Annotated in this window: 58 protein-coding genes and 2 tRNA genes (2 of these 60 only partly in view); 31 read left to right on the top strand and 29 right to left on the bottom strand. The window is 59.7% G+C overall.

Annotated features, from left to right (window positions below):
* The 3 genes from ABFB52_RS02800 to thiI form a co-directional block, all read right to left on the bottom strand.
* Positions 1–30, bottom strand: partial view of a helix-turn-helix domain-containing protein gene (locus ABFB52_RS02800; RefSeq protein WP_346836116.1) — the 5' portion only. Its footprint begins 411 nt before the window's first position; the window shows 30 of its 441 coding nt (coding positions 1–30); its start codon is at positions 28–30; its stop codon lies beyond the left edge, outside the window.
* Between the two features lie 341 nt (positions 31–371).
* Entirely contained in the window at positions 372–2192 is a 1821-nt protein-coding gene (gene typA / locus ABFB52_RS02795; protein ID WP_007952502.1) for a translational GTPase TypA, read from the bottom strand.
* Positions 2193–2331: 139 nt separating this feature from the next.
* Positions 2332–3786 (bottom strand): tRNA uracil 4-sulfurtransferase ThiI, encoded by a 1455-nt coding sequence (thiI, locus tag ABFB52_RS02790; RefSeq protein ID WP_129973484.1) that lies wholly within the window; start codon positions 3784–3786, stop codon positions 2332–2334.
* A gap of 327 nt (positions 3787–4113) precedes the next feature.
* On the opposite strand from thiI, the gene glnA reads away from it, so the two are divergent.
* The 6 genes from glnA to ntrC all read left to right on the top strand — a co-directional run bounded on the left by glnA (position 4114) and on the right by ntrC (position 10913).
* Complete coding sequence (gene glnA, locus ABFB52_RS02785) at positions 4114–5520, top strand: glutamate--ammonia ligase (protein WP_011332032.1); 1407 nt, start codon at positions 4114–4116, stop codon at positions 5518–5520.
* Positions 5521–5648: 128 nt separating this feature from the next.
* Positions 5649–6938 (top strand): hypothetical protein, encoded by a 1290-nt coding sequence (locus ABFB52_RS02780; RefSeq protein ID WP_129973505.1) that lies wholly within the window; start codon positions 5649–5651, stop codon positions 6936–6938.
* A gap of 99 nt (positions 6939–7037) precedes the next feature.
* On the top strand, positions 7038–7544 hold the full coding sequence (locus tag ABFB52_RS02775) for a DUF4124 domain-containing protein (RefSeq protein ID WP_129973485.1): 507 nt from the start codon (positions 7038–7040) through the stop codon (positions 7542–7544).
* A complete protein-coding gene (locus ABFB52_RS02770) occupies positions 7541–8164 on the top strand; it encodes a DUF4124 domain-containing protein (protein WP_085746382.1) in 624 nt (207 codons plus the stop codon). The genes ABFB52_RS02775 and ABFB52_RS02770 overlap by 4 nt, the downstream gene beginning before the upstream one ends.
* Before the next feature lie 230 nt (positions 8165–8394).
* A complete protein-coding gene (gene glnL / locus ABFB52_RS02765) occupies positions 8395–9480 on the top strand; it encodes a nitrogen regulation protein NR(II) (protein WP_007952516.1) in 1086 nt (361 codons plus the stop codon).
* Positions 9477–10913, top strand: a complete 1437-nt coding sequence (ntrC, locus tag ABFB52_RS02760) for a nitrogen regulation protein NR(I) (protein ID WP_007952518.1) — start codon at positions 9477–9479, stop codon at positions 10911–10913. Before glnL ends, ntrC begins: the two co-directional genes overlap by 4 nt.
* A 410-nt stretch (positions 10914–11323) precedes the next feature.
* On the opposite strand, the gene ABFB52_RS02755 is transcribed toward ntrC, so the two are convergent.
* Positions 11324–11764, bottom strand: coding sequence for a hypothetical protein (locus ABFB52_RS02755; protein WP_045121688.1), 441 nt, complete (start codon positions 11762–11764; stop codon positions 11324–11326).
* Here ABFB52_RS02755 and ABFB52_RS02750 point away from each other — a divergent pair.
* A complete protein-coding gene (locus ABFB52_RS02750; RefSeq protein ID WP_007952520.1) occupies positions 11763–12218 on the top strand; it encodes a tRNA (cytidine(34)-2'-O)-methyltransferase in 456 nt (151 codons plus the stop codon). The two genes, ABFB52_RS02755 and ABFB52_RS02750, sit on opposite strands and share 2 nt — an antisense overlap.
* A gap of 66 nt (positions 12219–12284) precedes the next feature.
* Here ABFB52_RS02750 and secB read toward each other — a convergent pair whose 3' ends face one another.
* The 3 genes from secB to ABFB52_RS02735 are packed head-to-tail and all read right to left on the bottom strand — an operon-like array spanning position 12285 to position 13497.
* Positions 12285–12770: a protein-export chaperone SecB gene (gene secB / locus ABFB52_RS02745; RefSeq protein ID WP_007909233.1), complete on the bottom strand. Its 486-nt coding sequence runs from the start codon at positions 12768–12770 to the stop codon at positions 12285–12287.
* Positions 12771–12827: 57 nt separating this feature from the next.
* Positions 12828–13082 carry a glutaredoxin 3 gene (grxC, locus tag ABFB52_RS02740; RefSeq protein WP_007952522.1) on the bottom strand — a complete coding sequence of 85 codons (255 nt, stop codon included), beginning with the start codon at positions 13080–13082 and terminating at the stop codon, positions 12828–12830.
* 1 nt (position 13083) lies between these two features.
* Positions 13084–13497, bottom strand: a complete 414-nt coding sequence (locus tag ABFB52_RS02735) for a rhodanese-like domain-containing protein (RefSeq protein WP_007952524.1) — start codon at positions 13495–13497, stop codon at positions 13084–13086.
* Positions 13498–13649: 152 nt separating this feature from the next.
* Between ABFB52_RS02735 and gpmI the strand changes: the two genes are divergently transcribed.
* From gpmI to ABFB52_RS02710, 5 genes are all read left to right on the top strand, one after another.
* Positions 13650–15176, top strand: a complete 1527-nt coding sequence (gene gpmI / locus ABFB52_RS02730; protein WP_102717657.1) for a 2,3-bisphosphoglycerate-independent phosphoglycerate mutase — start codon at positions 13650–13652, stop codon at positions 15174–15176.
* A 136-nt stretch (positions 15177–15312) separates the two neighbouring features.
* Entirely contained in the window at positions 15313–16617 is a 1305-nt protein-coding gene (locus ABFB52_RS02725) for a murein hydrolase activator EnvC (RefSeq protein ID WP_085746379.1), read from the top strand.
* Between the two features lie 31 nt (positions 16618–16648).
* Positions 16649–17968 (top strand): S41 family peptidase, encoded by a 1320-nt coding sequence (locus ABFB52_RS02720; protein WP_085654441.1) that lies wholly within the window; start codon positions 16649–16651, stop codon positions 17966–17968.
* 2 nt (positions 17969–17970) lie between these two features.
* The gene (locus tag ABFB52_RS02715; RefSeq protein ID WP_085746378.1) at positions 17971–18747 is read left to right on the top strand and encodes a divergent polysaccharide deacetylase family protein; all 777 of its coding nucleotides are present in this window, start codon (positions 17971–17973) and stop codon (positions 18745–18747) included.
* A 111-nt stretch (positions 18748–18858) separates the two neighbouring features.
* The gene (locus ABFB52_RS02710; RefSeq protein ID WP_165369552.1) at positions 18859–20205 is read left to right on the top strand and encodes a Vps62-related protein; all 1347 of its coding nucleotides are present in this window, start codon (positions 18859–18861) and stop codon (positions 20203–20205) included.
* Here ABFB52_RS02710 and ABFB52_RS02705 read toward each other — a convergent pair.
* Positions 20186–20941: an ABC transporter substrate-binding protein gene (locus ABFB52_RS02705; RefSeq protein ID WP_085746376.1), complete on the bottom strand. Its 756-nt coding sequence runs from the start codon at positions 20939–20941 to the stop codon at positions 20186–20188. The genes ABFB52_RS02710 and ABFB52_RS02705 overlap by 20 nt on opposite strands.
* Before the next feature lie 215 nt (positions 20942–21156).
* Between ABFB52_RS02705 and ABFB52_RS02700 the strand changes: the two genes are divergently transcribed.
* Positions 21157–22623, top strand: coding sequence for a serine protease (locus ABFB52_RS02700; RefSeq protein WP_129973487.1), 1467 nt, complete (start codon positions 21157–21159; stop codon positions 22621–22623).
* A gap of 51 nt (positions 22624–22674) precedes the next feature.
* Here the strand turns inward: ABFB52_RS02700 and hisF are convergent, their stop codons facing one another.
* From hisF to ABFB52_RS02670, 6 genes are all read right to left on the bottom strand, one after another.
* Positions 22675–23445: an imidazole glycerol phosphate synthase subunit HisF gene (gene hisF, locus ABFB52_RS02695; protein WP_007897430.1), complete on the bottom strand. Its 771-nt coding sequence runs from the start codon at positions 23443–23445 to the stop codon at positions 22675–22677.
* A 9-nt stretch (positions 23446–23454) separates the two neighbouring features.
* On the bottom strand, positions 23455–24192 hold the full coding sequence (hisA, locus tag ABFB52_RS02690; protein WP_129973488.1) for a 1-(5-phosphoribosyl)-5-[(5-phosphoribosylamino)methylideneamino]imidazole-4-carboxamide isomerase: 738 nt from the start codon (positions 24190–24192) through the stop codon (positions 23455–23457).
* A gap of 102 nt (positions 24193–24294) precedes the next feature.
* Positions 24295–24555: a DUF2164 domain-containing protein gene (locus tag ABFB52_RS02685; protein ID WP_011332018.1), complete on the bottom strand. Its 261-nt coding sequence runs from the start codon at positions 24553–24555 to the stop codon at positions 24295–24297.
* Positions 24556–25194, bottom strand: a complete 639-nt coding sequence (hisH, locus tag ABFB52_RS02680; protein ID WP_007952546.1) for an imidazole glycerol phosphate synthase subunit HisH — start codon at positions 25192–25194, stop codon at positions 24556–24558.
* On the bottom strand, positions 25194–25787 hold the full coding sequence (gene hisB / locus ABFB52_RS02675; RefSeq protein ID WP_007952547.1) for an imidazoleglycerol-phosphate dehydratase HisB: 594 nt from the start codon (positions 25785–25787) through the stop codon (positions 25194–25196). The genes hisH and hisB overlap by 1 nt, the downstream gene beginning before the upstream one ends.
* A 271-nt stretch (positions 25788–26058) precedes the next feature.
* Complete coding sequence (locus tag ABFB52_RS02670) at positions 26059–27723, bottom strand: OFA family MFS transporter (RefSeq protein WP_085608651.1); 1665 nt, start codon at positions 27721–27723, stop codon at positions 26059–26061.
* 355 nt (positions 27724–28078) lie between these two features.
* Between ABFB52_RS02670 and ABFB52_RS02665 the strand changes: the two genes are divergently transcribed.
* The 5 genes from ABFB52_RS02665 to ABFB52_RS02645 all read left to right on the top strand — a co-directional run bounded on the left by ABFB52_RS02665 (position 28079) and on the right by ABFB52_RS02645 (position 32292).
* The gene (locus tag ABFB52_RS02665) at positions 28079–30304 is read left to right on the top strand and encodes an AsmA family protein (protein ID WP_129973489.1); all 2226 of its coding nucleotides are present in this window, start codon (positions 28079–28081) and stop codon (positions 30302–30304) included.
* Positions 30301–31368: an A/G-specific adenine glycosylase gene (gene mutY, locus ABFB52_RS02660; RefSeq protein ID WP_129973490.1), complete on the top strand. Its 1068-nt coding sequence runs from the start codon at positions 30301–30303 to the stop codon at positions 31366–31368. The genes ABFB52_RS02665 and mutY overlap by 4 nt, the downstream gene beginning before the upstream one ends.
* Positions 31365–31637, top strand: a complete 273-nt coding sequence (locus ABFB52_RS02655; RefSeq protein WP_007952551.1) for an oxidative damage protection protein — start codon at positions 31365–31367, stop codon at positions 31635–31637. The genes mutY and ABFB52_RS02655 overlap by 4 nt, the downstream gene beginning before the upstream one ends.
* A 104-nt stretch (positions 31638–31741) precedes the next feature.
* Positions 31742–31817: transfer RNA gene (locus ABFB52_RS02650), tRNA-Phe, on the top strand.
* Between the two features lie 136 nt (positions 31818–31953).
* Positions 31954–32292 carry a hypothetical protein gene (locus ABFB52_RS02645; protein ID WP_085746372.1) on the top strand — a complete coding sequence of 113 codons (339 nt, stop codon included), beginning with the start codon at positions 31954–31956 and terminating at the stop codon, positions 32290–32292.
* On the opposite strand, the gene ABFB52_RS02640 is transcribed toward ABFB52_RS02645, so the two are convergent.
* Entirely contained in the window at positions 32289–32738 is a 450-nt protein-coding gene (locus tag ABFB52_RS02640) for a hypothetical protein (protein WP_085746371.1), read from the bottom strand. The genes ABFB52_RS02645 and ABFB52_RS02640 overlap by 4 nt on opposite strands.
* A 268-nt stretch (positions 32739–33006) precedes the next feature.
* On the opposite strand from ABFB52_RS02640, the gene ABFB52_RS02635 reads away from it, so the two are divergent.
* Genes ABFB52_RS02635 through ABFB52_RS02625 form a run of 3 tightly spaced genes read left to right on the top strand, consistent with a single transcriptional unit; the run spans position 33007 to position 34853 of the window.
* Positions 33007–33960, top strand: a complete 954-nt coding sequence (locus tag ABFB52_RS02635; protein WP_129973491.1) for an alpha/beta fold hydrolase — start codon at positions 33007–33009, stop codon at positions 33958–33960.
* A 20-nt stretch (positions 33961–33980) separates the two neighbouring features.
* The gene (locus ABFB52_RS02630) at positions 33981–34394 is read left to right on the top strand and encodes a hypothetical protein (protein WP_064592813.1); all 414 of its coding nucleotides are present in this window, start codon (positions 33981–33983) and stop codon (positions 34392–34394) included.
* 6 nt (positions 34395–34400) lie between these two features.
* Complete coding sequence (locus tag ABFB52_RS02625) at positions 34401–34853, top strand: hypothetical protein (RefSeq protein ID WP_011332010.1); 453 nt, start codon at positions 34401–34403, stop codon at positions 34851–34853.
* Between the two features lie 71 nt (positions 34854–34924).
* Here ABFB52_RS02625 and gabP read toward each other — a convergent pair whose 3' ends face one another.
* Complete coding sequence (gene gabP / locus ABFB52_RS02620) at positions 34925–36316, bottom strand: GABA permease (RefSeq protein ID WP_129973492.1); 1392 nt, start codon at positions 36314–36316, stop codon at positions 34925–34927.
* A gap of 552 nt (positions 36317–36868) precedes the next feature.
* Here gabP and ABFB52_RS02615 point away from each other — a divergent pair.
* From ABFB52_RS02615 to ABFB52_RS02585, 7 genes are all read left to right on the top strand, one after another.
* On the top strand, positions 36869–37642 hold the full coding sequence (locus ABFB52_RS02615) for an ABC transporter ATP-binding protein (protein ID WP_007897462.1): 774 nt from the start codon (positions 36869–36871) through the stop codon (positions 37640–37642).
* A gap of 13 nt (positions 37643–37655) precedes the next feature.
* Positions 37656–38405 carry an ABC transporter substrate-binding protein gene (locus ABFB52_RS02610; RefSeq protein WP_039764659.1) on the top strand — a complete coding sequence of 250 codons (750 nt, stop codon included), beginning with the start codon at positions 37656–37658 and terminating at the stop codon, positions 38403–38405.
* Between the two features lie 78 nt (positions 38406–38483).
* On the top strand, positions 38484–39179 hold the full coding sequence (locus ABFB52_RS02605) for an ABC transporter permease (protein WP_085746367.1): 696 nt from the start codon (positions 38484–38486) through the stop codon (positions 39177–39179).
* Entirely contained in the window at positions 39176–39865 is a 690-nt protein-coding gene (locus ABFB52_RS02600; RefSeq protein ID WP_007952568.1) for an ABC transporter permease, read from the top strand. Before ABFB52_RS02605 ends, ABFB52_RS02600 begins: the two co-directional genes overlap by 4 nt.
* A complete protein-coding gene (locus ABFB52_RS02595) occupies positions 39846–41081 on the top strand; it encodes a methyltransferase (RefSeq protein WP_129973493.1) in 1236 nt (411 codons plus the stop codon). Before ABFB52_RS02600 ends, ABFB52_RS02595 begins: the two co-directional genes overlap by 20 nt.
* A gap of 344 nt (positions 41082–41425) precedes the next feature.
* Positions 41426–42241 carry an FkbM family methyltransferase gene (locus ABFB52_RS02590; protein WP_102717649.1) on the top strand — a complete coding sequence of 272 codons (816 nt, stop codon included), beginning with the start codon at positions 41426–41428 and terminating at the stop codon, positions 42239–42241.
* Positions 42242–42317: 76 nt separating this feature from the next.
* Positions 42318–42393, top strand: a tRNA-Thr gene (locus ABFB52_RS02585).
* Positions 42394–42508: 115 nt separating this feature from the next.
* Here the strand turns inward: ABFB52_RS02585 and ABFB52_RS02580 are convergent.
* Both ABFB52_RS02580 and ABFB52_RS02575 read right to left on the bottom strand, forming a co-directional pair.
* Positions 42509–42934 (bottom strand): type II toxin-antitoxin system HicB family antitoxin, encoded by a 426-nt coding sequence (locus ABFB52_RS02580; RefSeq protein WP_102717644.1) that lies wholly within the window; start codon positions 42932–42934, stop codon positions 42509–42511.
* A 31-nt stretch (positions 42935–42965) separates the two neighbouring features.
* Positions 42966–43148, bottom strand: coding sequence for a type II toxin-antitoxin system HicA family toxin (locus ABFB52_RS02575; RefSeq protein ID WP_102687894.1), 183 nt, complete (start codon positions 43146–43148; stop codon positions 42966–42968).
* A gap of 457 nt (positions 43149–43605) precedes the next feature.
* Here ABFB52_RS02575 and ABFB52_RS02570 point away from each other — a divergent pair, with 457 nt between their 5' ends.
* Positions 43606–43872, top strand: a complete 267-nt coding sequence (locus ABFB52_RS02570; RefSeq protein WP_129973494.1) for a DUF3077 domain-containing protein — start codon at positions 43606–43608, stop codon at positions 43870–43872.
* Positions 43873–43930: 58 nt separating this feature from the next.
* Here ABFB52_RS02570 and ABFB52_RS02565 read toward each other — a convergent pair whose 3' ends face one another.
* The 3 genes from ABFB52_RS02565 to ABFB52_RS02555 are packed head-to-tail and all read right to left on the bottom strand — an operon-like array spanning position 43931 to position 45534.
* Positions 43931–44641: an SDR family NAD(P)-dependent oxidoreductase gene (locus tag ABFB52_RS02565; RefSeq protein ID WP_129973495.1), complete on the bottom strand. Its 711-nt coding sequence runs from the start codon at positions 44639–44641 to the stop codon at positions 43931–43933.
* A gap of 33 nt (positions 44642–44674) precedes the next feature.
* Entirely contained in the window at positions 44675–45319 is a 645-nt protein-coding gene (locus ABFB52_RS02560; protein WP_085746363.1) for a DsbA family oxidoreductase, read from the bottom strand.
* Positions 45316–45534 (bottom strand): 4-oxalocrotonate tautomerase family protein, encoded by a 219-nt coding sequence (locus ABFB52_RS02555; RefSeq protein ID WP_007952610.1) that lies wholly within the window; start codon positions 45532–45534, stop codon positions 45316–45318. Before ABFB52_RS02555 ends, ABFB52_RS02560 begins: the two co-directional genes overlap by 4 nt.
* 379 nt (positions 45535–45913) lie before the next feature.
* On the opposite strand from ABFB52_RS02555, the gene ABFB52_RS02550 reads away from it, so the two are divergent.
* Positions 45914–46840: a LysR family transcriptional regulator gene (locus tag ABFB52_RS02550; RefSeq protein WP_085647967.1), complete on the top strand. Its 927-nt coding sequence runs from the start codon at positions 45914–45916 to the stop codon at positions 46838–46840.
* Here ABFB52_RS02550 and ABFB52_RS02545 read toward each other — a convergent pair.
* The 6 genes from ABFB52_RS02545 to ABFB52_RS02520 form a co-directional block, all read right to left on the bottom strand.
* Complete coding sequence (locus ABFB52_RS02545) at positions 46757–47074, bottom strand: AzlD domain-containing protein (RefSeq protein WP_007952614.1); 318 nt, start codon at positions 47072–47074, stop codon at positions 46757–46759. The genes ABFB52_RS02550 and ABFB52_RS02545 overlap by 84 nt on opposite strands.
* Positions 47053–47769: an AzlC family ABC transporter permease gene (locus ABFB52_RS02540; RefSeq protein WP_129973496.1), complete on the bottom strand. Its 717-nt coding sequence runs from the start codon at positions 47767–47769 to the stop codon at positions 47053–47055. Before ABFB52_RS02540 ends, ABFB52_RS02545 begins: the two co-directional genes overlap by 22 nt.
* Positions 47766–48143 carry a GNAT family N-acetyltransferase gene (locus ABFB52_RS02535; RefSeq protein WP_007952618.1) on the bottom strand — a complete coding sequence of 126 codons (378 nt, stop codon included), beginning with the start codon at positions 48141–48143 and terminating at the stop codon, positions 47766–47768. Before ABFB52_RS02535 ends, ABFB52_RS02540 begins: the two co-directional genes overlap by 4 nt.
* Before the next feature lie 79 nt (positions 48144–48222).
* Positions 48223–48969 carry a 2OG-Fe dioxygenase family protein gene (locus tag ABFB52_RS02530; protein ID WP_102687849.1) on the bottom strand — a complete coding sequence of 249 codons (747 nt, stop codon included), beginning with the start codon at positions 48967–48969 and terminating at the stop codon, positions 48223–48225.
* A 233-nt stretch (positions 48970–49202) separates the two neighbouring features.
* Positions 49203–50507, bottom strand: a complete 1305-nt coding sequence (locus tag ABFB52_RS02525) for an OprD family porin (protein ID WP_085746362.1) — start codon at positions 50505–50507, stop codon at positions 49203–49205.
* A 299-nt stretch (positions 50508–50806) separates the two neighbouring features.
* Positions 50807–51475: a DsbA family protein gene (locus tag ABFB52_RS02520; protein ID WP_085746361.1), complete on the bottom strand. Its 669-nt coding sequence runs from the start codon at positions 51473–51475 to the stop codon at positions 50807–50809.
* A gap of 255 nt (positions 51476–51730) precedes the next feature.
* Here ABFB52_RS02520 and ABFB52_RS02515 point away from each other — a divergent pair, with 255 nt between their 5' ends.
* Positions 51731–53821 (top strand): TonB-dependent siderophore receptor, encoded by a 2091-nt coding sequence (locus ABFB52_RS02515; protein ID WP_129973497.1) that lies wholly within the window; start codon positions 51731–51733, stop codon positions 53819–53821.
* A gap of 64 nt (positions 53822–53885) precedes the next feature.
* On the opposite strand, the gene ABFB52_RS02510 is transcribed toward ABFB52_RS02515, so the two are convergent.
* Entirely contained in the window at positions 53886–54098 is a 213-nt protein-coding gene (locus ABFB52_RS02510) for a hypothetical protein (RefSeq protein WP_102687846.1), read from the bottom strand.
* A 245-nt stretch (positions 54099–54343) separates the two neighbouring features.
* On the bottom strand, positions 54344–54737 hold the final stretch of the coding sequence (aguA, locus tag ABFB52_RS02505; RefSeq protein WP_007952634.1) for an agmatine deiminase. 713 nt of this gene lie beyond the right edge of the window; 394 of the gene's 1107 nt are visible here — the last part of the coding sequence; the start codon falls outside the window, past its right edge; it ends in the stop codon at positions 54344–54346.

Here is a 54737-nt window from a genome sequence, read left to right as displayed (position 1 = left end):
ATCCATCGGGGACTCTTGATTCCAGGGCATGGTCAGCACCTCCTGACCATGATTGATACCTGTAAACCATGTCCCCGGTCTCAAACGTAAAGGATGTACCCGGTCTTTACCCACCCTAGCCCTCTCCCGGAGGGAGAGGGAGCCGACCGAGGTCGTTTTGCGTAATACATCGACCTGAAACAACCAGTCGATTATGGATTCGGTAAATCCCGATCAGGTCGGCGTACTTCTTGAGCATCCCCCAATCGGTCCCCTCTCCCTCCGGGAGAGGGTTAGGGTGAGGGGGCTTTTGAGGTTCAGCACTTTTCCCCGGATAAACAAAAACGCCCCCGGTCTCTCGACCGGGGGCGTTTTTTCAAGCCTGGGCTAAATTACGCCTTGGCTTTCTTGGCAGCGCGGGTACGCTCGCTTTCGTCCAGGATCTTCTTGCGAAGACGGATGGACTTAGGCGTAACTTCGCACAGCTCGTCTTCCTGGATGTATTCCAGAGCCTGTTCCAGGGTGAAGCGAACAGGTGGGACCAGAGCGATGGTTTCGTCTTTACCCGAAGCACGCATGTTGTCGAGCTTCTTGCCTTTGGTCGGGTTCACACCCAGGTCGTTGTCGCGGGAGTTCTGACCAACGATCTGACCGTTGTAGATCTCCTGGCCGTGTTCTACGAACAGCTTGCCACGAGCCTGCAGGGTTTCCAGGGAGTAGGTCAGTGCCTTGCCGGTTTCAACCGAAACCAGAACGCCGTTCTGACGGCCGGACATGTGGCCCGACTTCACTGGAGCGTAACGGTCGAAGATCGAGGTCAGGATGCCAGCACCGTTGGTCAGGGTCAGGAACTGGTTACGGAAACCGATCAGACCGCGAGCAGGGATGTTGTATTCCAGACGAACACGGCCTTTGCCATCCGGCACCATGTTGCTCAGGTCGCCTTTACGCAGACCCATTTCTTCCATGACCTTGCCCTGGGATTCTTCAGGGATGTCGATGGTTACGTTTTCGAACGGTTCCTGCTTCACGCCGTCAACTTCACGGATGATCACTTCAGGACGGCCCAGGGCCAGCTCGAAGCCTTCGCGACGCATGGTTTCGATCAGTACCGAGAGGTGCAGCTCACCACGGCCGGATACCTTGAACTTGTCAGCCGAGTCGCCTTCTTCAACGCGCAGTGCAACGTTGTACAGCAGCTCTTTGTCCAGACGATCCTTGATGTTACGGGAGGTCACGAACTTGCCTTCTTTACCGCAGAATGGCGAGTCGTTTACCTGGAAGGTCATGGAAACGGTTGGCTCGTCAACGGTCAGAGGCTTCATCGCCTCGACGTTGTTGATGTCGCACAGGGTGTCGGAGATGAACAGCTCGTCGAAACCGCTGATGCAGACGATGTCGCCAGCTGCAGCTTCTTCAACGTCAACGCGGTGCAGACCGTGGTGACCCATCAGCTTCAGGATACGACCGTTGCGGCGCTTGCCGTCGGCGCTGATAGCAACAACCGGAGTGTTCGGCTTGACGCGACCACGAGCGATACGGCCAACACCGATAACACCCAGGAAGCTGTTGTAGTCCAGAGCGGAGATCTGCATCTGGAACGGACCGTCACGGTCAACAGCCGGAGGCGGAACGTGGTCGACTACCGCCTGGTACAGCGCGGTCATGTCTTCGCCCATGGCGGTGTGGTCCAGACCGGCGATGCCGTTCAGGGCCGAAGCGTAAACAACCTGGAAGTCCAGTTGTTCTTCGGTAGCGCCCAGGTTGTCGAACAGATCGAAGATCTGGTCCAGAACCCAGTCAGGACGCGCGCCCGGACGGTCAACCTTGTTGATGACCACGATTGGACGCAGGCCGGCTTCGAAAGCCTTCTTGGTCACGAAACGGGTTTGCGGCATAGGGCCGTCTTGGGCGTCGACCAGCAGCAGCACGGAGTCAACCATGGACATTACGCGCTCGACTTCGCCGCCGAAGTCGGCGTGCCCCGGGGTGTCCACGATGTTGATGTGGTAGCCGTTCCAGTTGATGGCGGTGTTTTTCGCCAGAATGGTAATGCCGCGCTCTTTTTCCTGGTCGTTGGAGTCCATCACGCGCTCGTCGTTGAGCTCGTTGCGCTCCAGGGTGCCGGATTGACGCAGGAGTTTGTCTACCAGGGTGGTCTTACCATGGTCAACGTGGGCAATGATGGCGATGTTGCGTAGATTTTCGATCACTTGTGTATCTCGATCAGAGGATTCGGTTTGCTGACAAGTCTTGGCAGCGATTGACAGTAGTGTCCGGCATGGCCGTTACAGCTTGACGGCGGTGTCGGGGGGCCGGTGACGCAGGCCACAGGCAAACAGCCCCGGGCACTTAGCTCGGTCGATAAACGCGCACATTGGCATGCCCCTCACTGAGCAAATGGTGGGCATGCAGGCGACTCATCACGCCTTTGTCGCAATACAGCAGGTACTGGCGAGTAGGGTCCAGTTCCTTGAAACGAGCGTTCACTGCGTAGAACGGCATCGTCTGTACCTCTATGCCGGCGAGTTCCAGCGGGTCATCCTCGGCGGCATCCGGGTGGCGGATGTCGATGACGATCTGACCGGCCAGCGCTTCGCTGACTTCTTCGATCTGCAAATCCTGGCCCAATTCGTCGATCACCCGATCGATCGGCACCAGTCTGGCGTTTGCGAGCGCACGCTCGAGCACCGCCATGTCGAATTCCTGCTCTTCGTGCTCGACCCGGCCACGCTTGGCGGCGGTCTTCGGGTTGACCGAGATGACGCCGCAGTATTCCGGCATGTGCCGGGCGAAATCACCGGTACCGATCTGGTCGGCCGTGTCGATGATGTCCTGCTTGTGGGCGACGATCAGCGGTCGCAGCACCAGCTTGTCGGTGACGCAATCGATGACCGACAGGTTCGGCAACGTCTGGCTCGACACCTGGGAAATCGCTTCGCCGGTCACCAGCGCATCGATGTGCAGGCGTTCGGCAATGTTCGACGCCGCGCGCAACATCATACGCTTCAATACGACGCCCATATGACTGTCGTCGACCTTGCCGAGAATTTCGCCCAATACTTCTTCGAACGGAACACTGACAAATAGCACGCGTTGCGAGCTGCCGTACTTCTTCCAGATGAAATGCGCGACTTCCATTACGCCCAGTTCGTGGGCACGACCGCCCAGGTTGAAGAAGCAGAAGTGCGTCATCAGACCCCGACGAAGGATCTGGTACGCGGCAACCGTCGAGTCAAAACCGCCGGACATCAATACCAGCGTCTGCTCCAGCGCACCGAGCGGGTAGCCGCCGATGCCATTGTGCTGGCTGTGGATCACGAACAACCGCTTGTCGCGAACTTCGATGCGGACTTCGATTTCCGGCTGTTTCAGGTCGATTCCGGCAGCGCCGCACTCACGGCGCAGCTTGCTGCCGACGTATTTTTCGACGTCCATCGAGCTGAACGCATGCTTGCCCGCACGCTTGCAGCGCACCGAAAAAATCTTCCCGGCCAGCGCATCGCCGTAGTGCTGCTTGCACTTCTCGGTGATGTCGTCGAAGTCGCCCAGCGAATACTCGTCGATCTGCAGAAAATGCGCGATGCCCGGCATGCAGGTCAGGCGTTCGCCCATCTCTTTCAGGGCCTTGGGGTCGGTGACGCGGGTTTCCAGCTCGAGATTGTCCCACACACCGTTCACCACCACGGCCGGGTCCAGGTCGCGGAGCACGGTGCGGATGTTCTTGGCCAGCTGGCGGATGAATTTCGTCCGGACAGGTCGGCTTTTGATGGTGATCTCGGGGAAGACTTTTACGATTAGTTTCATGAAAACAGCGCGCGCAGGGCCAGCCGAAAAAGGGGGGCGCGGATTATAGCGGAAATTGCTCAAGGTTTAACCAGTTAATGTGCAGAAGGTTTTGCGCGCACCAAAACGGGTCATTTTTCGATTTGAGCGCTACATTAAAGGGCGAGATTTTCGCCTTTAAGGCGCTTTCGACCTTTAGAAGCGTAAATTTGGGGCAAAAAACCCATGCTGGGGCACTGGCATGCAATTTGCTCCCTTGTGAGGCAGGTTGCCTTGGCAGAGTATTCGCGCCGGCATCACCACTATTAAGGGCATCCACTACCCGCCCTAATTCACCCGGAGGACACTATGTCGAAGTCGGTTCAACTCATCAAAGATCATGACGTCAAGTGGATTGATCTGCGCTTCACGGACACCAAAGGCACTCAGCACCACGTGACCATGCCGGCTCGCGATGCGCTGGAAGACGACTTCTTCGAAGTTGGCAAGATGTTCGACGGTTCCTCCATCGCTGGCTGGAAAGGCATCGAAGCCTCCGACATGATCCTGCTGCCGGACGACGAAACCGCCGTACTGGACCCGTTCACCGAAGAGCCGACCCTGATCCTGGTCTGCGACATCATCGAACCTTCGACCATGCAAGGTTACGATCGCGACCCGCGCGCCATCGCCCGCCGCGCCGAGGAATACCTGAAGACCACCGGTATCGGTGACACCGTATTCGCCGGTCCGGAGCCTGAGTTCTTCATCTTCGACGAAGTGAAGTTCAAGTCCGACATCTCCGGTTCGATGTTCAAGATCTACTCCGAACAAGGCTCGTGGATGTCCGACCAGGACGTGGAAGGCGGCAACAAAGGCCACCGTCCAGGCGTGAAAGGTGGCTACTTCCCGGTTCCGCCGTTCGACCACGACCACGAAATCCGTACCTCCATGTGCAACGCACTGGAAGAAATGGGCCTGACCGTTGAAGTTCACCACCACGAAGTGGCAACTGCCGGCCAGAACGAAATCGGCGTCAAGTTCAACACCCTGGTGAAGAAAGCCGACGAAACCCAGACCCTGAAATACGTTGTACACAACGTTGCCGACGCCTACGGCCGTACCGCGACCTTCATGCCGAAGCCGCTGTACGGCGACAACGGTTCGGGCATGCACGTTCACATGTCCATCTCCAAAGATGGCAAGAACACCTTCGCGGGTGAAGGCTATGCCGGCCTGTCCGACACCGCCCTGTACTTCATCGGCGGCATCATCAAGCACGGTAAGGCCCTGAACGGCTTCACCAACCCGGCCACCAACTCCTACAAGCGTCTGGTGCCAGGCTTCGAAGCCCCGGTAATGCTGGCCTACTCGGCTCGCAACCGTTCCGCCTCGATCCGTATTCCTTACGTCAACAGCCCGAAAGGCCGTCGTATCGAAGCCCGCTTCCCGGATCCGGCTGCCAACCCGTACCTGGCTTTCGCAGCGCTGCTGATGGCAGGTCTGGACGGTATCCAGAACAAGATCCACCCAGGCGATGCTGCCGACAAGAACCTGTACGACCTGCCGCCTGAAGAGGCGAAAGAGATCCCGCAAGTTTGCGGCAGCCTGAAAGAAGCCCTGGAAGAGCTGGACAAGGGCCGCGCGTTCCTGACCAAGGGCGGCGTGTTCTCCGACGACTTCATCGACGCTTACATCGCGCTGAAATCCGAAGAAGAAATCAAGGTCCGCACCTTCGTGCACCCACTGGAATATGAGCTGTACTACAGCTGCTGATCCGGTAGCGCCGCGCTACGCGGCGTGACAAAAAGAGGCCTCCTTCGGGAGGCCTTTTTTGTGCCCGCTCATCCGTGGATAATCCGCCGCTTTCGCGCCATGACCGGCGCCTTGACGAAGGGATTCGCATGAAGTGGTTACGGGCTATCGCCCTGATGGCCGGCCTCACCTGCTCGACAGTCGGCGCAGCCGAGTTCTATGAAAACAAGCCGCTGGCTCACCCGCTGATCCAGGGCTTGCAGGAGAGCTCGATGACTCTGGCGTTCATCAAGGAAACGAACGGCGTCAAAGGCTATTACTGCCGTTGCGACACGCCGGGCGAACGTCCGCAATTGCTTGATGACTTCGGCCAGGCGAGCATCGAGTCGGTTTTTCTCATGTCGCTCGACAGTGAAGATCCGACCCGCTTCGTGCTTTTTCGGCAAAACGACCGCTACAAAATCTACGCCTACAAATACAACGCCAACGACCACCTCTACAGCCGCGTCACGCGATTGCAGCTGGCGCTGGACCGCATCGCCGAAGGTCGCAAACACCTCGACGCCCTGACCATCAAGAAGGCTCTGAGCCAAATCACCCCGCTCAACTACAGCCTCTTCCTTGAAGCGTCCGGCATACCGGAATTCGACCAGCTCGATTTCAGCCAAGGAAAACTGGTGAGCTTTTACGGCCAGTACTACGACCCACTGAGCGACCCGACGCCAGATGACGAACCTTACTTCTTCAAGAAGACCTATCAGGAAAAAAACGGCCGGTTCCTTACCGTTACTTTCTGGCGATGGCTCGACGAGACGCTCGCCGAGGGCAAGCGCACGCTCTACAACTATCGGGTGAGGCGTATTGCCTGGGAAACCGAACCGGCTAAATTCACCGGCAGCGAAGACGGCCAATCGGTGTCTTATGATTCCGGCTCGCTCTCGGCCCAAGGTGCCTACACGCAGGGTGTGCGGATCGGCCCGTGGTCTTCTTCCAAAGACGAGAAATATTCGGAGTCCGGCAATTTCGTAGAGGGCAAACGAGAGGGCCAGTGGACGCTGTACCAGGATGGGCAAACGTTGGAGGGCGAATTCCACAATGATTTGCGCGAGGGTCGTTGGCAGCTTCTCAACCACGACGACATGGAATGGGTCGCCACCGGATTCCAGACCTATGCCCACGGCCAACTCAACGGCCTCAGCGAATTGACTGTCCGTGGCACTACCGAGCGCGGTGAATATCGCGATGACAAACGCCAAGGCCTCTGGGTGACCAGGCTCGACAATGGCCACATCCTCAACGTCAACTTTGTTGACGACGTAAAGGAAGGCGAGTTGCGCGAAGTCGACACCAAGGGTGCGCCGGTCCTGATCGAGCACTACAAGGCAGGCGTCCTGTCCGGCGCCCGCGAGAATGCCGTTACGCCTGGCGCCGCACAATAAATCCTGAACGGTTTGTGTGAGCGGATATTGTCCCGATTGGGCTTACCGCCGCCCCTGGCCTATGCTGCAAGCCAATTTCATTGTTGATCGGTCGAATCCATGGGTCGTGGTTTTTTCTTCCTGCTGCTGATCGCCCTGCCCGCCGCCGCGCAGATCTACAAGTACACCGACGCCAGCGGCAACACGGTGTACAGCGATCACGCGCCGGATGGTGTGCAGGCACAACCGGTGGAGTTGCCGCCGCTCAACAGCGTCCAGCCTCAGGCACCGAGTGCGCCCTCTTCAGACACGCCCAGTCGCGAGCCTGCGCGCAATGCCTATGAAGTGCTGGAGCTGACCGGCCTGCCCACCGAGGAGGCCCTGCGCGCCAACAACGGCACGTTCACGGTCAGCGTGCTGATCAAGCCGCGCCTGCAACCGCCGCATCAATTGCGTCTGCTGCTGGACGACGCGCCTTATGGCCAGCCGAGCAACGTGCCGATCCTGCAACTGGTAAACGTTGACCGGGGCGAGCATCGGCTGGCGGTGCAGGTGATCAACGGCGAGGCGATCATTCAGCAGAGTCCTGCGGTGGTGTTCACCGTGCAGCGGGTGCACAAGCCATGACGCGGGGATTGATTGCCCTGTGCCTGTTTCTGATCGCGTTTGGCGCATCGGCCGAGGTGTTCACTTACATCGACGCCCAGGGCAATCGTGTCTATACGGACCAACCGCACGGCAACGCCAAGCGTGTGCCGCTGGCCACCAGCAATCGCATGGCCTCGAATCCGAGCGCCGCTGCACCGGTCACACCGTCGAAGAAATCAGCAGAGCCGCCACTGTTCCACTACGACATGCTGCGCGTGCTGATCCCCGAGCCGGACGCAACCATTCGCAGCAGCGCCGGTGAGCTGATCGTCAGCGTCACCAGCGAACCGGGCCTGCAAAGAGGTCACCTGTATCGCCTGCTGCTGGATGGTCAGGCCGTCGGCGAACCCGGTCTGAGCCCGGTGTTCCCGCTGAGCAACATTGATCGCGGCAGCCACAACCTGTCGGTGGAGATCCTCGATGCCCAGGGCCGAACCGTGGAGAAAACCGCCAACCAGCCGTTCCACATGCAGCGCATTTCCCTGGCGCAGAAACGTCAGGTCAAACCGTGCGTCAGCGCCGACTATGGCGTGCGCCCGGAATGCCCGCTGAAAGACAAACCCGCCGAACCGAAAAATCCTTTCCTGCGTTTCTTCTGACGTCGTTCAGCTTTGCGCACTATATTGGTGCAATACGCTGCACCGTACTCACATTCCAACCCATTTTGGTTCGAAAGTACCCGCCAGAGCGGTTTGACTGCCACGCAAACGAGCGTCAAACGCCCGTTTCAGGGGTTGAACGCTTCTTTTCGGAGCCTTGGTTTGGTTTTTGCATTTTCCTCGCATCAGCGCTGTATCCCTGCGCGCGCCATGCTCCAAAAGAGGTCCTCATGACCATCAGTGACGCACTGCATCGCTTGCTACTCGACAACCTGACCACCGCCACCATCCTGCTCGACAGCGAATTGCGCCTCGAGTACATGAACCCGGCGGCGGAGATGCTGCTGGCCATCAGCGGCCAGCGCAGCCATGGGCAGTTCATCAGCGAGCTGTTCACCGAGTCAACCGAGGCGCTCAATTCGTTGCGCCAGGCGGTGGAGCAGGCGCACCCGTTCACCAAGCGCGAAGCGATGCTCACTGCCCTCACCGGCCAGACCCTGACCGTGGATTACGCGGTGACGCCGATCCTCAGCAACGGCGCGACCCTGCTTTTGCTGGAAGTCCATCCTCGTGACCGCCTGTTGCGGATCACCAAGGAAGAGGCCCAGTTGTCGAAGCAGGAAACCAGCAAGATGCTGGTGCGCGGCCTGGCCCACGAGATCAAGAATCCGCTGGGCGGCATCCGCGGTGCCGCGCAGTTGCTGGCCCGGGAACTGCCGGAAGACAGCCTGCGCGACTACACCAACGTGATCATCGAAGAGGCCGACCGCCTGCGCAATCTGGTCGACCGCATGCTCGGCTCGAACAAACTGCCGTCGCTGGCCCTGTGCAATGTCCACGAAGTGCTGGAGCGCGTCTGCCAATTGGTCGAAGCCGAAAGCCAGGGCTGCATCACGCTGGTGCGCGATTACGACCCGAGCATCCCCGACGTCCTGATCGACCGCGAACAAATGATTCAGGCGGTGCTGAACATTGTGCGCAACGCGATGCAGGCCATCAGCAGCCAGAACGAGCTGCGCCTGGGCCGCATCAGCTTGCGCACCCGCGCCATGCGACAGTTCACCATCGGCCACGTCCGCCATCGTCTGGTGACCAAGATCGAGATCATCGACAACGGCCCGGGCATTCCGGCGGAACTCCAGGAAACCATCTTCTTTCCCATGGTCAGCGGCCGTCCGGACGGTACCGGGCTGGGCCTGGCCATCACCCAGAACATCATCAGCCAGCACCAGGGCCTGATCGAGTGTGACAGCCATCCAGGCCACACCACGTTCTCGATCTTTCTGCCACTGGAACAAGGAGCCACATCGACATGAGCCGTAGTGAAACCGTGTGGATCGTCGATGACGACCGTTCTATCCGTTGGGTTCTGGAAAAAGCCCTGCAACAGGAAGGCATGACCACCCAGAGCTTCGACAGCGCCGATGGTGTGATGAGCCGCCTCGCGCGCCAGCAGCCGGACGTGATCATCTCCGACATCCGCATGCCCGGCGCCAGCGGCCTGGACCTGCTGGCGCGGATCCGCGAGCAGCACCCGCGGCTGCCGGTGATCATCATGACCGCTCACTCCGATCTGGATAGCGCTGTCGCCTCCTACCAGGGCGGCGCGTTCGAGTACCTGCCCAAGCCGTTCGACGTTGACGAGGCGGTTTCGCTGGTCAAACGCGCAAATCAGCATGCTCAGGAACAACAGGGCCTGGAAGTCGCCCCGACCCTGACTCGCACCCCGGAAATCATCGGCGAAGCGCCGGCGATGCAGGAAGTGTTTCGCGCCATCGGGCGCTTGAGCCACTCCAACATCACCGTGCTGATCAACGGCGAATCCGGCACCGGTAAAGAATTGGTGGCTCACGCCCTGCACCGCCACAGCCCGCGCGCGGCCTCGCCGTTCATCGCGCTGAACATGGCGGCGATCCCGAAAGACCTGATGGAATCCGAGCTGTTCGGCCACGAGAAAGGCGCGTTCACCGGCGCGGCCAACCTGCGTCGCGGCCGTTTCGAGCAGGCCGACGGCGGCACGCTGTTCCTCGATGAAATTGGCGACATGCCGGCGGACACCCAGACCCGACTGCTGCGGGTGCTGGCCGATGGCGAGTTCTATCGCGTTGGCGGGCACGTGCCGGTCAAAGTCGATGTGCGGATCATCGCCGCAACGCACCAGAATCTGGAAACCCTGGTTCACGCCGGGAAATTCCGTGAGGACTTGTTCCACCGCCTCAACGTGATCCGTATACATATTCCGCGCCTGTCGGACCGTCGCGAAGACATCCCGACCCTGGCCAAGCACTTCCTCAGCCGCGCCGCGCAAGAACTGGCGGTGGAGCCGAAGCTGCTGAAAAGCGAGACCGAGGAATACCTGAAGAATCTGCCGTGGCCGGGCAACGTGCGCCAGCTGGAAAATACCTGCCGCTGGATCACCGTGATGGCGTCCGGGCGCGAGGTGCACATCAGCGACCTGCCGCCGGAACTGCTGAGCCTGCCGCAGGACTCGGCGCCAGTGACCAACTGGGAACAGGCGCTGCGTCAGTGGGCCGATCAGGCCCTGGCGCGCGGTCAGTCGAGCCTGCTCGACAGCGCGGTACCGGCGTTCGAGCGGATCATGATCGAGACAGCACTGAAGCACACTGCCGGGCGTCGTCGTGACGCTGCGGTGCTGCTGGGCTGGGGCCGCAACACCTTGACCCGCAAGATCAAGGAGCTCGGCATGAAGGTCGATGGCGGGGATGACGATGAGGGCGATGAAGGCTGAGATTCAGCGCCAGCCTGCACCGCCGCAAGGCACCGTGACCCTTAATCGGGCACAGCCACTGGCTCAGGCTTGCACTGTAAACCGCTGAAAATCCCATCCTGTGAAAAGACGAAGGCCCCGTATTACGGGGCCTTCGTCGTTGTGCCGGGCTTTTTTGCTTCAAAACGCGAAAACCTGGCACGCACCCTGCAATAACTCCTACAGGTGATTCGATTCACCCACCCTTTCGGGGGCCTTGGTACAGGCAGGCCGGGGATTCCCCTCTTTACACAGGACTCGATGAGTCCACCCTTTTGGGGCCCTTGATACAGGCAGGTCAGGGGTTCCTTCTTTACACCGGCTCAGAACGCGATGCGATGAGCCCGCCCGTTTCGGGAACCTTGGTACAGGCAGGCCGGGGATTCCCTCTTTTATTGCTCCCGGAGATGGATCTCCAGCCGCCAGCGGTCATCGACCGCCTGGCCGGCCCAGTCGCCCTGCAGCGGCCGTGCCGCCACCAGCGTCAGCAACAATCCCCCGTCACTCAACCGCGTCCGCCAGTTCACGTCCTTGCCGTTGAACTTGAGCTGACCTTTCTGCGCCTTGCCTTCGGCCTCGAACAGCAACGCGAGGCTGCCATCGACGATCTCGCCGTGCAGCTTCGGCTCGTTGTTGAACCACACCGCCAGACCATCATCGATCACCTCGACCTGCTGCAAGACGGTCGGGTCAGGCGTGGTCAAACGACCGATCATCATCCCGACCATCACACCGACGATCGCCAGCGATGCCATCACCCGCGGGAATAGTTTCGAACGCGGATCCGCTTGCGGCGTAGAATGCGCGTCATCTTTACCTTCGGAGCCGTGCATGTTTCACGTCATCCTTTTTCAACCGGAAATTCCGCCGAACACCGGCAACGTTATCAGGCTGTGCGCCAACAGCGGCTGCCACCTGCATTTGATCGAACCGCTGGGCTTCGAGATGGACGACAAGCGCCTGCGCCGCGCCGGTCTCGACTACCACGAGTATGCCACTTTGCAGCGCCATGCCGACCTCGCCAGCTGCCTGGAAAGCCTCGGTCATCCACGGCTGTTCGCCTTCACCACCAAGGGTTCGCGGCCGTTTCACGATGCCGCGTTCGTCCCGGGCGATGCGTTCATCTTCGGCCCGGAAAGCCGTGGCCTGCCGCCGGAAGTGCTCGACGCCCTGCCCGGCGAACAGCGCCTGCGCCTGCCGATGCGCGAAGGCTGCCGCAGCCTGAACCTGTCCAACACCGTAGCAGTGGCCGTGTACGAAGCGTGGCGGCAGAACGACTTCAAGTAATGCCACTCGATCGCCCAAGAAAAAAGCGCCTGTAACGGCGCTTTTTTTCGTTGTTGCATCGACCGCTTACTGAACGGTCGGGGTCTCGCCGGATTCCTGCATGCGCTGCAGCTCTTGCGCGTACAGGGCGTCGAAGTTCACCGGGGCCAGCATCAGGGCCGGGAACGAACCGCGGGTCACCAGGCTGTCCAGGGTTTCGCGAGCGTACGGGAACAGGATGTTCGGGCAGAACGCACCCAGGGTGTGGCTCATCGAAGCCGCGTCCAGGTTCTTGATCAGGAAGATGCCAGCCTGCTGCACTTCAGCGATGAAGGCCACTTCTTCACCGTTTTTCACGGTGACGGACAGGGTCAGCACGACTTCGTAGAAATCACCTTCCAAGGCTTTCTGGCGGGTGTTCAGATCCAGAGCGACCGCCGGATCCCACTGCTGGCGGAAAATCGCCGGGCTTTTCGGGGCTTCGAAGGACAGGTCGCGTACGTAGATGCGCTGCAAGGAGAATTGCGGTGCGGTTTCTTCTTCGCTGGCTGCAGTGTTCTGTTGGTCAGTCATCTCAGATCCTTTCTGATCTTGGGTCTTTTAGGGTTCTTGGTTTGCAGGTGCAGCAGTTCAGGCCTTGAGCAGCGCGTCGAGCTTGCCGGCGCGCTCCAAGGCATACAAATCATCACATCCGCCGACGTGGGTGTCGCCGATCCAGATCTGCGGCACGGACGTGCGTCCGGCCTTCTGGGCCATGGCGGCGCGCACCTGCGGCTTGCCATCGACCTTGATCTCTTCGAAGGCCACGCCTTTGTTCGCGAGCAGGTACTTGGCGCGCGAGCAGTAAGGGCAGTAATCGCTGGAGTAGACGATGACGTCGCTCATGTCACTTCACCAACGGCAGGTTGTCGCCTTTCCAGCTGGAAATCCCGCCGGACAGCTTGGCGGCGGTGAAGCCGGCCTTCATCAGTTCGCGGGCGTGGGTGCCGGCGGTCTGGCCCAGGGCGTCGACCAGAATGATGGTCTTGGCCTTGTGTTTTTCCAGCTCGCCGATGCGGGCAGCCAGTTTGTCCTGGGGAATGTTCACCGCGCCAACGATGTGACCGGCGGCGTAGTCCTTGCTCGGACGGATGTCCACCACCACGCCGGCTTCCTTGTTGACCAGTGCGGTCAGCTCGCCCGTGCTCAGGCTTTTACCGCCGCCCTGCACCGTATGCGCCAGCAGCAAAGCCAGCAGTACGACGAAGATACCGACAAGAATGTAGTGGTTAGTGGCAAATTCAATCAGGTGAGCAACCATCGAAGGAGGTTCCAGGGCGTTAAAATGTCGGCCAGTATACACAGCCACTATGGTCGGCCAAACCCCGTCCGGCGGTGACGCCGCCGGAACTTCGCTTTAAACTCCAACTCCCTTTTCCATCGCCCTCTTCTTATTAGCCACGAGTGGATTCCATGACTACCACGCCTAAACCTTTGGTCCTGATGATTCTCGACGGCTTCGGTCACAGCGACAGCCCCGAATCCAACGCCGTCTATGCGGCCAAAAAGCCTGTGCTGGATCGCCTGTGGGCCACCGTGCCGAACGGCTTGATCTCGGGCAGCGGCATGGACGTCGGTCTGCCGGACGGCCAGATGGGCAACTCCGAAGTCGGCCACATGAACCTCGGCGCCGGCCGCGTGGTGTATCAGGACTTCACGCGTGTGACCAAAGCGATCCGCGACGGTGAGTTCTTCGAGAACCCGACCATCTGCGCCGCCGTGGACAAGGCCGTGGCCGCCGGCAAGGCCGTGCATTTCATGGGCCTGCTCTCGGATGGCGGCGTTCACAGCCATCAGGATCACCTGATCGCGATGGCCGAACTGGCCTTCAAGCGCGGCGCCGAAAAGATCTACCTGCACGCCTTCCTCGATGGCCGTGACACCCCGCCGAAAAGCGCAGCCTCGTCGATCGAACTGCTCGACGCGACCTTCCAGGCGCTCGGCAAGGGCCGCATCGCCAGCCTGATCGGCCGCTACTACGCCATGGATCGCGACAACCGTTGGGATCGCGTGTCCCAGGCCTACAACCTGATCGTTGATGGCCACGGCGAATTTAACGCCGCCACTGCCCAGGAAGGTCTGGAAGCCGCTTACGCACGTGGCGAGAGCGACGAATTCGTCAAAGCCACCAGCATCGGTGAGCCGGTGAAGGTCGAAGACGGCGACGCCGTGGTGTTCATGAACTTCCGCGCCGACCGCGCCCGCGAGCTGAGCCGCGTGTTTGTCGAAGACGGTTTCAAGGAATTCGAGCGCGCGCGCCAGCCGCAAGTGCAGTACGTGGGCCTGACCCAATATGCCGCCAGCATCCCGGCCCCCGCCGCCTTTGCCCCGGGCAGCCTGGAAAACGTGCTCGGCGACTACCTGGCGAAAAACGGCAAGACCCAGCTGCGCATCGCCGAAACCGAGAAATACGCCCACGTGACCTTCTTCTTCTCCGGCGGTCGTGAAGAGCCGTTCCCGGGCGAAGAGCGCATCCTGATCCCGTCGCCGAAAGTCGCCACCTATGACTTGCAGCCGGAAATGAGCGCGCCGGAAGTCACCGACCGCATCGTCGAGGCCATCGAGAACCAGCGCTACGACGTGATCGTGGTCAACTACGCCAACGGCGACATGGTCGGCCATAGCGGCGTGTTCGAAGCCGCGGTGAAAGCCGTGGAGTGCCTGGACACCTGCGTGGGTCGCATCGTCGAAGCACTGGAAAAAGTCGGCGGCGAAGCGCTGATCACCGCCGACCACGGCAACGTCGAGCAGATGGCCGACGAATCCACCGGGCAAGCCCACACCGCGCACACCACCGAGCCGGTGCCGTTCATCTATGTCGGCAAGCGTGACCTGAAAGTCCGCGAAGGTGGCGTGCTGGCGGACGTGGCGCCGACCATGCTGAAACTGCTGGGTCTGGAAAAACCGGCGGAAATGACTGGCACTTCGATTCTGGTCTGATATCAAAAACGCCCTGTAATCAGCCTGAAACGGCTTTTTATGACGAACGCCTCAAAGCAGTTGGCTTTGAGGCGTTTTTTTTGCCGCGTCGGGCGGGCATACTAGGCCGTCCCTTACCCTGGTGCCGCCCGCCTCTATGCTTCGCGTCCTGATCGCCCTCGCTCTGACATGCCTGCTCCAACCGGCCTTTGCGGATGAGCGCGCGCAAACCCAACAGCAACTGGACGCCACGCGCCAGGACATCGCCGAGCTGAAAAAACTGCTGGGCAAGCTCCAGGAAGAAAAATCCGGCGTGCAAAAGGAGCTCAAGGGCACCGAAACCGAGATGGGCAAGCTCGAGAAACAGGTCGAAGCCCTGCAGAAAGAGCTGAAGAAGAGCGAATCCGAGCTGCAGCGGCTCGATGCGGAGAAAAAAAAACTCCAGAGCGCGCGCACTGAACAGCAGCGACTGATCGCCATCCAGGCCCGCGCCGCCTACCAGAACGGTCGCCAGGAATACCTCAAGCTGCTGCTCAACCAGCAGAATCCCGAGAAATTCGCCCGCACCCTCACCTATTACGACTACCTGAGCCAGGCTCGCCTGGAGCAGCTTAAAAGCTTCAACGAAACCCTGCGCCAACTGGCCAACGTCGAAAAAGACATCGGCGTGCAGCAGGCGCAGTTGCTGGCGCAGCAAAGCGATCTCGACACTCAGCGCGAAGCGCTCGACAAGGTCCGCAAGGAGCGCCAGCAGGCCCTTGCCAAACTCAATGACGACGTGAAAGCCCGGGACCAGAAACTGGCCGCCCGCGAGCAGGATCAGGCAGACCTGTCTAAAGTCCTTAAAACCATTGAAGAAACCCTGGCCCGCCAGGCTCGTGAGGCAGAAGAAGCGCGGCAGAAAGCGCTCATCGCCCAGCAGGAAGCCGAAAAAAAGCGCTTGCGTGAGGCCCAAGCCCGCGCCGATGCGGACTCGGACACCAGCGACGCCCCGCGAAAACAAGCCAGACCCACACCTGGCGCGCTGGTTTCCAGCAGCGGCGAGACCTTCGGTGGCCCTTTTGCGTCAAGTCGGGGAAAACTTCCATGGCCGGTTGATGGTCGACTGCTGGCACGCTTCGGTGAAACCCGTGGCGACGATGCCCGCACCAAGTGGGACGGCGTGATGATCAGCGCCTCCGCCGGCAGCCAGGTGCATGCCGTACACGGCGGGCGCGTGGTGTTTGCCGACTGGCTGCGCGGTGCCGGGCTGCTGGTGATCCTTGATCACGGCAACGGTTTTCTGAGTCTTTACGGTCACAACCAGACGCTGCTCAAGTCGGCGGGTGACGTGGTAAAAGCCGGTGAGTCCATCTCCACTGTGGGTAACAGTGGCGGTCAGGACACACCAGCGCTGTATTTCGCAATTCGTCAGCAGGGTCACCCGAGTGATCCGGCGCAATGGTGCCGCGCGCAAGGATAAGCGCGCCGCCTAATTCAGGAGTTCGTTCGACATGCTGCATTTGTCCCGCCTTACCTCGCTGGCCCTGACGATCGCCCTGGTGATCGGCGCGCCTCTGGCGTTTGCCGCTCAACCGGCCCCGGCTGTCGCTCCGGCAGGCACTGCCGCCACCAGCAAGGCGCCGTTGCCGCTGGAAGAGCTGCGCACCTTTGCCGAGGTCATGGACCGGATCAAGGCGGCCTACGTCGAGCCGGTGGACGACAAGACCCTGCTGGAAAACGCGATCAAGGGCATGCTCAGCAACCTCGATCCGCACTCCGCCTACCTCGGCCCTGAAGACTTTGCCGAGTTGCAGGAAAGCACCAGCGGCGAGTTCGGCGGCCTGGGCATCGAAGTCGGCGCCGAAGACGGCTTCATCAAGGTCGTGTCGCCGATCGACGATACGCCAGCATCGAAGGCCGGCATCCAGGCAGGCGACTTCATCGTCAAGATCAACGGCGCGCCGACCCGTGGCCAGACCATGACCGAAGCCGTGGACAAGATGCGCGGCAAGATCGGCCAGAAGATCACCCTGACCCTGGTCCGCGACGGCGGTACGCCGTTCGATGTAACCCTGGCTCGCGCCGTGATCCAGGTGAAGAGCGTCAAGGCGCAACTGCTGGAATCGGGCTACGGCCTGATCCGCATCACCCAGTTCCAGGTCAAGACCGGCGAAGAGGTCTCCAAAGCCCTGGCCAAGCTGCGCAAGGACAACGGCAAGAAGCTCAACGGCATCATCCTTGACCTGCGCAACAACCCGGGCGGCGTGTTGCAGGCAGCGGTCGAAGTGGTCGACCACTTCATCACCAAAGGCCTGATCGTCTACACCAAGGGCCGGATCGCCAATTCCGAACTGCGCTTCTCCGCCACCGGCAAGGACGAAAGCGAAGCGGTGCCGATGGTCGTGCTGATCAACGGTGGCAGTGCCTCGGCCTCGGAAATCGTCGCCGGCGCCCTGCAGGACCAGAAACGCGCCGTGGTCATGGGCACCACCAGTTTCGGCAAGGGCTCGGTGCAGACCGTGCTGCCGCTGAACAACGACCGCGCACTGAAGATCACCACCGCTTTGTACTTCACGCCGAACGGCCGCTCGATCCAGGCCCAGGGCATTGTTCCGGACATCGAAGTACGCAAGGCCAAGATCACCAACGAAGCGGACGGCGACTACTTCAAGGAAGCCGACCTGCAAGGTCACCTGGGCAACGGCAACGGCGGCGCGGACAAACCGACCGGTTCCGGCGGCAAGGCCAAGGCGATGCCGCAGGATGACGATTACCAGCTGGCCCAGGCCCTGAGCCTGCTCAAAGGCCTGAGCATCACGTCCGGCCGTTGAGGATGTCTTTGCGTTTCGTCTTTGTCCTGCTGTGCTGCCTGGCGGGTGCTGCTCACGCAGAACCTGCCAGACCAACACCTCAAAAAGCCTACCTGACGCTGATCATCGACGACCTGGGGCAGAACCTGCCCCGGGATCGTCGCGTGCTGGCCCTCCCCGGGCCGGTGACTACAGCGATCATGCCCGACACCCCGCACGCCACCGAATTCGCCCGCGAAGCTCATCGCGCCGGCAAGGTCGTGATCCTGCACATGCCGATGGACCCGGCCACCGGCCCGTTCGCCTGGCATCCCGAACTGCCCATCGAAGAACTCGAAAAACGCCTGAACGCTGCGTTCAGAATGGTCCCCTACACCGCTGGCATCAACAACCACATGGGCAGCCGCATGACTGCGCAGCCGGTGGCCATGGCGTGGTTGATGGGCGAGTTGCAGCGTCGCCACAAGTTCTTCGTCGACAGCCGCACCAGCGCCCAGACCGTCGCTGCGCAACAGGCACAGAAGATTGATCTGGCGAGTGTTTCGCGGGATGTGTTTCTCGATGACGAGCGCACAGAAGCGGCGATCCTGACTCAATTGCAGACAGCGATCAGTCTGGCGCACAAACAGGGTTCGGCCGTGATGATCGGCCACCCTTATCCACAGACGCTGGCGGTGCTGGAGCGCGAACTACCCAAATTGAAAGCTCAGGGCATCGAGTGGATCGACATCAAGCAGATGATCAGTGTGCGCAGCAATCGCGCTACAGCCGCTCACGGCCACAACGGCATTTACCGGTAGTACCCCGCCACACCCGATAAATAGTTACCGCCCGTCCCCTTGGCCAATTCCGGATATTGAGACCTGCAACAGGTCGCGACCACGAGTCGCCTTTCACTATCAGGAATGACCATGAACAGCGAAAACAGTGAAACCACGGCCGACAGGCCAATGGAGTCGATCCAGGTCGATAACCTGCTGATCAACTTCACCACCGAATTCCAGCGGATCTGGAACTGCAATGGCTCGGGATCGACACCCTGCGCGCTCTGGCGTCCGGTGCCATCCCCCGACTCGCTGCCTGGCTTTTACCCCCTCGGGGACGTCGCCATCTCCGGCAACGGCAATATCAATGGCAGCAAGATCGTGGCCGTTGTCCGCGAAGGCCTTGCCGCAAATGGCGAAACCGCGCAAACAAATGCACTCAGTCCACCGGATGATTTCGAAGAAATCTGGAGCGATGCAACCTCGACGCCGGCGGGGGGGACGCTATGGCGGCCGATCGCGCCTGAGGGGTATGTGGCACTGGGAACGGTGTGCTCCATCAACCACGAAAAGCCTTTACTGAGCTCGGTACGTTGCGTGCGCGAAGATCTGGTGATTGAGGCCAGTGTCGCCGAGTTGATCTGGAATGATCGGGGAGATCGTTCCCGCCAGTATTTCAGCGCCTGGAGCATCGCTCCTCCGGTTGCCGATGCAGGTGCGATCAACTTCACGGCAGGCACGTTCATCGCTTCCGGCAACTCTGACAGCCCCGAGAATGAAGCCGAAGCCTATTCATTGCGAATGCAGATTACGGTACAGAGCAATCCAGCGCCTGAACTTCCGGAACTGTCAGGATTCGAAGCGCCGGAACCGCTCGAGCCCTCGCAACCGACCCACACTGCCAGGCTGCCCTGGTTTGCGGTGGAAGACCACGGTCAGCCATCACTGAAGAGATTCCGCCAATCGCCCTACTATTACCTGCAAAGGACTGACCGGTATGTGCTCATCGGCTCCAGCCATAACACGACTGACAAGAGCAGCCTGTTTCACTGGACGTTGCCTCGTGTTCTGAGCCGCCGCGATCTGCGGCTTTTCAACCGCATCAGTGCAATACAGGTCCCGGGGGTTTGGCCAGCGAGCGACTCAACGGTTGAACGGCCGATAAGGTTCTCGGCAAGGCTGGGCGAAACCTTCACCCACACCGAAACCTCGAGCATCGGATGGACCACGCCGGACATCGTGGCGGTCGCCGCCAACGTGACGAAACACAAGATGATGGCGCTGTATCAACTGCAGAGTAACTACGATCTCTGGCGGGACAACCGAACGGAAACCGCCATCAACTTCAGGTACTCAGACAGAAACAGCCTGCACTGGCTCGAATACCCGCCAGAAGTCGCGAGTGACGCCATGGTGCCACTCCCGTCAGTGCCGGAACAGCCGGAATCTCCCGAGTTACCAGAGTCGCCAGAAATTACAGATACCGCCCCATGATCTCGTCGACCACGCCGTCCTTGCGCATCTGTTCGAGCGCCGCCTGAAGCTTGGCAACGGCTTCGTCCGGCACGTCCTTGTTCAGCGCCAGATACAGTTCGGCGCTGTTGAAACGCAGTACGGTTTTCAACCCGGTCACGCCATCCTGCCGCGCCAGATAACGTCCGGCAGGATCGCCGGTGGCCCAGAGGTCGATCTGGCCGCTGACGAGTTTTTTCGCGTTGTCCTGATCACGCAGCACCACCACCGGCTTCAAACCCTGCTTGGTCAGAGTCTCGGCAATCGCATCGCCCTTGTAGGCGCCGATCTTGTACTTGCGCGCGTCATTGAGTGTTTCGAGGGTGATCTTGCTGTCGGCCCTGGCCAGCATGACCCAGTCGTCCGGGCCGATCGGGCCGACCCACTTGAAGAGCTTTTCGCGATCCGGCAGGCGTGCCATGACGAACGCACCGTAGCCGGGATTCTCCAGCGCCAGCTTGTAGACCCGCTCCCATGGGAAACGCAGGGTCAGGCTGTAAGTGATGCCGGCACGCTTGAACATCTCGCGCACGATGTCCGTGGCGATGCCGTTGATGTTTTCGTCCTGGGCGAAATTCTTGCCGTTCTTCGCCATGTTGTACGGCGGGAAGTTTTCGGTGAGGAGCACCAGATCGGTGTCGGGACTTTCCTCGGCGTGGCCGGTGTTGATCAACAACACGGAGGCACTGGCGAGGGCGAGAAGCAGGCGTTTGATCATGTCGGGCTACCGAAATCCATGGCGTGCCCAAGAGTGCCTTGGGTACGCCATGCTGTCTACTGGCGTTATGACTTCATACCGATCAGGTCTTCCATTCTGGAAAACCAATCCTTGGGTAGTAGATAACTACCACCGCGCCGCTCTTGATCCCTGGTTTATTGGCGTAATCCAGCACCACCGTTGTGCTTTAACCAATAAACCCAAGAGCGTTAACGATGTATTCAATCAAATTACTGTTGTTCTGCACATTAGGACTCTTCTTTTCCACCTGCATCGCGGCCAGTCACGACTATGGCGAAGGCGTTAAGCGTCTGTTACCTGCAATCCCCCTGGATAACCGCGATGGCTCACGCGATCACTGGCAGGGTATCGGTCGCCTGACGACCGGCTCCACTTGCACCGCTACCTTGCTTGATACGCTGGAAACAACAGGCGTCCAGCGCCCTCCGGCTTATGTTCTGACTGCTGGCCATTGCATCAACCTGTCCAACGGCCAGATCATGCAAAACCAACCCATACAAGGAACCATGACCTTTAATTACTTTGACGATGTCGAAAAACATAAAACCTACAACCTGAAAAACGTGAAATGGCGCAGCATGCAAGGTGTCGACATCGCCATCGTCCAACTTGATGTCAGCCTGAAAACACTTATGGAGGACGGGATAAAACCTCTGAAGCTGGCCACGGGCACACCCGCCCTCAATTCGGACGTTCTGGTTGTGGGAGCGCCACAGTATCGAACGCTTGAAATGACAGCCTGCACGCTCAAATCCTCTCCGGACATCATTGAAGGAGATTGGGTGTGGCGTAATAACTTCAAGACTCGTTGCAAGAGTAATAAAGGAGGTGTCTCAGGAGCACCGCTGCTTGATCGCTACACCAATGAAATCATCGGTGTCGTGGGTACTGGTAACGAGCATCCGCCCATAGCTCCTTGCGACCTGAACGAACCCTGTATACCAACGAGAAAAGGTTACTCTGCAATCCAAGGCAATCTTTACGGAAGTCTCGTACCCCACCTGAGAAGTTGCTTCCGATCTGGCTTTCTATTTGAAAACTACTGCGAACTCTATCCGACATTCAATGTAGAAACAGACAAGCCAACCTCCGCCAAATACAAGAAAATCAAGATATCGGAAAGCGGCTATGCCATAGCACCGACTTGGGATTACCGGTTCTCGATCGACACAGCGTTCTATCGTCACAAGACAGTACGCGTGGCAAAACAATGCGAAAACCCCTTGCACTATTCCGCCGCGATCAGTGCCGAAAACTCCATCATCAATACCAAGATAGGTTCCAGAACCGGGCGTTATTTCCTTTGCATCATTGGCACAAACTCTTCCAGGTCAGAGTTACCGCCAGGACTCTTACGAAATGCCTTGTCGCTGCCTATCGTTCTGATTGAGGACGAAATCGTTCCGCTTCCTGATCTCAGCCTGAAAAAAAGACCCGCTTATATTTTGGTGACTTCGGAAGGGGCAAGCAAAATGTACTCCTACAAAGTCGGTCCATCCGACAGCACTGACTGTCAAGCCCCCGATGGATTCAGCCCAAAGTCGGAGTATATGGAAGTCTATCTTCTCAAAAAGGATTTGCCTGCCACACTATGCAGTGTTGCGTATGACCGATCAGATGACAGGTCAGAGGTAAGGGTTGACCAGCTCAACACGCTTTAACTCACCAGACCTGCAGCCCCTTTGAAGCTACTCCTCCAAAGGGGATGCTTGCTAGCGCATCACGATGCCGCGGTGCGCCATGTAGGCCTTGGCTTCTTGAACGGTGTATTCGCCGAAGTGGAAAATACTCGCCGCCAATACTGCGCTGGCGTGGCCTTCAAGGATGCCGTCAGCCAGATGCTGCAGGTTGCCGACGCCGCCGGAAGCGATCACCGGAATGCCCAGCGCATCGCTGATGGCGCGGGTCACGCCGAGGTCAAAGCCGTTTTTCATGCCGTCCTGATCCATGCTGGTCAGGAGGATTTCACCGGCACCCAGGCCTTCCATTTTCTTCGCCCACTCGACGGCGTCGAGGCCGGTCGGTTTGCGACCGCCGTGGGTGAAGATCTCCCAGCGCGGGGTTTCGCCCGGGCCCGAAACCTTCTTTGCGTCGATGGCGACGACAATGCATTGCGAGCCGAAATGCTGCGCCGCTTCGCCGACGAATTCCGGGTTGAACACAGCAGCGGTGTTGATCGACACCTTGTCCGCACCGGCGTTGAGCAGGTTGCGGATGTCCTGCACGGTCCGCACGCCACCGCCGACGGTCAGCGGAATGAACACCTGACTGGCCATGCGCTCGACGGTGTGCAGCGTGGTGTCACGGCCATCGACGCTGGCGGTGATGTCGAGAAAGGTAATCTCGTCGGCACCCTGCTCGTCGTAGCGACGGGCGATTTCCACCGGGTCGCCGGCGTCACGGATGTTCTCGAACTTCACACCTTTGACGACCCGGCCGTTGTCCACGTCCAGGCAAGGGATGATGCGTTTGGCCAGCGCCATGGTCAGTCCTCAGCCTTGGTACGAATCGCAGAAAGCTTGCGCTTCGGCGACGTCGAGAGTGCCTTCGTAGATCGCCCGGCCGGTGATGGCGCCGATGATGCCCGGTGCCTTGGCGTCGAGCAGCGACTTGATGTCACCCAGGTTGTGAATGCCGCCGGAAGCGATCACCGGGATCTTGGTGGCAGCCGCCAGCGCGGCGGTGAACGGAACGTTGCAGCCCTGCATCATGCCGTCTTTGGCGATGTCGGTATAAATGATCGAGGACACGCCGTCGGCTTCAAACTGCTTGGCCAGATCGATAACCTGCACGGTGCTGATTTCAGCCCAGCCATCGGTGGCGACAAAACCGTCCTTGGCATCCAGACCGACGATGATCTTGCCCGGGAACGCGCGGCAGGCTTCAGCGACGAACGCCGGATCCTTCACCGCTTTGGTGCCGATGATCACGTAGCTGACGCCCGCCTTGACGTAGTGCTCGATGGTTTCCAGCGAACGGATGCCGCCGCCGATCTGGATCGGCAGGGTCGGGTAGCGCTTGGCGATCGCGGTCACCACTTCGCCGTTGACCGGCTGGCCTTCGAAAGCGCCGTTCAGGTCGACCAGATGCAGACGGCGGCAGCCGCCCTCCACCCACTTGGCAGCCATGCTCACCGGGTCATCGGAGAACACTGTGGAATCTTCCATGCGGCCCTGGCGCAGACGTACGCAGGCACCGTCTTTAAGATCGATAGCGGGAATAATCAGCATGCTTTTTCCTTCGTCAAAAGAGCTGCAAGCTGCAAGCCATAAGCTGCAAGCGCGCACGCGTGTGTACTTCTTGCAGCTTGCAGCTTGAAGCTTGCCGCTGCCCTAATTCTTCTCGAGCGCCCACAGGTCGCTTTCGATGCTTTCAAACCGCTCCTTGAGGTGGGTCTGCACATCGAAAATCGCCCTGTTGTAATAGTGCGGAGCAATTTCGCGGGTAAACAGCTCAAGAATTTCCGCCGCCTCGAACGAACCCAGGTCCAGTTCGAAACGATCCTCCATGAACCGCTGAATCTTGCGGTTGGCTTCACTCTCCTGCTCGGGAGTGAGGGTCAGGATCGGCGGCTTGGATTTCTTGACGGCCATTTACCAGCGACCGTCCCACGCCGCGAAGTTCTGCAGCAATTGCAGGCCATGGGTATGGCTCTTCTCCGGGTGGAACTGCACGGCGAAACGCGAACCTTCGGCCAGCGCCGCGGCGAAATCGACGCCGTAATGACCGCTGCCAACCACCTGCCGCGGGTTACCGGCGGCGATGTAATAGCTGTGCACGAAGTAGAAACGCGCCAGGTCCGGAATGTTGTGCCACAGCGGGTGATCCACCGCCTGCTTCACTTCGTTCCAGCCCATGTGCGGGACTTTCAGGTGCTCGCCGTCTTCATGCAGGTCTTTGCCGAAGAACTTCACCGCGCCCGGGAACAGGCCGATGCAGTCGACGCCGTCGTTCTCTTCGCTGCTGTCGAGCAAGGCTTGCATGCCGACGCAGATGCCGAGGAACGGACGATCCTGACTGACTTCACGCACCAGCGAATCGAAACCGAGGCGACGGATCTCCGCCATGCAATCGCGAATCGCGCCGACACCGGGGAAAACCACACGGTCAGCTTCGCGGATCACTGCCGCATCGCTGGTGATCAGCACCTTGCCGGCACCGACGTGCTCGAGGGCCTTGGCCACCGAGTGCAGGTTGCCCATGCCGTAGTCGATAACTGCAACCGTCTGCATTACAGGACGCCCTTGGTCGAAGGCATCTGGCCGGCCATGCGGTCATCCAGCTCGACGGCCATGCGCAGCGCGCGGCCGAATGCCTTGAACACGGTTTCGATCTGGTGGTGGGTGTTGGTGCCGCGCAGGTTGTCGATGTGCAGGCTGACCAGTGCGTGGTTGACGAAGCCCTGGAAAAATTCTTGGAACAGGTCGACGTCGAAGCCGCCAACGGTGGCGCGGGTGTACGGCACGTGCATCTGCAGGCCTGGGCGGCCGGAGAAGTCGATCACCACGCGCGACAGCGCTTCATCGAGCGGCACGTAGGCGTGGCCGTAGCGACGGATGCCTTTCTTGTCGCCAATGGCTTGCGCGAAGGCCTGGCCGAGGGTGATACCGACGTCTTCCACCGTATGGTGGTCGTCGATATGCAGATCGCCCTTGCATTCGATATCCAGGTCGATCAACCCGTGACGGGCGATCTGATCCAGCATGTGCTCAAGAAAAGGAACACCGATATTGAATCGGGCCTTTCCGGTGCCATCAAGGTTGATCGAGGCTTTGATCTGGGTTTCCAGAGTGTCGCGCTCGACAGACGCCTTACGTTCGGCCATCACCAGCTCCGCAAAATCATTGGGCGAAAAAGGCAGCCATTATAGGGGCGCGGGGCCGAAACAGAAACACGAGAGGTGCAATGACTGACGGATAGAACCCCGTGCTGTCGGGGATAGACATGTCCATACAAGCATCGAAAGGCGCTGATCGCTCCCACGCTCTGCGTGGGAGTGCAGCCCCGGACGCTCTGCGTCCACTTCGAATGTGACGCAGAGCGTCACAGGGAGACATTCCCACGCAGAGCGTGGGAACGATCAGGTGTAAACGAACTTAGTGAAACAGAACCGCCGTCTTCTGCAGGGTCACCCAAACACCCCACGCCAACGGAATCCCCACCACCAGCCACGCAGCGATCGCCAATGGCTTGCTGCCCGGCGCGGCTTTCCACTCCAGCACGGTGCTGGCATCAGCACCCTTGTCGTGGCCCAGCGCCTGTTCGGCGGCCAGTTCGGCGTCGGTCATGAAGTACTTGTCGGCCACCGGGCGCACCAGCAGGTTGCACAGGAAGCCCAGCACCAGCAGGCCAGCGAGGATGTACAGGGTGATGTCGTAAGCAGCGGCGCGTTCAACACCGATGCTCAGCTGATACTCACGCAGGTAGTTCACCAGCACCGGACCCAGCACGCCAGCGGCAGCCCAGGCAGTCAGCAGACGACCGTGGATCGCGCCCACCATCTGCGTACCGAACAGGTCGGCCAGATACGCTGGAACGGTCGCGAAACCACCGCCGTACATCGACAGGATGATGCAGAACGCCGCCACGAACAGCGCAACGTTGCCCAGGTGACCGAGGTTCGGGATCAGTGCGTACAGCGCAAAACCCAGCGCGAAGAACACGAAGTAAGTGTTCTTGCGGCCCAGGTAGTCCGAGAACGACGCCCAGAAGAAACGACCGCCGATGTTGAACAGGCTCAGCAGACCGGTGAAACCGGCCGCAATCGCAGCGATGGAAGCCAGTTGACCGGCATCCAGCTGACCGAACGGCAGATCGTTGCCCAGCAGCTTGCCACCGAACACCTCCTGCAACAGTGGCGAAGCCATGCCGAGGATGCCGATACCGGCAGACACGTTCAGGCACAGCACCAGCCACACCAGACGGAATTGCGGGGTTTTCCACGCCACATTCACGTGAACGTGACGGTGGGTGATCATCGCGTTCGAGGCTTTCTTAGCCGGAGCGGTCCAGCCTTCAGGCTTCCAGCCGGTTGGCGGTACGCGGTAGGCCAAGGCGCCACCGATCATGAACACGAAGTAGATCGCAGCCATGGCCACGAAGCTCTGCCACACGCCCACGCCAGCCGGCGAAGCGAAATGGCTCATCAGAGCGGTTGCCAGCGGAGCACCGACCATCGCGCCACCACCGAAACCCATGATTGCCATGCCGGTCGCCATGCCGCGCTTGTCCGGGAACCACTTGATCAGGGTCGAAACCGGCGAGATGTAGCCCAGGCCCAGACCGATACCGCCGATCACGCCGGAGCCGATCCACATCAGCCAGATCTGGTGGGTATAGATCCCCAGCGCAGAAATCAGCAGACCGCCGCACCAGCACAGTGCCGATACAACGCCGGCCTTGCGTGGCCCGGCGTGTTCGAGCCAGCCACCCCAGATCGCTGCCGAGCAGCCGAGGAAGATGAAGAACAGGGTGTAGATCCAGCCGAGCATGGAGATCGGCCAGTCGCATTGCGACGAGAACACTTGTGCGATGAAGCTCATGTCCGGTGCGCAAGCCACCGGCGCGGTGACGCCCAGCGCCTTGGACAGCGGCAACCAGAACACCGAGAAGCCGTAGGCCATGCCGATGCACAGGTGAATGGCCAGAGCGGCCGGCGGGACCAGCCAACGGTTGAAACCGGGCTTGGCGATGATGCGTTCCTTGGACAGGAACCCGGGCTGATCGGCTTTGAAGCCGTCCGCCGTAATGGTCGTGCTCATTGTGTATCCCCCAATTATTAGTATGGTTCGCCAGCCACTGCCCACCCCGGCCTTTATGCACGCAGGCATGACCGTTTTTTTGCGGGTGAAGCTCCTTGAAAGCGCGACGTTAAGTCGCAGATGGGCGTACGAACGGGCGAAGGTTACCATTTGCACGTGACAGAAAAACCAAACTGATATCACCTTTTTTGAGTCATCTGATCTCCTGATGCCGGGGAACCCCGATGCCGATCGTTGTCGAAGCGCTGTACATCAAGGTTCAGCAGGCTGCACGGGACACCGCAACAGCGCGGGTTGATGCAGCGCTATACTCCCCGGCTAAATTACGAATTCGACTACTTACAAGGACTCGCCCATGAAAGCGTTCGGCAAAATCCTGGGTCTGGTACTTCTCGGGCTGTTGCTGATCATTGTGGCGGCGGGCTTCGCCCTGACCCACCTGTTTGATCCCAACGACTACAAAGACGAGATCCGCCAGATTGCCCGCGACAAGGCCCACATCGAGCTGACGCTCAATGGCGACATCGGCTGGAGCCTGTTCCCGTGGCTCGGCCTGGAACTGCACGAGGCCAGCGTCGCGACCCTGGCCAAGCCTGCCGAACCGTTCGCCGACCTGCAGATGCTCGGCCTGTCCGTTCGCGTGCTGCCGCTGCTGCGCCGAGAAGTGCAGATGAGCGACGTGCGCGTCGAAGGCCTGAACCTGCGCCTGAACCGTGACAAGAATGGTCATGGCAACTGGGAAGACATCGGCAAGGTGCCGCCCAAGGCCGGCAGCGCCCCGGCGCCAACCACCACGGCCGAAACCGCCCCCGAGGCCCCTGCGCAACCGGAAAAACCGGCCCAGCCGATCCGCCTCGACATCGACAGCCTGACCGTCAACAACGCCCGCGTGGAATACAACGACGAGCTGACCGGCAAGCAATTCAGCGCCGAAAGCATCCAGCTGAGCACCGGCGCGGTTCACGATTCGACCAACATCCCGGTCAAAGCCACCGCGTTCCTCGGCACCAACCAGCCAGTGCTGCGGGTGCGCACCGAGCTCAACGGCGAGCTGCGCTTCGAGCGCGCCCTGCAACGCTACAAGTTCGAAGACCTGAAGCTGTCCGGCGAGGTCGCCGGCGATCCGTTGCAAGGCAAGACCGTGACCTTCGCCGCTCAAGGCCAACTGTTGCTGGACAAGGCCGCCAACGTCGCCGAATGGACTGGCATCAAGCTCTCGGTCAATCAGCTGCGCGCCCTGGGCGAACTGAAGGCCAACGACCTGGACAAGACGCCACAGATCACCGGCGGGATTTCCATCGCCCAGTTCGACCTGGCGAAATTCGTCGACAGCATCGGCCAGACCCTGCCGGCCATGGCCGAAGGCAGCCTGAGCAAGGTTGAACTGGTCAGCCGTGTCGCCGCGACGCCGACCAGCGTGTCACTGGACAACATCAACCTGAAACTCGACGACAGCAGCTTCAGCGGCCGCATCGCCGTCGAAGATTTCGCCAAGCAATCGCTGCGAGCGATCCTCAAGGCCGACACCTTCAACGTCGACCGTTATCTGCCGCCGAAATCGGAAAAAGCCAATAACGCTACCCAGGTCCGTCAGGCCGAAGTCGCCAGTACCGAGGCCGATGCGATGGCGGGTGCCGGCAGCACACCGCTGCCGGAAAAACCGAGCAAAAGCGCCTGGAGCACCGAGCGCCTGTTTCCTGTCGAGCGCCTGAGCAAACTCGACGTAAATGCCGACCTGACCTTCGGCCAGTTGACCCTCGACAAGCTGCCGATCCAGAACGCCGCGTTGAAAGCCACCGGCCAGGGTGGCCTGCTGACCCTGGAGAACCTGCGCGGCGAGTTGTACAACGGCGACTTCGAAGCCAAGGGCACGCTGGACGTGCGCCAGACCGCGCCGGTGCTGAACCTGCAAACCCGGATCAACCGGGTGCCGGTGGAGAAAATCCTCGAAAGCCAGGGCAAGAATCCGCCGGTCAAGGGTCTGGTCAATCTCACCAGCACCGTCACCGGTAGCGGCAACAGCCAGCAGGCGCTGATCGAAACCCTCAACGGCAACGCCAGCTTCGTGATCAACAACGGCGTGTTGCTCAACGCCAACCTTGAACAGCAACTGTGCAAGGGCATCGCCACCCTTAACCGCAAATCCCTGAGCGGCGAGCCGCGCGGCAAGGACACGCCGTTCCAGGAGCTCAAGGGCAACCTGACCTTCCGCAACGGCGTGGCCAGCAACCCGGACCTGAAAGTGCGCATCCCCGGCATGAGCGTCAACGGTGACGGCGATATCGACCTCAAAGTGCTGGGCATGGACTATCGCGTCGGCATCATCGTCGAAGGTGACACCAGCGCCATGCCGGACCCGGCCTGCCAGGTCGGCGACAAATTCGTCGGCATCGAATGGCCGCTGCGTTGCCGTGGCCCGCTGGAACTGGGCGCCAAGGCCTGCCGCGTGGACAACGAACGCATGGGCCAGGTCGCGAGCAAACTGGCCGGCGACAAGATCAGCGAAAAAATCGACGAGAAACTGGGTGACAAAGTCAGCCCGGAACTGAAAAACGCATTGAAGGGGCTGTTCAAGCGATGAGAGCGGAGCAGTTTTCCACGGCGGTGCTGGAATGGTTCGACCGCCACGGACGCCATGATTTGCCCTGGCAACAGAACATCAACCCGTATCGGGTGTGGGTGTCCGAGATCATGTTGCAGCAGACTCAGGTCAGCACCGTGCTCAATTACTTCGACCGGTTCATGGCGGCACTGCCGACGGTCGAAGCCCTGGCCGAAGCGCCGGAGGACGAGGTGCTGCACCTGTGGACGGGCCTGGGTTACTACACCCGCGCGCGCAACTTGCAGAAGACCGCGAAAATCGTCGTCAGCCAGTATGGCGGCGAGTTTCCGCGCGATGTCGAGAAGCTTACCGAGCTGCCGGGCATCGGCCTGTCCACCGCTGGCGCGATCGCCAGCATCAGCATGGGCCTGCGCGCGCCAATCCTCGACGGCAACGTCAAACGGGTGCTGGCGCGCTTTACCGCGCAGGAGGGCTACCCCGGCGAGCCAAAGGTCGCCAAACAGCTGTGGGCCAACGCCGAGCGCTTTACGCCGCAGGATCGGGTCAACGCCTACACCCAGGCGATGATGGATCTGGGCGCCACGCTCTGCACCCGCAGCAAGCCGAGCTGCCTCCTGTGTCCGCTGGAAAAGGGCTGCGAAGCGCACATGCTCGGCCTGGAGACGCGTTACCCGATCCCCAAACCGCGCAAGGCTATCCCGCAGAAACGCACGCTGATGCCGCTGCTGGCCAACGAGGAGGGCGCGATTCTGCTTTATCGCCGCCCGTCCAGCGGATTGTGGGGCGGTTTGTGGAGCCTGCCGGAACTCGATGGCCTCGACGACCTGCAACACCTCGCTGCGCAGCACTCGCTGGAACTGGGCGAGCAGCAGGCGCTGCCGAGCCTGGTCCACACCTTCAGCCACTTCCAGCTGTCCATCGAACCCTGGCTGGTTCAGGTGCAGGAGGCCGGCGGTCACGTGGCCGAGGCCGACTGGCTCTGGTATAACCTCGCCACCCCGCCGCGCCTGGGCCTCGCCGCCCCGGTCAAGACCTTGCTCGAACGCGCGGCCGCCGTCTTGAATGCAGGAGAGTCGACATGACCCGCACCGTAATGTGCCGCAAGTACAAAGAACAACTCGAAGGTCTGGAGCGCCCACCGTACCCGGGCGCCAAGGGCCAGGACATCTTCGAACACGTCTCGGCCAAGGCCTGGGCCGACTGGCAGAAACACCAGACCCTGCTGATCAACGAAAAACGCCTGAACATGATGAACGCCGAAGACCGCAAATTTCTTCAGGGCGAAATGGACAAGTACTTCTCCGGCGAGGAATACGCTCAAGCGGAAGGCTACGTTCCGCCTGCAGAGTAAACCCCGCGAAATCGGGGGTCGGATCGTAAGCGACGGAATTAATTTAAGAAATTTTAAAAAAGTCGTTGACGTAAATCCGAAAAACCCTTTTAATGCGCCCCGTTGCCCAGATAGCTCAGTCGGTAGAGCAGGGGATTGAAAATCCCCGTGTCGGCGGTTCGATTCCGTCTCTGGGCACCAAATACCGAAAACCCTGAATCGCAAGATTCAGGGTTTTTTTATGCCTGCGATTTGATGACGGCCCGATCCCGCCCTTCTTGCAGGCCGGAGTTCGCGATACGTTGCTCAACCCTTAAGGAAGAGGGTCATCCCCGCGATGAACCAGAAAAGAACCCGCGTTCCCCTGCCCCACCCCGCGCCGCCCGTAAAACGCACCGACTGGTTGATGATCGCTCTCGGCACCGTACTGACCCTCTGCGTAGGCCTGATCACTTATGAAACGGTGAACGGCCTGATTCAGGGACGCATCAGCAACATGGCTCGGGGGAAACACTTCGCCGTGTATTCACAGGCCGAACAGTCCTTCGACTTCTGGTTCACTGTTGCCACGCACTGCCTCTTCGCACTCTTCCTGTCGGGCGCTGCCTGGCTTCTGATCTGGATGGGACGCACCGCGACGGTCACGCCACCCGGGCGTGACCGTCGGCGACGTTAGGTGTTGTCGCTCCAGTGGAACACCAGATTGCGCGCAGCACCGCCGCCTACTTGCGCCACATCCCGACGCGTTTCACCCTTGCGGGTGGCGACGACCGTGTACTTGCCTGGCGGTAACTGAACGTACACCAATGGCCCGGTCTGATTCAGCGTCAGCACGGTTTGACCGGGGGCTTTCTGGATCGCCACGTCGACATCGGCGGTGTATTCGTTTTGCGTACCGACAGCGAAGGTCATGTGCAGGTTGTAGCCCGCGGATTGCTGAATGGCTTTCGACTCATCTTCACCAATCCCGCCGGCCAGATAGCGAACGCCGTTTTGCTCTTGCTGTTGAACCTGCACAGCGGAATTGTCGATCGGCTCCAGACTCGCAGCCTGCGCCATGATCGGAAACAGCAGTACCGCCGCAGCGGCAAGGGGCAGCACGAATGAAAGAACGCGTTTCATGAGGACGACTCCCGGGCTCTCGTGGAACCCAATCGTTACCTCTTTTTAGATTTTTTCTTGCGGGGCGGGTTTTAGAACGATTGGGAGTTGCCTTGAATGCGAAAAGGACTACAGCAGAGGTATCTTCCAGCCAATTCATGACGCACTGCGTCACGGATTGGCGACCGCCTAATCGAACCGTCAATCCGGTACGCACTGCGTACCAAGTCATTGCGTTACATCCCGCGTGAAGTTCATTCTCGACCCGTCCTAGCCAGGCTCGAAACCCGTGAACCTACAAACTGCGCCACATCCACTTGGCCAAGCATCCGACATTGAAAGCGAGCCCTTCCAAGAGCCCGCCGCCGACGGCTATCTGCTCGGCGGTTTCACCTGGCGTCACGCCTCAACGGATCCACAACGCCCGGTGGTGATCATCAACGCCGCCACGTCCGTGCGCTGCCGCCACTACTCGCGCTTCGCGGCCTATCTGTTCGCCAACGGCTTCGACGTGATCATTTACGACTACCGGGGCATTGGCGAGTCGCGGCCGAAGTCGATGAGGCATTTGCAGGCTTCGTGGACGGATTGGGGCGCGCTGGATTTCGAGGCGATGCTCAAACGCGCGCAGCGAGAGTTTCCCGGGCAGCCGATCGATGTGGTCGGACACAGCTTCGGTGGCTGCGCAGCAGGCCTGGGGGCGTCCGGAAAGATAATCCGACGACTGGTGACGGTCGGCGCGCAATTCGCTTACTGGCGCGATTACGCGCCCGAGCATCGCTGGCGAATGTTCGGCAAATGGCACCTGCTGATGCCGCTAGTCACGCTGCTCTGTGGCTACTTTCCGGGCAAACGACTTGGCTGGCTGGAAGACACGCCTGCCGGTGTGGTGCGCGACTGGAGCACGCCTGCCGCGCGTTACGAGCGGCGCCCGAGCGGGAGAACCATGGCGGACTTGCCCTTCGCCAACGTCCGGGCCAAAGCCCTGGCAATCAGCATCAGCGACGATCCCTACGGCACGATTCCCGCCATCGAACGCCTGCTGGCTTACTTCCAGAATGCGCAGAAGACCCACCTGCGAATCGAGCCGCAGGACATCGGCGAACAGCAAGTCGGACATTTCGCCTTTTTTCGCAGCGCATACCAAGCCACACTATGGCCCATCGCTCTGACCTGGCTGCAGACCGGCGAACTGGCCTCCGACACACCGGGGCGCACAATCCCACGCAGCCAAGCCCTTTAACGCACCACGGAACACACACCATGGCTTCCGCCAACAAGCAGCAAAAACGCGCCGCCCGGGCCAAGACCAAGGCCAAGCAGAACCGCACCAAACGTGCGGAAGCGCCGGTCGAGCTGGACCCGAACGACGACCGCATCGATTTCGAGTCGGTGGACCTGACCGAACTGTTCAAGAAAATGATCGACGCCGAAAAGATCAGCCAGCAGGCCCTGTGCACCGCGTTCCTCGAAGACCCGCTGCTGGAGCTGGTGTACGAGCAGGAAGGCGAAGAAGGCGCGATGGACTTCATCCTCGCCGCGCTGATCGAGTACCGCCAGTGGGCCACCGAGACGGACGAGGCTGGCGCTCTGGCGTGGATCGAATCGCCGGATTTCCAGAAAGACTATGTGGCCGCGTCCGACGCAATCGCCGCACAAACCCAACAGAAAAACTGAGTTCCCATGGCATCCCTGAACAAGCAACAGAAACGCGCCAAACGCGCCAAGGCCAAAGCCAAGCAAATCCGCATGGTCGGTCGCAAACCGCTGGCGCAGGACGATGACCTCGGTCACCTGGCCGAGCCGATCCCGGAATACACCCTGGCGATGTTCAGCAAGATGCGCGACGCCGAAGCCGTCAGCCGCAACGAAATGCTCCTGACGCTGTTGCGTGAGCTGGCGTTCATCATCGTCGATCATCCTGATCTGCTGGACATGGAAAACGCCGAGAACGAAGGCATGGCTGCCACTCACCTGGCCGCCGACATGCTGATCGACTACCGCATGTGGGCCGATGGCATGGATCGCGAGACCGCCCAGGCCTGGCTGAGCGAGCCGGAGTTCATCAGCGATTTCGGGATTGCGCTGGACACCTACGGCCAGTCGGTGGAAGCGCAGGAAGAGAAGAGCGAATAAACCGCTCGCAGTAACAAAAACGGCCGCTTGTCATCACTGACAAGCGGCCGTTTTGCATTACGCGATACGGATCAGTTCAAAACCACCGCACCACGGTTTTCTGCCTTGCGACGGCGTGCCACGAGCAAGCCAGTCGCGACAACCACCAGGCTCAGCAGGCCGGTCGCGAGGATTTCCACGCGGTGGGCCTCCTGGAACAGCATGATGGTCAGGGCCGCCACGATGAATACGATCACCGCGTAGGTCAGACCCGGGAACAGCCACATGCTGAAAACGATCTTCTCGCCGCGAGCCATGCGTTGTTTACGCATGCGCAGTTGCGAAATCGCGATCACCAGGTACACCAGCAGCGCGATGGCGCCGGAGCTCGCCAGCAGGAACTCGAACACCGCAGCCGGGGCCACGTAGTTGGCGAAGGTGCACAGGAACGCCGCGCCGGTAGACAGCATCACCGCCCAGTAAGGCGTGCCGCTCTTGTTGGTGCGGGTCGCCATGGCCGGTGCATCGCCACGCTTGCCGAGGGAGAACAGCATGCGCGAAGAGGTGTACAGCGCCGAGTTCAGGCAACTGGTCACCGCAACCAGAACCACGATGTCGACGATCATCTTGGCGTTCGGGATGCCCATGCGCTCAAGCACGGTCTGGTAGGAACCAACGCTGGCCAGAACCGGGTCGTTCCATGGCACCAGGGCCACAACGATGAAGATCGACACGAGGTAGAACAGGCCGATCCGCCAGATCACCGAGTTGGTGGCCTTGGAGATCTGCTTGCCCGGGTTCTTTGATTCCGCGGCCGCGATGGTCACGATCTCGGTACCCATGAAGGAGAACATGGTGGTCAGGATTGCGCCCAATACCGCACCCATGCCGTTCGGCAGGAAGCCCTGGGTGTCGAAGATGTGCGAAACGCCGCTGACCTGGCTGTTCGGCAGGAAGCCGAAAATGGCCGCGACGCCGAGGATGATGAAACCGATGATCGCCACGACTTTGAGCAGGGCGAACCAGAATTCGAACTCACCGTAGTTTTTCACGCTGAACAGGTTGGTCACGGTCAGCAGCATGGTGATGATCAGGGCGAAGGCCCAGATTTCCACACCGGGGAACCACGCGTGCAGGATGGTCGCGGCGGCGTTGGCTTCCAGCGGAATCACCAAGACCCAGAACCACCAGTACAGCCAGCCGATGGTGAAACCGGCCCAGTGACCGATAGCGCGGTCGGCGTAAGTCGAGAACGAGCCGGTGTCAGGCGAGGCAACAGCCATTTCGCCGAGCATGCGCATGACCAGCACAACCAGCGCGCCAGCAGCGGCGTAAGCCAGCAGAACAGCGGGACCGGCGGCGGCGATGGCGTGGCCGGAGCCGACGAACAGACCTGCACCGATCACCCCGGCGATCGACAGCATGGTCACATGACGCGGTTTGAGCCCCTGTTCGAGGCCATTGGAGCTTTGGGTACTGCTCATTGGAACTACCTTTGCGAGGAAAGCGATTGCGTCCGGCCCGTCTGGCGTTCCTTCTCGTAAAAAGAATCCAACGGGGCGTTCCGGATTCTGCACGCAATAAATGCGCCAAAATGTTTCAAACTCTTCTGCTCTGCGGTTTTCAGCGCGACCGGACAGTCATCGCAAGTCCTTGAGAATACTGGCCTTTCGCCAAAGCGTTACCCTGCGACTCACTTTTCAAACGAACGAGCGCACCAGAAACACACTGAAAAAGTGCGGGATGCACAATAAAAGGGCGAATGAGGAACGATCGGCCGGATAGCGCTTCCAACACCCCGCCAAAGGTGGCAACATCGCGCCTTTTTTTACGCGACACCCACGGGAATCAACGTTCAAACACCCGTTCGGTTGTTGATGGGGCGACAGTCTGCTGCGCCGATGCGACAACCTGCCACACGCCATCCGTTTACCGCTCGTAGCGCTGTTGGCTGCCATTGAAACGCTATGCTAGCTTGGCCGCCTCGCCAGGAAGGCCAACCAACAGCAGGAGCGCAACATATATGAGGAACGCACATGGCTGAGGCCACGCCCGCGCTTGAAATCCGCAACTTGCACAAACGCTACGGACAGCTTGAGGTGCTCAAAGGCATCTCGCTGACCGCCCGCGACGGCGATGTGATCTCGATCCTGGGTTCCTCCGGTTCCGGCAAGTCCACGTTCCTGCGATGCATCAACCTGTTGGAAAACCCGCATCAGGGCCAGATCCTCGTGGCCGGGGAAGAACTCAAGCTCAAGGCCGCCAAGAATGGCGAACTGGTTGCCGCCGACGGCAAGCAGATCAATCGCCTGCGCTCCGAGATTGGTTTTGTGTTTCAAAACTTTAATCTGTGGCCGCACATGAGCGTGCTCGACAACATCATTGAAGCCCCACGCCGCGTGCTCGGCCAGAGCAAGGCCGAAGCCATCGAGGTCGCCGAAGCGCTGCTGGCCAAGGTCGGCATCGCCGACAAGCGCCACGCCTACCCGGCGCAACTGTCCGGCGGCCAGCAACAGCGCGCGGCGATTGCCCGCACACTGGCGATGCAGCCCAAGGTGATCCTGTTCGACGAGCCCACCTCCGCCCTTGACCCGGAAATGGTCCAGGAAGTACTTAATGTCATCCGCGCATTGGCCGAAGAAGGCCGCACCATGCTGCTCGTGACCCATGAAATGGGCTTCGCCCGTCAGGTCTCCAGCGAAGTGGTGTTCCTCCACCAGGGCCTGGTAGAAGAGCAAGGATCGCCACAGCAGGTGTTCGAAAACCCGCTTTCGGCGCGCTGCAAACAATTCATGTCCAGCAACCGCTAACGGAGCTACCCGCATGCAGAACTACAAAAAGGTCTTCCTGGCCGCCGCCGTCACCCTCGCGTTCAGCGCCGGTGCAATGGCCGAGACCCTGAAGATGGGCATCGAAGCGGCTTACCCGCCGTTCAACAACAAAGATGCCAGCGGCAACGTCGTCGGCTTCGACAAAGACATCGGCGACGCCCTGTGCGCCAAGATGAAAGTTGAATGCTCCGTGGTCACCTCCGACTGGGACGGCATCATCCCGGCCCTGAACGCCAAGAAGTTCGACTTCCTGATCTCCTCGATGTCGATCACCGACGAGCGCAAGCAAGCGGTGGACTTCACCGACCCGTACTACTCCAACAAGCTGCAATTCATCGCGCCGAAAAACGTCGACTTCAAAACCGACAAGGCTGCGCTGAAAGGCAAGGTGATCGGCGCCCAGCGCGCGACCCTGGCCGGCACCTTCCTGGAAGACAACTTCGGTGACGACATCACCGTCAAGCTGTACGACACCCAGGAAAATGCCTACCTCGACCTGACTTCCGGTCGCCTGGACGGCATCCTCGCCGACAAATACGTCAACTACGAGTGGCTGAAAAGCGACGCCGGTAAAGCCTACGAATTCAAAGGCGACCCGGTGGAAGAAAGCGACAAGATCGGTATCGCTGTACGTAAAGGCGACCCGATCCGCGAGAAGCTGAATGCCGCGCTGAAGGAAATCGTTGCCGACGGCACCTACAAGAAGATCAACGACAAGTACTTCCCGTTCAGCATCTACTGATCCTGACCTGCCGGATCGGCGCCGTTACATGACGACGCCGATCCCCGGCCTTGCCTGCCGCGATTTGAAAAGAAATCCATGATTATCGACCTCTACGGATTCGGCCCGGCGCTCTTCGCCGGCGCGCTGATGACCGTCAAACTGGCACTCTCGGCCCTGTGCCTGGGGCTGGTGCTCGGTCTGCTCGGCGCCTTGGCCAAGACTTCCCCGTACAAGCCGCTGCAATGGCTTGGCGGAACCTATTCGACCCTGGTGCGTGGCGTCCCGGAATTGCTCTGGGTGCTGTTGATCTACTTCGGTACGGTCAACGCGATGCGCGCGTTCGGTGAATTCCTCGGCAACCCCGAACTGGAACTCAGCGCCTTCGCCGCCGGCGTCATCGCGCTGGGCCTGTGCTTCGGCGCCTACGCCACAGAAGTGTTTCGTGGCGCGATCCTCGCCATTCCCAAAGGCCACCGTGAGGCCGGCGTGGCCCTGGGCCTGTCGAAATGGCGGATCTTCACCCGGCTGATCATGCCGCAAATGTGGCGCATCGCCCTGCCCGGCCTGGGCAACCTGTTCATGATCCTGATGAAAGATACCGCACTGGTGTCGGTCATCGGTCTGGAAGAAATCATGCGCCACGCGCAGATCGGCGTGACCGTGTCCAAGCAGCCATTCACCTTCTATATGGTGGCGGCGCTCATGTACCTGTGCCTGACCGTGCTGGCGATGATCGGCATGCACCTGCTGGAAAAACGCGCCGCACGCGGCTTCGCGAGGAGCGCTCAATGAATTGGGAAGTCATCATCAAGTGGCTGCCGAAACTGGCCCAGGGCGCGACGCTGACCCTGGAGCTGGTGGCCATCGCTGTGATCGCCGGTTTGCTGCTGGCGATTCCGCTGGGCATCGCCCGTTCTTCGAAGCTGTGGTACGTGCGCGCTTTGCCCTACGCCTACATCTTCTTTTTCCGTGGCACGCCGTTGCTGGTTCAACTGTTCCTGGTCTATTACGGCCTTGCGCAGTTCGATGCGGTGCGTAACAGCTCGATGTGGCCGTACCTGCGCGATCCGTTCTGGTGTGCCACCGCGACCATGACCCTGCACACGGCGGCATACATCGCCGAGATCCTGCGCGGCGCGATCCAGGCGATTCCGCCGGGCGAGATCGAAGCGGCGCGGGCATTGGGCATGTCCCGGCCGAAAGCGCTGTTCTACATAATCCTGCCGCGTGCCGCGCGCATTGGCCTGCCGGCCTACAGCAACGAAGTGATCCTGATGCTCAAGGCCAGCGCCCTGGCCAGCACCGTGACTTTGCTGGAGCTGACCGGCATGGCCCGCACGATCATTGCCCGCACTTACTTGCCGGTGGAGATCTTCTTCGCTGCCGGCGTGTTCTATCTGGTGATGGCTTACGTGCTGGTTCGCGGCTTCAAGCTGCTGGAACGCTGGCTGCGCGTCGATGCGTGCCAGGGACGCTGATTCTTCTGACGTGTTGACGGGCGAGGCCCTGCTCGCCCGTTTCACGGCACTGGATACATTTCTCACATCGCATCAGGCGCTGTGGAAGCCTCGCCCGTTCACTCATCTGCAACTGCCTTGGGAAGCGTCCTACCCGGAACTCGCCTCGTGGCTACGCGGACGTTCGCTGGAAGATGCGGAAAACGCCCATAACCACCCTGCCGATCTTTCGGAAGCGCCGGAGCCCTTTGCTTCATTGGCGGCGTTGTCGCTTGAACTGAGTGCGGTGGGTGAGTTGCCTGCGCATTCGCTGGAAGCCGCCGGGCATCGTCTGAATGTCGATGTGCCGGGGCGCAAATGGCAGCAGATCGAAGCCTTCGCCAGCCGCTTGTCGTTTCCTACGCAACCGAAGCACTGGCTGGATTGGTGTTCGGGCAAAGGCCACTTGGGCCGGCGCCTGCTCGGCGCTGATCAGCAACTCACCTGTCTGGAATACGATCCGGCGCTGGTTGCCAGCGGTCAGGCGCTGAGTCAGCGCCATCACCTGCATGCGCTGCATGTCGAGCAGGATGTGCTCGCGGCGAACACCGCTTTATTGCTGAACGCCGAACACACGCCTGTTGCCCTGCATGCTTGCGGCGATCTGCATGTTCGATTGATGCAACTGGCCTCCGCCGCTGGCTGCCGACAATTGGCGATCGCCCCGTGCTGCTACAACCGGATCAGTCGCACTGAATATCAGGCGTTGTCCTCCGCAGGTTCGCGATCAGACCTACAGCTCTCGCTGGAAGATCTTTCACTGCCAATGAGCGAGACCGTCACCGCCGGTGTCCGCGTCCGACGTCAGCGTGACACTTCCATGGCCCGCAGGCTCGCTTTCGATAAGTTGCAACGGCAAGTGCGTGGCGTCGACGAATACCTGCCGACGCCGTCCCTGCCGAGCGCCTGGCTGGACAAACCGTTCGCCGATTACTGCTGCGATCTGGCAGCACTCAAAGAGTTATCCACAATTGGCTCGCCAGATTGGGTAGCACTGGAAGCCGCCGGTTGGCAGCGATTGGCCGAAGTTCGCAACCTGGAACTGCTCCGCGGACTGTTCCGGCGGCCGCTGGAGCTTTGGCTGAATCTTGATCGGGCACTTTTCCTCAGCGAACAGGGCTATGTCGTACGTCTCGGCACCTTCTGCGAAGCGCCGCTCACACCGCGCAATTTCCTGTTGCTGGCAGAGCGCGTTTAAGCTTCCACAGCCTGTGGATAACTCTGTTGATGGAATTATCGTGGATCCAATATCCACGGCTGTTTCAGGCCACTAACAGTGCTGGTCATTTTTTGTTCATATAGATAAAAAACCGGCAAAACAGGGATTTGCGACCCAAATGAGAACCCGTCCACAAAATCTCCTCTAAGCCCGTCCTCTTCAAAGCCTGTTGTGCATAAGCCCTCGAGCAAAAGGACATAACCGCCGAATCGCGGACGCCGGCAACGGGCAATTGCGCCTGCCATCCGCCCTTGCTATACAGACCTACGCCGTGCAGGTAGCGCGCGCCCGAACAAGAAAAATCTGACCGACAGGAATCGACCGTGACGTTCATTTCTTACGCACAGAATTTCGAGGACGTTCGCCTTTGGCGCGCCCTTCAGTATTTTGAAAACGGTTTTTATATCGATGTCGGCGCCAATGACCCTATCCACGATTCGGTCACCAAAGCTTTTTATGATCGCGGCTGGCAGGGCATCAACGTCGAACCGATGCAGAACTACCACGACGCACTTCGCCAGCATCGCCCCCGCGACACCACGCTGCAATGCGTGGCCAGCGACCACCCGGGCGAACTGACTTTCTACGGCATTGCCGACACCGGCCTGTCCACCGCTGACCCAATCGTTGCGCAAGAACGCAAAAACCTCGGCATGGACGTGCAAAGCTTCACTGTCAACGCACGCACACTGACCTCGATCTGCGAAGAACACGCCGCCGAGCGGCCGATCCACTTCCTGAAAATCGACGTCGAAGGCCACGAAGAAACCGTCCTGCGCGGCATGGACTTCCGTCGCTTCCGCCCCTGGATCATCCTCATCGAAACCCCATGGGAGCGCGACCACACCTGGGAACACCTGGTGACCGACGCCGGCTACACCAACGTCCTGTTCGACGGCCTCAACAGCTTCTTCCTGGCCAACGAACACATCAACCTCAAACCCGCGTTCGACCTGCCACCGTGCAACCTCGACAACTTCCAGCTGTGCAAAGGCCACAACCTCGCCCACCCGGTAAACCCGGCCCTGGAAACCGCCCTGCAACGCGCCGAACAGGCCGAAGCCCAACTGCGCGCCATGCAAAACAGCCGCGCCTGGCGCGCTGTACAAAAACTGCGCAACGTCCTGCGCCGGGCGTGAATCGCAGAGGGCGCAAAAATAGTCTGAATTCAGGGGTTTACAGAAGCACCCGAGTCGCTATAATCGTCGCCCACACGCCGGTATAGCTCAGATGGTAGAGCAACTGACTTGTAATCAGTAGGTCCCGGGTTCGATTCCTGGTGCCGGCACCATACAAAACGAAGCCCTTGCAGAAATGCAGGGGCTTTGTTGTTTCTGGAGGGTGTGTTTTCCACTCCAAATGAAAAGCCCCCGACAGCCATCACTATCGGGGGCTTTTCTTCAACCTTACGCAGCCTCAACCGAAAGCAAAATCCGGCGCCCAAGCTGCTGCAATGCACGCTCGACATTCTCTATCTTGGAGTGGTGCAGGAAATCAACTAACCGATCTACCTGGGGTCGTTGCACACCCAAGCGTCGTGCCAGTTCAGCTTTGCTTATCCCAGACTCCAAAAGCGTATTCCAGAGCCCAACCTTTGCCGCAGTCAGTATAGGCAGACGCAATACCGCGTCACCTTCCTGCTCCCCCGCATCACCTGTCGGAATCAACCGGCGATCATCAACGTAAATCGACAATGCCGTTTCCATCGCATCAATGGCGCCGTCGAGTGCTTCCTCGAGGGTGTCGCCAGCGGCGTGCATCTCTGGAATTTCTGCGCAGGACAACCAGACACTACTCGGCTCCTCGTGGACTTCCAACGCATATTCGAACATCACGTTTCCTCTCATGGGGTACAGCTGGGCCTCAATCCTTGAGGCCCAGCTGTTTGATTATCGATTTTCTCAACCCTTCGCCCATTTCCTTGGCTCCGTGGTCGGGAAAGACAGTTGATTTGCCATTCAAGGAAACCTTGAAATGACTGCCCTTGCCGGCTTGGAACTCGACGCCTTGGGCTTTCAACCATCGCCGAAACTCGCTGTACTTCATGTGCATCACTCGCTGTTTCGGTAGAGCGAATGTGCAACATATCTGTTACGCATGCAACATAACTGTTGCACCGCACATCCGGAACATCGCCAGCCTCCGCCACCACCTGGCCACGATTGCGCCCAACCCTCCCCCACGCTACCGTCAATCCCGTCGCTGCCAATTCAGCGACCGGGCCTGATAACCCGCGTAAGATGCAGGCGCACCAGCGCCCCAACCCACGTTTGTCGGCGCTTTTTCATGCCTGCAATTCCGTGTAATGGCGGCTGTGCGTGGGAGACCTTCGGGTCTGCCGGGTTCCTGTATCTCCGGTTTATCAGCCTGCGCATAGCTGCCACCCCATTCGCCTGATAACGAATTGGCAGCCCTCATTTGATACAGGGAGTTTCACAAATGATTAGCATCGATCCATCCAAAGTCTGCCCTTTCCACCTCCCAACAAACGGTAGGTGAAGCCATGACCCATCCCCACGATCTGACAACCCTCGGTCTTACCCATTTCTCCTTCCAGTCCAACCACGCACTCTTCCGCACCAACTCAGGCGTCCCGGTCGTTACCGCCCTCTCCCACGCATCCCACCTGCTGCACATTTCCAAACTGCTCACATCAGATACTTCTGCCGCCAACGATCCAGAACTCCACGCCTGCGCCTCGCAATATTTGCAGGAGTTGAGCAAGGCGCTGGTCGATGACGCGGTCAAAGTGTTGAGTCCAGATCCATAAATCGTCGCCCATAAAAAAGCCCTCGCATCGCGGCGAGGGCTTTGTGTTACCGCATCAATCAGTGCCCAGCGCTTTGCCCGCCGTCCACGTGCAGAATCTCGCCGGTCACAAAGTTCGCGTTATCGAGATACACCACCGCCTGCGCGATATCCTCGATCTCGCCCATGTGCCCGACCGGATGCAGCGCACCCAGCGCCGCGTGGGTTTCTTCGCCGTGCATCGGCGTTTTGATGATGCCAGGCGACACCGCGTTCACCCGGATCCCGCGTTTGGCGTATTCGATGGCCAGAGATTTGGTGGCGGCGTTGAGGCCGCCCTTGGTCAGGGAAGCGAGGACCGAGGGCACACCGTCTACCGCGTGGTCGGTCAGGCTGGTGGTGATGTTGACCACGTGACCCTTGCCCTGTTTTTCCATCTCGGCGATGGCCAGTTGGGTGATGTAGAAGAAGCCGTTGAGGTTGACCGACAGCACCGCTGCGTAGTCTTCCGGGGTGTAGGCGGTGAACGGTTTGGCGACGAAGATGCCGGCGTTGTTGACCAGGGTGTCGATGCGGCCGAAGCGTGCCACGCCTTCGCTGATCACGCGTTGAGCAGTGGCCGGGTCGCCGATGTCGCCGGCGATGGTCAGGATTTGCGGGTCGTTCGACGGTTTGATCGAGCGCGAGGTGGCGACGATGTTGTAGCCCAGCTCACGGAAGGCTTTGACCATGCCTTCGCCCAGACCTTGGGAAGCACCAGTGATAACGACAGTTTTTTTCGAATTGCTCATGATGAAATCCTCAATCAATAAGTAGGCGTTGAATCAGGCGCTAGCCAGTTGTTTCAGCATTTGTTCGTAGTACTCGACCGATTGCGAACCGGAGACGAGGTGCTTGCCGTTCAGGATCAGCGCGGGCACCGAGTTGATTCCGTGCTGCCGGTAAAACGCCTGCAGTTGCCGTACTTCGCTGGCGAATTCGTCGTTGACCAGCACCTTGCGGGCCCTCGCTGCATCCAGTCCCGCTTCGGTCGCCAGACGGATCAGCGTCGGGTGATCGTTGGGGTTGTCGCCGTCGCGGAAGTAAGCGCGCAGCAGGATCTTTTTCAGCGCGATCTGCCGCCCTTCCTGCGCCGCCCACATCAGCAATCGATGAGCATCGAAGGTGTTGTGAAAGTGCGTGCGTTTCTCCAGGTCGAACTCGAAACCGATGGCTTTGCCGCGTTCGATCTGCATCTTCTTGCCGGCGGCGACGTCTTCGGCGGTGCGGCCGTATTTGCGCATCAGGTGCTGCACGGCCGGTTCGCCTTCGGCGGGCATGTCCGGGTTGAGTTCGAAGGGCTTGTAGGTCAGCTCCACCGAAACCTCGCCGGCCAGATTGCCGATCGCCTGCTCCAGCGCTGTCGCCCCGAGTGCGCACCAGGGGCACACCACGTCGGAGACGAAATCGATGGTCACGGTCGGGGTCATGACTGGCCCCGTTCCGCCAGCTGTCGGCGGTACTCGGTGGTGGTGATGCCGGCGTAGCCCCAGTTATCGGTGTCGACTTCTTCGATCACGATGTGGGTCAGGTCCGGGCGTTTGTTGAGGACGCGTTCCAGGGTTTCAGTGATTTCGGCGATCACCTGAGCTTTCTGCTCACGGGTAACGCCGTCGCGGGTGATACGTACGCTGACAAATGGCATGACGACTACTCCAGTGACCTGCCCTCGGGATGATGGTCAGGTGTTGGAGCTCAATTTAGGCGTGTGCCGGGAGGGGAAAAAGTAGGGGTGGGGTACTTCATTTGTGAAGTGGTGTAATGAATAGCCTGTAAAAATCGCGCCAAAATTCCTTTGGAAAAACCCGAAGACGCACCCAAACCGTGCACTTTTTTTGACCCCAATCACCCCCACGTCACCAAAAACCCCGATCCTGTGTCAGCCTCCAGCCATCGGCAGGGACATCAATTCGCTACTAATTGCGCGACAACTATGCTCAGGTGCAGGAATATAGCCAGCAAATGGCGCCGTTCAGGTCGTCACGTACACAACAATACCCAGCCCACTTCAGAGGGCATTACCCATGGATAGCAGAACCTTACGCAACCTCATGCGCATCGTGCAGACCGGCTCGTTGTCGGCCGCAGCCGAGCATTCGTGCCTGACCGTGCAGGCCCTGGCCGCACAGTTGAACAAGGTCGAAGAGCAGTTCGGTTTCCGCTTGTTTAGACGATCCAACAAGGGGCTGACGCTGACGCCGCAAGGCACCGAGCTGACGCCTTATATGGACAGAGTGCTGATTGCCACGCGGCAGATGGAAGAGAAAGTCGAAGCATTGAAGGTGCCGGGACAACGCACATTGAAAGTGGCGTTGAACACCACGCTGGACCCGGATTTCAACCGACGATTGATCGGGCGCCTGATCGAGGTGTTTCCCGATTACCAGATGGAATTCAGCTACGCCGAGTCGATGGAAAACCTCAGCAAGCTGAAGAACGAGGACTTCGACCTTGCGGTGTTGATCGGCCCGCAGCGTCCGGGTCTGCCGAGCATTGTCCTGCCTGAAGTGCAGGTGCAGGTGGTCGGCGCGCACTGTGGTCAGGAGAACGATCCGCTGACGTTGCTCGGCAACAAGTTTCAGGTGCGTCCCGCAGAAGATTGTCCGTATTCCCACAGCTTTTTGCGTTTTCTCGACGCAGGGCTGGGCAATCACGAGAACAGTCAGCGGACGATCTACTCCTGCAGCGAAACGCTGACTTTGTCGCTCATCACCCAGATGGACGCGGTCGGCATGGTCTCCCGCGAGGCCGCGCAGAAAAACGGCCTGACGATTTTCCCCGGGTTCGAGGATTTCCTCGAAGTGCGCCTGGCGGTGAACAACCCGGATCTGTCCGGCCAGGCGTTGAACGACGTGGTCGATCTGCCGCTACATGAACGAGCCGAGCGCAATGTACGCAGCCGTCCCAACCGCCACACTGAGAAAGAGGTTTTTGCTGAAATACGCACATAACAGCGTCGGAATCGCTGCATAGAATTCCGGGCGATCGAGCTGTATGTGCTGATCCTTGATCAACAAGGGTGTCAGGCTGATCGCAGCGACGATCGCCACCGGCAGGTATTCCAGCGCCCGCGCGACGAAGGGCGGCCAGTGCTCGGTGTTGACCTGCAGCGGCAAGGCCCGTGGCAGGAAGGTCACGGCCATCATCAGAGCGACCACCAGAATCAGGAACGTTTGGTCAGGCATACACCCACTCCGCAGCCCACAAACGTGGCGATGAAAACGTTGAACGGCGAGCTGCCCACCAGACTCAGTACGCCCATGCAGACGACTGCGGCCATCGCGGCGATGAGTTTGTTGCGGGTGTTGCACAGCGAGACCAGCACGTAGAGCATCATCGCGGTCAGCGCGTAATCGAGCTGGTATTTGATCAGGTGCGACGCGTACTGCGCACACAGGGCCCCAAGCAATCCGCCGATCACCCAGGAGGTGTGGCAGAACAGGTTGAAGCCGATCAGATAGCGAATGTTCACCGGCGCACCAGTGCCCAGTTTGACGCTGTGGAAGGCGAACGATTCATCGGTCAGACCGCCGGCGTAGCACCAACGCTCCATGCGGCTCAGGCCCAGCGCCCGCAGGGCCTTCGCCATGTAGACCGACATCAGCATGTGCCGCGCGTTGATCAGAAACGTGGTCAGCACAATGGTGGTCAGCGACGCACCGCTGCTGATCAGCGCCAACGCCGCAAATTGCGAAGCTCCGGCATACACGAACAGACACATCGCCACCGGCAGCCACAGTGGCAACCCGGCGTTGACCGCCATCAGCCCGAACACGAATGACACGGTGAAATAACCGGCCACCACCGGGCTGGCTTCGGCAAAGGTGCGCGACGGCTGACGGTCGACCATCAGCGGCGCACTGCCGGATGTTTCATTCATAGATCCCTCTCAAATGTCCGCTCGCCGTGAGGTTCGCAAAAACCCTGGGCCGTCCAGAAACGCTTGCCCGCGAGGTTAGCATCATCGACGAACAGGAACATCCGCAGCACACCGACCCGTTTCATGTCGGCCGACGCCGCTTCCACCAGCCGCTGGCCCACGCCCTGGCTGCGATAGCGCAGGCTGACCGCCAGATGGTTGATCGTGCCACGGCTGCCGAGCATGCCGCCCAGCACCGCGCCGACGATCTCGCCTTCGACATCGAAAGCAAGATACGCCGTGGTGGTTTTCTGGATCAACACGCCGCGCAGGCATTTGGCGTCCTGCCATTCACAGAACGACACTTCGTCGAACTGGCGGAAGAAACGCTCCATGCGCTGCGCGTCCTTGGCCGTCGCGCGCCGCAGCACCACCGGCGTCGAGCATTCGACGCCGTCGATTGGGGTGATCTGATTAGCGAACAATGTCGAAAGCGGTCCCGGGCCGCGAGAAGGAAATCGCCAGGATCTGCCGGTACGCCATGGCATGGGTATGGGTGTTGCGCGCCGGGGTCACGTAGTGGCGCATGTCGCGGTCGAGGAAGTAGGTGGTGTCGAGGATTTCCTGGTAAGTGGTCGACGCCAGTTGCTGCTCGTGGATGTCGTACAGACGACTCTCCGCGCCCTCGACATTGTTGCGACCCCAGAAGTGCACGCCGCTGAACGGATAACCGTCGCAGTGAATACCTTCCGGCGTAATTTCCAGTTGTTTGCCGGGTTTGATCTCGATGCGGATCTGATGGATCTGGCATTGCCAGATTTCATCGTGCAGCTCTTCCGGCAACACGCTTTTGTACACTTCAAAATCGGTGTCGATCAGGCTGCGCATTACCGGCGAGCTGATGACTTCGTCCGAGAAGTCCTGGAAGTGCCGCACCACGCCGCCCACATAGCTGTTGTTGGCCTTGGACTGCACGTACGCGCGATGTTCCAGCTGCTTCAGTTCGCGAGTCTTGGGGTTGTACTCAAAGTCGCTGTAACGACGGTAACGCATGCCGGCTTCGGCCTGACCGTAGTAACTGTCAGGCTCCATGTTTTCCCAACTTTTGGTCAGTCTGACGAAGTCGGCGAAATGACCGTAGAGATTGAAGTCAGCACCCTGCACATTGGCGTACTTGTCGCGCCGTAGCGATTCGCCCACTTCTCTGGTTAAAACGATCATTACCAAATTCTCCGCTGCATTGAGCGGCCTAATCTATTAGGTGGAGAATTTGCGTCCATGAGAAAGAATTTCAGGCATTTAAAGCCCTGTTTGAAACGCGATTTGAAACGGCTTGAAAGTGCATTTCAAATGACAAAAACACGGGTTTTTATGCTGTTTTTTCAAAAAGCGTCAAAAAAAAACCCCGAACCAGTCGGGGTTTTTCTGTCGCGTTTCGCGGGTTCAATCGATCATCAGAAGATGTTGATCGGGTAATCCACGAACACACGCAGCTCATTGCCGCTGACGTTGTATTCGCTGGATTTCTGCGAAACACGCAGGATCGAGCTGCGCAGCTTGATGCTCAGGTCTTTGGCCGGGCCACTTTGCACGACGTACTTGAACTGGTTGAAGATCTCGCGCTCGGTGCCGCCTTCGCTGGTGGACGTGGTGATGTTGTCGCCACGCACGTACGCGAAGTTGTAGCTCAGACCCGGTACGCCGAATGCGCTGAAGTCCAGGCCGTAGCCCAACTGCCAGCTGCGCTCGTCTTCAGCGTTGAAGTCGGACCAGTAGGAGTTGGCCAGGTAGATGGTGTTGCCACCGTCCCCGACACGATGTTGATCTTTCTGGTAGCCGCCGTAGGCGTAGCCCAGGTTACTGTCGCCGGTGGAACGCTGGTGCGCCACGGTGAACGAGTGCGGACCAGTGGCGAAGGTTGCTGCCAGGCTCCAGATTTTGTTGTCGTCACCAGTGACGATACTTTTACCCGGTACAGTGTTCTCGCGGATGTAGGAGTCTTCCAGCTTGGTGCGGTAGCCGTTGAAGTCCAGGGTCAGGGACTGATCCTTGTTGAACGGCAACACGTAGTTGGCGTTCACGTATTGCTTCTTCAGCACGTCTTCGACGTCGGAAGCGTACAGCGCGCCCTTGAAGTTTTCGGTGAACTGGTAGCTACCGCCCAACACGTTGATCGACTTCAGACCACCGCTGTCACGGCCTTCATCGCTCTTGCGCGATTCCGCGGTGAAACGGCCAGCATCCAGCTGCAGACCTTTGATCTCTTTGGAAGTGATCAAGGTACCGGTGTAGCTCTCTGGGAGCAGACGGGAGTTGTCGTAGTTCAGCACCGGCAGGGCCGGCATCTGGTCACCGTAGGTCAGCACGGTGTTGGAGAAACGGAATTTGACTGCCGCGCCGCCCTTGGCCAGATCGTCAGCCGGGTTGCCGTTGTTGTCTTGCTTGAAAAAGTCGATACCGCCGGCGCCGCTGCGGCCCTTGCCGCCGTCCAGACGCAGCGCGTACAGACCGAACGCGTCCACACCCACACCGACGGTGCCCTGGGTGAAACCGGACGAGAACGTACCGATGGCCGCTTGGCCCCACTCGGCTTTATCGTCGTTACCGTTTTTGTAATCACGATTGATGTAGGCATTGCGCAGCAGCACTTTGAGGCTGCTGTCTTCCACAAAACCCTTGGACTCAGCCTGGTCGTTAGCCATGGCCGAAGTGGCACTCAACATCCCCAGTGCGATCAGACTGATTCGCTTGTTCAACATTTTGTTTTCCTTATTACGGGTTGAAACGCGCTGTGTCGAACGGCTGAAACGGCGCTTATTGCACTCTTTTATTCACCCCGAAACAAAAAGACCCGCTCAAGACAATGTCATGGCGGGCCTGCTCCTAATTTTGAGTCATGGCGGTTAGCCACAGGCGTTGGGCCGAATCGTAGCCGCGCCCTCAACAATGTGTCAATTTCAAGAATCGTCTTTAAATAGGCGAAAAACGTCTAAAAAAAGTAAATTTTGCGATGGCTTCGTGCACGGAATTGCTCGCAGTCAGGGATTTTGATGCGGGATTACGCGCAACCATCGAGGCCACAGACCTGCAGGGTTTCAGTCCCTGGCGCAGGCGTAAACGACTCACTCAACCACTGGGCGAAGGCTTCTGGCTTGCCCAGCCACGGCCCGATATCAACCAGTGTGAACTGACCGTCCTGTTCCAGAGCGAAAGTTGGAAAACCCTGCCCACCCAGTTTTGCCAACAGGGCACGGCTGTTCTTTATATGTTGTTCGGTGTCGACGGACTTCACGGCGTTCAAGAACATATCGGCGTTGTAGCCCTGCTCTACCGCGTATTCCACAAGCACACTTTCGTCGGCAATTCGCCGCCCTTCGACATAGTGCGCAGTCTGCAAACGGCCAAGCAGCTCCAGGCCACGACCGTCGATTTTTTCCGCTGCCATCACAGCGGCAATCGGTGGTGCCGAATCAAACACCGCCGAGTGATCGCGCAACAGGCCTTCGAAATAAGCTTCGCCGAAGGGCTGACCGGTGTATTCGGCAATGCGTCGGTCGTGAGGCATCACGTAATTGCGCAGTTGCGGTGAAACGTTCTGGCGGTTGGCGCCGGTCATCATGCCGCCGGCGTGGGCGATCACGGGCAGCACTTGCTGGGCGGCCTGCACCAGTGGTTTGGCGCCATAGCACCAGCCGCACAGCGGGTCGTAGATGTAATGAAGAGTCATCGGAAAGCTCCGCTCAGAAGGTGGGAAAAACGATGTCGGCACATTAGTCCCTCGGTCGTTGCGGAAAAACGCCGGAATGGCTTTCAGTCTGTTTCGGCAATCGGTCAAATGCGCTTGTTGTCCGCTCCGACACAAACATGAAATAAATTGACACAATCAAACCACGGAACCTTTCAGGAATAATTAACGGGAGTAAATGCAAAGCATTACCATTCGCGCGCTCGAATTCTTCCAACCTTTCGGATGCGCTTTTCAATGCCTGCCCCGTTCCGTCTCACGCCCGTCACGCTTGGGCTTTCTGCCTTTTTGTCCTCCGGTTTCGCTTACTCCGCGACCGAGCTTCCCGCCACGTCGATCAGCGCAGAAGCGCAGGTTGATGATCCGCGCGTAAAGGTCAGCAACACCGCGACCCGCACCTCCACCCCGGTGCGTTACGTGCCCCAGGCGATCGACTCGGTCAAGACCGCCAATTTCGCCAACTACGGCACCAATGACCTGGGCGACGCCTTGAGCGGCATGCCCAACGTCAGCAGCGGCGGCGACACGCGCTTCGACAGCCTGCGCATCCGCGGCTTCGACGCCAGCAACGACTTCTATCTGGACGGCATCCGCGACGACAGCCAGTACAAGCGCGACCTGCACAACATCGAACGCGTCGAAGTGCTCAAGGGCCCGGCCGCCGTGCTGTATGGCCGTGGCAGCCAGGGCGGGATCGTCAACCGCGTCAGCAAGGCACCCGAATTCGGCCGCCGCTCGACCATCGAGGCCCAGGGTGGCAGCGAAGACCTGCGCAGCCTGTACGCCGATCTCAGCACCGACCCGAGCGACAACATCAGCCTGCGCCTGAACATGGGCAACATGGACGAAAACAGCTTCCGCGACGGCGTCAGCGGCAATCGCCAGCTGTTTGCACCGTCGATGAGTTGGCAGCTCACGCCTGACCTGAACTGGCTGGTGCAATACGAATACAGCCGCTACAACCGCACGCCGGATCGCGGCATTCCCGGGGTCGGTGGACGTCCGGCAGATGTCGGCCGGGACACGACCTACGGCAACGATCACGATTTCATCGACGACAAGACGCAGTCCCTGCGCTCGAAACTGGCCTATGAAATCAACGACAACTGGCAACTGCGCCACACACTCGGTGTGTTCAAGCTCGACAGCGATTTCGACAACACCTACCTCACCGGTTACACCCCGGCGACGCAGAAGGTCACCCGCCAGCACTGGCAGCAGGACCTGACCACCCGTAACGTGTTCAACAACGTTGAGCTGGAAGGTGGCTTCGAAACCTTCGGCCTCGATCATCGCCTGCTGACCGGCCTCGAAACCGGCAGCCAGCGCCGCGACCCGACGCTGTACAACGCCGCCACGTCCGGGCGCGGCAGTTCCGCCGTGCCGTCGCTGGATCTGTACAACCCCAACCGCGACCTGCGCCACACCGGGCGCATGCAGGTGTCGAGCAGCAGCCACACCGAAGTCGAAAGCCGCGCGGTCTATGTTCAGGATCAACTGCGCCTGAACGATCAATGGCAATTGCTGGCCGGCCTGCGCTACGACACCTTCGATATCGAGTCGACCAACAAGCTGCGCAACATCTCCGAAGACCGTGACAGCCACAGTACCAGCCCGCGTTTCGGCGTGGTCTGGACGCCGCTGCAGAATCATTCGTTCTACGCCTCGTGGACCAAGACTTTCTCGCCGGTAGGCGGTGGTCTGATCGGTATCACCCCGGGCGCGGCCGGTAACACCAATGACCTGAGCCCGGAGCTGACCAAGCAGAAAGAGATCGGCGTGAAAAGCGACTGGCTCGACGATCGCCTGAGCACCACCCTAGCCGTTTATGAGCTGGAACTTTACAACCGTCGCACCACCGATCCGAACGACCCGACCCTGACCGTGCTCAGCGGCCTGCAACGTTCGCGCGGGATCGAGCTGACCGGTACCGGCAAGATCGTCGGCAACTGGTATGTGCGCGGTGGTGTCGGCGTGCAGGACGCGACCATCGAGAAGGACAACAACGGCCTGGAAGGCAAACGCGTGAACAACGTGGCCAAGCGCAACGGCAGTCTGTTCCTGACCTGGAAACCGGAAATGGGCTGGTACGCCGAAACCGGCCTGACCCTGGTCGGCCAGCGTTACGCCGACAACGCCAACACCACCGTGCTGCCGGGGTATGGCCGTTGGGACGCACTGGTCGGCTACCGCCACAAGGACTGGGACCTGCGCGGGGCCCTGAACAATATCACCGACCGCGAGTATTACTCGTCGGCCACCAGCGCGTTCCAGATCCAGCCGGGCGCACCGCGAAGCCTGGTAGTCACCGGCACCTACAGCTTCTGATTCGCGCCCATAAAAAAAGCGCTGCCATCCCGGCAGCGCTTTTTACAATCCTTGTTTGTTCTTCTTATCCTTCCATCACATCCCACAGTGCTTCCAGTTCGGCCTCGCTGAACAGGCCAGCGGGGTAACGCTCGATCATCATCCGGCGCGGATCAGGTTCCCTGATCTGACGCGTTCCATTGGACTTCAACCAGTGCGCGACAATCTGGAGCGACTCACTATTTACCGTCATGGGATGCAACGTCCGCTCGCTGATTACGTTCACTTCGGCGTTCATTTCAGCGCTCTCTCCCCGTTCGTGAGCGGCTACGTTATCCAAGGTTTATGACAGAACTGTTGAAGTTCTCCCCCCTCCCTAGTGCGTCATGAGCGATACAAGAGCTATGCCAACGTCATGAAATAGTCGACCAGCGGACATAAAGAAACCCGCAGTCCTGACGGGCTGCGGGTTTCTCTTCAAGCGTGGGCAACAAATGACTGTCCGGTCGATTTTTCAATCAACTCAAGCTGTTACATCCGCACTCACTCTTTGTGCGGCGCGGGTTGCTGTTGGGTAAGGCAGTGAATATTGCCGCCGCCCAGTAACAGTTCGCGACCCGGCACCATCACCACTTCGTGTTGCGGGAACAGGTTCTGCAGGATCTCCCGCGCCGGGGCGTCCATCGGATCGTCGAAGCTCGGCGCGATGATGCCGCCGTTGACGATCAGGAAGTTCACGTAGGAACCGGCCAGGCGCACGCTCGGGTTGCGCTCCTGAGTGCCGTCCACCGGATCCACGCCCGCGCATTCTTCTTCGGTGGCAAACAGCGGCCCCGGAATCGGCATCTTGTGCACCGTGAACGGGCGGCCCTTGGCGTCGGTGCTGCTTTCCAGCACTTTCATCGCGGCCTGGCAGCGCGGGTAGTTCGGATCCTGC

Origin of the sequence: Pseudomonas sp. 9.2(2024) (assembly GCF_039695385.1) — a bacterium.
GTDB lineage: Bacteria > Pseudomonadota > Gammaproteobacteria > Pseudomonadales > Pseudomonadaceae > Aquipseudomonas > Aquipseudomonas paraglycinae.
The sequence above is the reverse complement of the archived record's forward strand: the minus strand, read 5'-3'. Positions and strand labels throughout refer to the sequence as shown.

Excerpts from the sequence above, each read along its gene's own strand:
- ABFB52_RS02545 (WP_007952614.1), bottom strand. The coding sequence starts at position 47,074 with ATGCCTGACCAAACGTTCCTGATTCTGGTGGTCGCTCTGATGATGGCC.
- ABFB52_RS02630 (WP_064592813.1), top strand. The coding sequence starts at position 33,981 with ATGGCTTCCGCCAACAAGCAGCAAAAACGCGCCGCCCGGGCCAAGACC.
- ABFB52_RS02600 (WP_007952568.1), top strand. The coding sequence starts at position 39,176 with ATGAATTGGGAAGTCATCATCAAGTGGCTGCCGAAACTGGCCCAGGGC.
- hisA (WP_129973488.1), bottom strand. The coding sequence starts at position 24,192 with ATGCTGATTATTCCCGCTATCGATCTTAAAGACGGTGCCTGCGTACGT.
- ABFB52_RS02645 (WP_085746372.1), top strand. The coding sequence starts at position 31,954 with ATGAACCAGAAAAGAACCCGCGTTCCCCTGCCCCACCCCGCGCCGCCC.
- gpmI (WP_102717657.1), top strand. The coding sequence starts at position 13,650 with ATGACTACCACGCCTAAACCTTTGGTCCTGATGATTCTCGACGGCTTC.
- ABFB52_RS02605 (WP_085746367.1), top strand. The coding sequence starts at position 38,484 with ATGATTATCGACCTCTACGGATTCGGCCCGGCGCTCTTCGCCGGCGCG.
- ABFB52_RS02580 (WP_102717644.1), bottom strand. The coding sequence starts at position 42,934 with ATGTTCGAATATGCGTTGGAAGTCCACGAGGAGCCGAGTAGTGTCTGG.
- ABFB52_RS02575 (WP_102687894.1), bottom strand. The coding sequence starts at position 43,148 with ATGAAGTACAGCGAGTTTCGGCGATGGTTGAAAGCCCAAGGCGTCGAG.
- glnA (WP_011332032.1), top strand. The coding sequence starts at position 4,114 with ATGTCGAAGTCGGTTCAACTCATCAAAGATCATGACGTCAAGTGGATT.
- ABFB52_RS02770 (WP_085746382.1), top strand. The coding sequence starts at position 7,541 with ATGACGCGGGGATTGATTGCCCTGTGCCTGTTTCTGATCGCGTTTGGC.
- ABFB52_RS02520 (WP_085746361.1), bottom strand. The coding sequence starts at position 51,475 with ATGACTCTTCATTACATCTACGACCCGCTGTGCGGCTGGTGCTATGGC.
- ABFB52_RS02705 (WP_085746376.1), bottom strand. The coding sequence starts at position 20,941 with ATGATCAAACGCCTGCTTCTCGCCCTCGCCAGTGCCTCCGTGTTGTTG.
- thiI (WP_129973484.1), bottom strand. The coding sequence starts at position 3,786 with ATGAAACTAATCGTAAAAGTCTTCCCCGAGATCACCATCAAAAGCCGA.
- ABFB52_RS02595 (WP_129973493.1), top strand. The coding sequence starts at position 39,846 with ATGCGTGCCAGGGACGCTGATTCTTCTGACGTGTTGACGGGCGAGGCC.
- hisF (WP_007897430.1), bottom strand. The coding sequence starts at position 23,445 with ATGGCGCTGGCCAAACGCATCATCCCTTGCCTGGACGTGGACAACGGC.
- ABFB52_RS02750 (WP_007952520.1), top strand. The coding sequence starts at position 11,763 with ATGTTTCACGTCATCCTTTTTCAACCGGAAATTCCGCCGAACACCGGC.
- secB (WP_007909233.1), bottom strand. The coding sequence starts at position 12,770 with ATGACTGACCAACAGAACACTGCAGCCAGCGAAGAAGAAACCGCACCG.
- hisB (WP_007952547.1), bottom strand. The coding sequence starts at position 25,787 with ATGGCCGAACGTAAGGCGTCTGTCGAGCGCGACACTCTGGAAACCCAG.
- ABFB52_RS02665 (WP_129973489.1), top strand. The coding sequence starts at position 28,079 with ATGAAAGCGTTCGGCAAAATCCTGGGTCTGGTACTTCTCGGGCTGTTG.
- ABFB52_RS02670 (WP_085608651.1), bottom strand. The coding sequence starts at position 27,723 with ATGAGCACGACCATTACGGCGGACGGCTTCAAAGCCGATCAGCCCGGG.
- ABFB52_RS02530 (WP_102687849.1), bottom strand. The coding sequence starts at position 48,969 with ATGATCGTTTTAACCAGAGAAGTGGGCGAATCGCTACGGCGCGACAAG.
- gabP (WP_129973492.1), bottom strand. The coding sequence starts at position 36,316 with ATGAGCAGTACCCAAAGCTCCAATGGCCTCGAACAGGGGCTCAAACCG.
- ABFB52_RS02755 (WP_045121688.1), bottom strand. The coding sequence starts at position 11,764 with ATGCACGGCTCCGAAGGTAAAGATGACGCGCATTCTACGCCGCAAGCG.
- ABFB52_RS02640 (WP_085746371.1), bottom strand. The coding sequence starts at position 32,738 with ATGAAACGCGTTCTTTCATTCGTGCTGCCCCTTGCCGCTGCGGCGGTA.
- ABFB52_RS02550 (WP_085647967.1), top strand. The coding sequence starts at position 45,914 with ATGGATAGCAGAACCTTACGCAACCTCATGCGCATCGTGCAGACCGGC.
- grxC (WP_007952522.1), bottom strand. The coding sequence starts at position 13,082 with ATGAGCGACGTCATCGTCTACTCCAGCGATTACTGCCCTTACTGCTCG.
- hisH (WP_007952546.1), bottom strand. The coding sequence starts at position 25,194 with ATGCAGACGGTTGCAGTTATCGACTACGGCATGGGCAACCTGCACTCG.
- ABFB52_RS02720 (WP_085654441.1), top strand. The coding sequence starts at position 16,649 with ATGCTGCATTTGTCCCGCCTTACCTCGCTGGCCCTGACGATCGCCCTG.
- ABFB52_RS02700 (WP_129973487.1), top strand. The coding sequence starts at position 21,157 with ATGTATTCAATCAAATTACTGTTGTTCTGCACATTAGGACTCTTCTTT.
- ABFB52_RS02610 (WP_039764659.1), top strand. The coding sequence starts at position 37,656 with ATGCAGAACTACAAAAAGGTCTTCCTGGCCGCCGCCGTCACCCTCGCG.
- ntrC (WP_007952518.1), top strand. The coding sequence starts at position 9,477 with ATGAGCCGTAGTGAAACCGTGTGGATCGTCGATGACGACCGTTCTATC.
- mutY (WP_129973490.1), top strand. The coding sequence starts at position 30,301 with ATGAGAGCGGAGCAGTTTTCCACGGCGGTGCTGGAATGGTTCGACCGC.
- ABFB52_RS02535 (WP_007952618.1), bottom strand. The coding sequence starts at position 48,143 with ATGGAGCGTTTCTTCCGCCAGTTCGACGAAGTGTCGTTCTGTGAATGG.
- ABFB52_RS02735 (WP_007952524.1), bottom strand. The coding sequence starts at position 13,497 with ATGGTTGCTCACCTGATTGAATTTGCCACTAACCACTACATTCTTGTC.
- ABFB52_RS02710 (WP_165369552.1), top strand. The coding sequence starts at position 18,859 with ATGAACAGCGAAAACAGTGAAACCACGGCCGACAGGCCAATGGAGTCG.
- ABFB52_RS02555 (WP_007952610.1), bottom strand. The coding sequence starts at position 45,534 with ATGCCATTTGTCAGCGTACGTATCACCCGCGACGGCGTTACCCGTGAG.
- ABFB52_RS02570 (WP_129973494.1), top strand. The coding sequence starts at position 43,606 with ATGACCCATCCCCACGATCTGACAACCCTCGGTCTTACCCATTTCTCC.
- ABFB52_RS02540 (WP_129973496.1), bottom strand. The coding sequence starts at position 47,769 with ATGAATGAAACATCCGGCAGTGCGCCGCTGATGGTCGACCGTCAGCCG.
- glnL (WP_007952516.1), top strand. The coding sequence starts at position 8,395 with ATGACCATCAGTGACGCACTGCATCGCTTGCTACTCGACAACCTGACC.
- ABFB52_RS02655 (WP_007952551.1), top strand. The coding sequence starts at position 31,365 with ATGACCCGCACCGTAATGTGCCGCAAGTACAAAGAACAACTCGAAGGT.
- ABFB52_RS02515 (WP_129973497.1), top strand. The coding sequence starts at position 51,731 with ATGCCTGCCCCGTTCCGTCTCACGCCCGTCACGCTTGGGCTTTCTGCC.
- ABFB52_RS02715 (WP_085746378.1), top strand. The coding sequence starts at position 17,971 with ATGTCTTTGCGTTTCGTCTTTGTCCTGCTGTGCTGCCTGGCGGGTGCT.
- ABFB52_RS02565 (WP_129973495.1), bottom strand. The coding sequence starts at position 44,641 with ATGAGCAATTCGAAAAAAACTGTCGTTATCACTGGTGCTTCCCAAGGT.
- ABFB52_RS02775 (WP_129973485.1), top strand. The coding sequence starts at position 7,038 with ATGGGTCGTGGTTTTTTCTTCCTGCTGCTGATCGCCCTGCCCGCCGCC.
- ABFB52_RS02615 (WP_007897462.1), top strand. The coding sequence starts at position 36,869 with ATGGCTGAGGCCACGCCCGCGCTTGAAATCCGCAACTTGCACAAACGC.
- ABFB52_RS02525 (WP_085746362.1), bottom strand. The coding sequence starts at position 50,507 with ATGTTGAACAAGCGAATCAGTCTGATCGCACTGGGGATGTTGAGTGCC.
- ABFB52_RS02510 (WP_102687846.1), bottom strand. The coding sequence starts at position 54,098 with ATGAACGCCGAAGTGAACGTAATCAGCGAGCGGACGTTGCATCCCATG.
- ABFB52_RS02625 (WP_011332010.1), top strand. The coding sequence starts at position 34,401 with ATGGCATCCCTGAACAAGCAACAGAAACGCGCCAAACGCGCCAAGGCC.
- ABFB52_RS02685 (WP_011332018.1), bottom strand. The coding sequence starts at position 24,555 with ATGGCCGTCAAGAAATCCAAGCCGCCGATCCTGACCCTCACTCCCGAG.
- ABFB52_RS02560 (WP_085746363.1), bottom strand. The coding sequence starts at position 45,319 with ATGACCCCGACCGTGACCATCGATTTCGTCTCCGACGTGGTGTGCCCC.
- ABFB52_RS02725 (WP_085746379.1), top strand. The coding sequence starts at position 15,313 with ATGCTTCGCGTCCTGATCGCCCTCGCTCTGACATGCCTGCTCCAACCG.
- ABFB52_RS02780 (WP_129973505.1), top strand. The coding sequence starts at position 5,649 with ATGAAGTGGTTACGGGCTATCGCCCTGATGGCCGGCCTCACCTGCTCG.